Below are 57,671 nucleotides of genomic sequence, written 5' to 3'. Positions count from 1 at the left end.
TTTGAAGAAGATACGCCGCAGCGCCTGATTGCCGCTGTGCTGCCGGATATTCTGGTGAAAGGCGGGGATTATCGCCCTGAAGAAATTGCCGGAAGTGAAGAAGTATGGGCTGCGGGCGGGGAAGTGAAAGTGCTCAATTTTGAAGATGGCATTTCCACCACCAATATTATTAACGCAATCAATAAGTCAAAGTAACTGGTTAATTAGACAGGAGGTACACGGGGTGTATCTCCTGTTCACATTATTCGCTACATTACTCGCCGTCTTTTGCTGACAGGCGGGTTTCTAATTCTGCCAGACGTTTTTCCATCTGAGACAGTTTCTCGCGGGTGCGTAATAACACCTGAGTCTGCACATCAAACTCTTCGCGGTTGACCACATCCAGCTTACCGAGCTGAGACTGCAAAATAGCCCGCATTTTTTTTATCGATATCTGCCCCGATTTCCCGCACACCTTTCGGCAGTGCGCTTTGCAACTGTGTGGCAATTTGTTCAATTTTTTTTCGGGTCAATCATGATTTTTCCTTTATGAGCCGGAGAGTCTTAATGCTGCAAATAGTAACCCGGTACGGAATTTTGAACCAGTCTGAGTTCTCATTTTGAGCTTCCCGCAAAAATAACCACTGGTCGGGCTTACCTGTTGGAGGTATAGTGATCCTGCTATCTCAGGGCGGGGTGAAAGTCCCCACCGGCGGTAAACATTCCATTGCGAATGAAGCCCGCGAGCGCTTCACCCCTCAGGTGAAGGTCAGCAGATCCGGTGTAATTCCGGGGCCGACGGTTAAAGTCCGGATGGGAGAGAAATCAGCATCAGCCGGGCATTATCTGCCCGTCCGATAGCATATCCGTATACTGATCCGTACAGGTAATTGCCTGCTATGGTTTATTTTATGGTATGCATGCAACTCCTAAGACTGCCCTGGTTCTGGTAATCATTTTTAATTACGATGAGGTTTATTTACCATGAATCAGACGCTACTTTCAGATTACGGTAATCCGATTGAACGTGCAGAACGAGCCATTGCAGCTATCCGTCAGGGACGGGGTGTTATGGTACTCGATGATGAAAACCGCGAAAACGAAGGCGATATGGTGTTTGCCGCCGAAACCATGACTGTTGAGCAGATGGCACTGACCATCCGTTACGGCAGTGGCATTGTCTGTCTTTGCCTGACTGACGAACGCCGTCAGCAGCTTGACCTGCCGATGATGGTGGAAAACAACTCCAGCCAGTTTAAAACCGGTTTTACAGTCACTATTGAAGCGGCACACGGTGTTACCACCGGGGTTTCCGCCGCTGACCGTATCACCACTATCCGCGCTGCTGTTGCCGATGGCGCAACACCTGCTGATCTGCATCGCCCGGGTCATGTGTTCCCGCTGCGTTCACAGAACGGTGGCGTATTAACCCGTCGCGGTCATACTGAGGCCTCGGTTGATTTGGCGACACTTGCAGGGCTGAAGCCGTACGGCGTGCTGTGTGAACTGACCAATGATGATGGCTCGATGGCGCGCGCGCCACAAGTGATCACCTTTGCGAAAGCACATGATATGCCGGTGGTAACAATTGATGATCTGGTGCAGTACCGCGGGCAGTTAATGGCGAAAGCGGTCTGAGCATCCGGTTATAACAGGGTCAGTAACTGAACATACTGAAATTTAATAAATGCCGCTGCTGACACAGCGGCATTTTTACGTCTGCTGACTATCATATTTTTTGAATGACTTCATCATGATTACCCCGCGTGATTGTTTGTTAAATGGCATACACTGATCTCAGTGAACAAATTTTATGCGAGGTTAACAATGAAACGATTACCGGCTCTGTTTGTGGGTCACGGCAGCCCGATGAATGTCCTGGAAACCAACCGTTATACTGAAACCTGGCGGCAACTGGGAGAGCAACTTCCGCGCCCGTCCGCTATTCTTGTGGTGTCGGCGCACTGGTATACACAGGGTTCATGGCTGACTTCCGCTTCACATCCGCGCACTATTCATGATTTTCGCGGGTTCCCGCAGGCCTTACAGGAAACACAATACCCGGCTCCGGGATCAGCGTCGCTGGTGGAACGTGTTAAAAATCTGCTGAATGAAGATAACATCGGCGAAGATAACGGCGAATGGGGACTTGATCACGGCAGTTGGGGGATTTTAATCAAAATGTTCCCGGATGCGGATATCCCGGTGGTTCAATTGAGTATCGACGGCAGCAAACCGGCACAATGGTATTATGATACCGGACGAAAACTGGCGGCATTGCGTGATGAAGGCGTGCTGGTGCTGGGCAGCGGAAACGTGGTGCACAGTCTGCGGGAACTGGACTGGCAGAATGCTCAGGCAGCCCCGTATCCGTGGGCGGAAAGCTTTAATACCTTTGTGCGGGATAATCTGGACAGCGATATCTTACCGCACCCGCTGATTAATGCGCTCGATCGGGAAGACGGCAAACGCGCGAACCCGTCGCCGGAGCACTTCCTGCCACTGCTGTATATTCTGGGAATGCGGGAAGGTGCCGAGCCGGTAACTGTGCTGGTTGACGGGATTGAATCTGCATCACTGAGCATGTTGTCAGTAAAAGTAGGCTGACAATTTTTTGCCATAAAAAATCCCGGGCGCATCAGATGCGCCCGGGATTTTTGCAATAATGCGCCGCTATTCGTCAGTCAATAATAATATGCGGATAGAAACGGGAAAGATCCTGCGTTATCAGTGCTCTGTCTTCACGGATACAGATACCGGCGGATTCATCATTCACCAGCCAACTGCCGATAAGCGTGTAGCTGTCACCGAACTTAGGCAGAGGATGGAACTGCTGAACAATCATCCCCTCTTCGCCGTACGGACCGTCAGCGGCTGCTATCTCTTTTCCGTTCTCAATAATCCGGATATTCGCCCCTTCGCGGGAGAACAGCGGCTTGATCACGTAGCTGTCCATCTCCGGGTACGGCTTATCCGTAAAATACGCCGGTAACAGATTCGGATGATCCGGGAACATTTCCCACAGCAGCGGCAACAGGGCTTTATTGGAGATAATACTCTTCCACGCAGGCTCCAGCCAGCGTATACCGGCATCTGTCAGCTTGGTTGAGAAAATCTCGCGCATCATAAACTCCCACGGGTAGAGTTTAAACATGTTGCTGATTATCTGATCCTGAAGATCAGTAAACTCGCCGCGATCGCCCAGCCCGATATCTTCGATAAACAGGAAATCAGTGGTGATCCCCGCTTCCTGTGCACAATCCTGTAAATACTGAATTGTCCCGCGATCTTCCACAGAATCCTGACAGCAGGCCATGTGCAGATAACGGAATCCGAACTCTTCGGCTAATACACCAAAGCGCTCAATCAGTTTTTCCTGGATGCCGTTAAACTGATCGGCATTTTCCGGCAGATTACCGGCGGCAATCTGATCTTCCAGCCAGATCCACTGGAAAAACGCGGACTCATACAGGGATGTCGGCGTATCGGCATTGTTTTCTAACAGCTTAGGCGGATTGATACCGTCGTAAGCCAGATCAAGACGTGAATAAAGAGAAGGCTGGCGGGTTGCCCATGACTCGCGTACCAGATCCCAGCAGTGTTTCGGGATCTGAAAACGGGCCATCAGTTCATCACTTTGTGTGACTTTATCCACCACCTGAAGACACATCTGATGCAGTTCGTTTGTCACTTCCTCGATTTCATCGATTTGTGCCAGAGAGAACTGATAGCAGGCATCTTCTGACCAGTACGGCTCGCCGTACATAGTATGAAAGTGAAAGCCGAATTCATCGGCTTTCTCACGCCAGTCCGGGCGCTCGCTAATCGGGACTCGTTTCATGACAAATCAGCCGCCCATTGAGCGTGAAGAAGAACTGCTGCCGGATGAGCGCTGCATTGAGTTTTGTTTGGCAACACTGTCACCAAATCCGCCACGGGTCGTGGTTGTGGTGGTAGCCGGTTTTGGCGCCATTGCTGTTTTTGGTACGGATACAGAGCGTCCGCCGGTTGCGGAGCCGTAGTTTTTACCGCCTGCGTCGACAAACTTACCGTTTGCCGGGCTTGCCGCATTACGTGAGGTAAACAGTGGCTGGGATGCAGCACCGCCGCCCATCATACGGCCCATCATGTAACCGGCCATCAGCGGCATCCAGAAACCACCGGAAGCCTGTGCAGGCTCTTGTTGCTGAGTCTGGTTATTATTTGCCAGCTCAGTAGGCACCTGAGCCTGAGTACACTGGGATTCACCGAACTCAGCCACGCAATCTTCGCGGGTTGCATATTTCGGGGCGGTTTTTACCGCTTCCTGAACGGCATTATTGTATGCAGTGGTACATTCACCGGCCTGTCCCGGGTTTGCTGTTGTGCACTGTTCTGCTGTGGTATAGAGCGCGACGGTTTCATCGGCTTCATCACAGGCAGCCAGCATCAGGACTGCACCAACTGCGGCAGCAACAGGGGCTAAGCGATATTGACGCCAGGTTTTACGGAAAGCGTCGCGGTTAATATTTTTTGTGCGTTTTATTGTCATTGTCGTTATATCCGGAAACGGTTTCATGAGAGGTAATTACTGACTAGGATAGGGGAAAACTGTGTGAAATTAAAGCAGTAATCTGTTTTTTGCGGGTGATGCAGATTAAATAAGATTAACAGAAAAGAAAGAAGCGTGGGTTAGGGTATTTTTTATGCCGGAAAAATATCACTCATGGTCATAATTCCCCGGTTCTCCGGATAAAACCTGATATTTTACCTGTTTGACAGATAAGTTATCGTTAACAGGAACAAAGCATAAAAAAACCCGCCGGTGAGCGGGTTTTTTTATGATTCAGATAAAAACGCTTAGTTGGCTGTTTTACCTGTCACGGAAGAGGGTGCCGTCGGAATGGATTTACCCAGAACCTGGTTAAGGCGCAGGACATCATCTTCATTCAGTGTACCGCGTGCCTGACCGATATAGAGCTGACTAATCAGATAATCATAACGGGCATTTGACAGACTTTTCTTCGCTTCATACAGTGTCGTAGTCGCGTTCAGCACATCAACAATAGTACGTGTACCCACCTGATAACCGGCTTCGGTTGCATTCAGGGAGCTTTCCGCAGAAGTAACAACCTGTTTGTAGGCGTTAACACTGCTGATAGACGCATTGATATTGTTGTATGACGAACGGGTTACCTGGACAACCTGACGCAGCATCGCTTCCAGCTTTTCACTGGCGGCGGTATAACCGTACTGAGCCTGATCTACCTGAGATGACACCATACCACCGGTATACAGCGGAATACTGACGTTTACGCCGATGGTGCTCTGACCCGCGTAATTATTCGCGTAATTATTCGGATAACCGCTGCCGCTGTAATCGTTGTTAGTTACACCGGTACCCGCGCTCAGTTCAACGGTCGGATAGTGGCCTGATTGCGCCATGCTGATTTGTTCTTTCGCCAGATCACGTCCCAGAGAGGCACTCAGCAGGTTCAGGTTACGTTCCTGCGCTTCTTTGAGCAGCACCTCGATAGCATCCGGTGAACTGGTTTTAAACCGGTTAACATCCAGAGACGCTAAATCGCTGTAATAAATTCCGCTCACCTGACGCAGTTGTTCAATCGTATTTTCAACATCATTACGACCGGACACTTCCTGTGCCAGAACACTGTCGTAGTTGGCACGGGCGTTCTGAACGTCAGTGATTGCCACCAGACCCACATTAAAGCGCTGTGTGGTCTGATCTAACTGACGGTAAACAGCTTCTTTCTGTGACTGCACATAAGAGAGCGTATCCAGTGCGCGCAGGACATTAAAATAGGCAACAGAGGTATCAACAATCAGCTGCTGCTGTGCGCTCTGGAACGTAATGTCACTGATCCCGGCTGTTTTTTCCTGCAAATCCAGCTGACGCCATTTGCTCATATCAAAAATGGTCTGAGTTAATTTCAGCTGCGCATTCAGTGTATTACTGTTTTGATTCCGGTTATCACGGTAACCGCTGCCGTATTCATAACCACCGCCTAAACCTAACTGCGGCAGTAACGGGCTGCGTGCTTCGTTAATTTTTTCAAAGGCCTGGTTACGTTCAGCTTGAGTTTGACGCAGGGTCGGGTTCGTCTCTTTCGCTTTTTGATAAACCTGGAGGAGGTCTTCAGCCTGAGTAACAGTACTGAAACCTGCCACACTCACAGCAATGAGAAGAGAAAGCAGTTTCTTCATTAGGATTCCTTTTGCACAGCGCTAATCTGTTAGTTGCTTCCCGGGAAGCTTCAAATGGCTTTAATTCTAGCAGAGTCAACTTACTATTAAAGGTAGCCGTTTGTGCCATCCGGGTTAAATTAGATTAATTTTACCTCATTGCCCGGAAAATTTCTTTATCTCAAATGATGAAAAACTCCTTTATCATAAAGAATTGATTACACAGCGGAGAAAATAATATGGTACATGAACCAAAATTACCTTTTTCTTTTGGTAACAAAGATGTGGAGATCCTCAGTAAAAAAACCGTATTTTCCGGTTTTTTTAAGATTAATGAGTATCGCTTCCGTCACCGGTTGTTTGACGGCGGCTGGAGCCCGGAAATCTGCCGTGAAGTATTTGAAAGAGGCAATGCAGGGGTGATCCTGCCGTATGATCCTGTGCGCGACGAAGTCATTCTGATTGAGCAAATCCGGCTCCCGGCAATAGAAAGCAGCAATACACCGTGGTTGCTGGAGGCGGTCGCGGGCATGATTGATAAACCCGGGGAATCAGCCGAAGAGGTTGTCCGGCGCGAAGCCATGGAAGAGGCCTCGGTGCATATCGGGCGGTGTACGTTTGCCCTGAGTTATTTATCCAGTCCGGGCGGTACCTCTGAGCGGATGTATGTGTATATCGGTGAAGCTGACAGTACCACTGCCGGAGGCGTGCATGGTCTGGCGCAGGAAAACGAAGATATCCGCGTGCATGTTGTCAGCCGTGAACAGGCGTATCAGTGGATTGAAAAAGGTGTGATCGATAACGCAGCAACTGTCATTGCAATTCAGTGGCTTACATTGCACTATGAACGTATACGTGCAACGTGGCGGGATAAATAACCCGGATTTTTTTTTTCTCAAACCGGGGAATTGTGTGCGGGATTGCAGATCTCTTCAGCTAAAACACGTTATTATTATGCGTTAGTTGTTAAAATAACAAGGACATCGATTGGAAATCCCGTTGCATTTGGCCGTAGCTGATGGCGCTGCGGTCAGAATTTTACAGATTACAGATACGCACCTTTTTGCCGGTGAAACTGAGACATTGTTAGGGATCAATACCCTGCACAGTTATCACGCCGTGCTCGATGCTATCGTAAAGCAGCAACTGCCGACCGACCTGGTTGTAGCGACCGGTGATCTGGTTCAGGATCAGAGCATCCGTGCCTATCAGCGGTTTACGCAGGGTGTTGCCTGTTTACCGGCGCCCTGCGTCTGGTTGCCGGGAAATCATGATTATCAGCCGTCAATGGCAAGGGAACTGGCGGATGCCGGTATTAACCCCGCCAAACATATTTTATTAGGTGAACAGTGGCAGGTGCTGCTGCTGGACAGTCAGGTGCAGGGCGTACCGCACGGCGAGCTCAGTGAGTATCAGCTTGCGTGGCTGGATGAGTGCCTGGCACAATATAGTGATCGCCATACGGTTGTGATGCTGCATCATCATCCGCTGGCATCCGGGTGTAACTGGCTTGATCAGCACAGTCTGCGTAATTCGCATGAGCTGGCTGATGTTCTGGTGAAATATCAGAATATTGATGCGATTTTGTGCGGACACATTCATCAGGATCTGGATATGATATGGAACGGTATGCGCGTGCTGGCAACACCGTCAACCTGTGTACAGTTTAAACCGCACTGCACCACCTTTACGCTCGATACTGTGGCACCGGGCTGGCGTTATCTGGAACTGACCACGGGTGAGTTTCCGGCACTGAAAACAACAGTGCACCGCCTGGATACTGACGAATTCAGCCCTGATCTGGGCTCGGAAGGTTACTGATGGCGACGCTCCTTTATCTGCACGGCTTTAACAGCTCTCCATTGTCAGAAAAAGGAATGATGCTGAAATCCTGGCTGGCAGAACATCACCCGGAGATCCGGATGGTTATCCCGCAACTTCCCTGCTATCCGGATGAGGCCGCCCTCTATCTGGAAAACCTGATGAGCTCTCTGGCCGGTGAAAATACCGGAATTGTCGGCTCTTCTCTGGGAGGTTATTTTGCGATCTGGTTATCGCAGACATTTGATGTTCCCGCAGTAGTAGTTAATCCGGCGGTTTATCCTTTTGAATTACTTCAGAATTATTTAGGGGAGAATGTTAACCCCTATACACATGAACGCTACACACTTGAACCCCGCCACATGCAGGATTTACGGGCTGTGTATATTGATTCACCTGAATCACCGGATTTGATCTGGTTATTACAGCAGACCGGCGACGAAGTACTTGATTACCGTCAGGCGGTCACGCATCTGGTGGCGTGTAAACAAACGATTGAATCCGGCGGAAGTCACGCCTTTACAGGTTTTCCTCAGTATTTTCCGCAGATAATTAATTTCCTCGGACTCGGCAATAACTGAAAACCATGTTTTAATTTCCCTGTGACTGGTATTATCGCCAGTATCACTCACGCATTTTGTTTATTTTTTAGCTAATAGCCGATAAGCCAATATGACGCAATCATCTTATAACGCAGAGGATATCGAAGTCCTCAGTGGTTTGGAGCCTGTCCGCCGCCGTCCGGGAATGTACACGGATACGACGCGGCCGAATCATCTGGCTCAGGAAGTTATCGACAACAGCGTCGATGAGGCTTTAGCCGGTCACGCTAAGTCCGTCGAGGTTATTTTACACAAAGACCAGTCGGTTGAAGTTACCGACAACGGGCGCGGAATGCCTGTGGATTTGCACCCGGAAGAAAAAGTCTCTGCGGTGGAACTCATCATGACCCGCCTGCATGCCGGGGGAAAGTTCTCCAATAAGAACTATCAGTTCTCCGGTGGTTTACACGGTGTTGGTATTTCCGTGGTCAATGCGTTGTCAAAACGCACCGAAGTGACTGTCCGCCGTGACGGACAGGTATATCAGATTGTCTTTGAAAATGGCGATAAAGTCAGCGAGCTGGCTGTGATCGGGCAGTGCGGCAAACGCAACACCGGAACCAGCGTCCATTTCTGGCCGGATGAACAGTTTTTTGACAGCCCGCGTTTCTCCGTTTCCCGTCTGACACATCTCCTGAAAGCCAAAGCCGTGTTGTGCCCGGGCGTTGAGATCCTTTTCAAAGATAATGTGAATGATACGCAGCAGCGCTGGTGCTATCAGGACGGCCTGACTGACTATCTGATGGAAAATGTGAACGGACTGGTCACATTACCGGAAGTGGCATTTACCGGAAAACATCATGGTGATAATGAAGCAGCGGACTGGGCATTGCTGTGGCTGCCGGAAGGCGGCGAGCTGCTGACCGAAAGTTACGTAAACCTTATCCCTACCCCGCTGGGCGGGACGCACGCGAATGGTCTTCGCCAGGGACTGCTGGACGGAATACGTGAGTTTTGCGAATTTCGCAATATTATGCCGCGTGGCGTGAAATTGTCTGCGGATGATATCTGGGAGCGCTGTGCCTATGTGCTGTCAGTAAAAATGCAGGATCCGCAGTTTGCCGGTCAGACCAAAGAACGGCTCTCCTCGCGCCAGTGCGCTGCGTTTGTCAGTGGTGTGGTGAAGGATGCATTCAGTCTGTGGCTTAACCAAAACGTTCAGGTGGCAGAGCAGCTTGCGGAAATGGCGATTGCCAGCGCGCAGCGGCGACTGCGTGCCTCTAAAAAAGTGGTGCGTAAAAAACTGACATCCGGACCGGCGCTGCCGGGCAAGCTGGCAGACTGTTCTTCCCAGGATATGAATCAGACCGAAATTTTCTTTGTGGAAGGGGATTCGGCAGGCGGCTCGGCGAAACAAGCCCGCGATCGCGAGTTTCAGGCGATCATGCCGCTGCGCGGTAAGATCCTCAATACCTGGGAAGTCTCTTCTGATGAAGTACTTGCCTCGCAGGAAGTACATGATATCTCAGTGGCGATCGGTATCGATCCGGACAGTGATGATTTAAGCACGCTGCGCTACGGTAAAATCTGTATTCTGGCGGATGCGGACTCCGATGGTCTGCATATTGCCACTTTACTGTGTGCGCTGTTTGTCCGTCATTTCCCTGCATTAGTCAAAGCCGGTCACATCTATATGGCTATGCCGCCACTTTACCGTATCGATCTCGGTAAAGAAGTACATTACGCGCTCGATGAGAACGAAAAAAAATGCCATTTTAGATAAATTAAGCCGCAAGCGCGGCAAACCAAATGTGCAGCGTTTTAAAGGCCTGGGTGAAATGAACCCGGGGCAGTTGCGTGAAACGACCTTAGATCCGAATACCCGGCGCCTGGTTCAGCTCACTATCAGTGAGGAGAATTTTCAGGAAACACTGTCGGTAATGGATATGCTGCTGGGTAAAAAACGTGCGGAAGATCGCCGTAACTGGTTGCAGGAAAAAGGCGATCGGGTGGAATTAGATGTGTAATGTTACCCCCGTGACAGCACAAAGGTCAGAGGAACAGAGTGAATGAGTGAAATAACTCAGGACGGAGTGGAGCGCCAGCCGCTCCATAGCTTTACGGAGAACGCTTACCTTAATTATTCCATGTACGTCATCATGGACAGGGCGCTCCCTTTTATCGGCGACGGCTTAAAACCGGTTCAGCGGCGCATTATTTATGCCATGTCTGAGCTGGGACTGGGCAATTCCGCCAAATATAAAAAATCGGCCCGTACTGTCGGTGACGTACTGGGTAAATACCATCCGCACGGAGACAGCGCCTGCTATGAAGCGATGGTGCTGATGGCGCAGCCGTTCTCTTACCGTTATCCGCTGGTTGACGGACAGGGGAACTGGGGTGCGCCGGATGATCCTAAATCCTTCGCCGCGATGCGTTATACCGAATCCCGCCTGTCAAAATATGCAGAAGTGCTGCTCAGTGAGCTGGGACACGGCACGGTAAACTGGGTGCCGAACTTTGACGGCACCATGCAGGAGCCGAAAATGTTACCGGCGCGCCTGCCGAACATTCTGCTGAATGGTACGACCGGGATTGCGGTCGGGATGGCGACGGATATTCCGCCGCATAATGTCCGTGAAGTGGCGAATGCGCTGCTGGCGCTGATTGATAAATCGTCCCTGACTCTTGATGAAGCCATGAGCTACATCCCGGGACCGGACTACCCGACCGACGCTGAAATTATCACCAGCCCGGATGATATCCGTAAGATGTATAAAACCGGGCGCGGATCAGTGCGTATGCGCGCGGTCTGGACTATCGAAGACGGTAATGCGGTGATCACTGCGCTGCCGCATCAGGTTTCCGGTGCAAAAATTCTTGAGCAGATAGCGTCTCAGATCCGGGCGAAAAAATTGCCGATGGTCGACGATCTGCGTGATGAATCAGATCATCAGAATCCGACCCGCCTGGTTATCATGCCGCGCAGTAACCGGATCGACTTGGATCAGGTGATGACTCACCTGTTTGCAACCACTGATCTGGAAAGAAGCTACCGCGTCAACATGAACATGATTGGTCTGGATAACCGCCCTGCGGTGAAAGGTCTGGTTGAGGTTCTGACTGAGTGGCTGACTTACCGGCGCGAAACGGTACGCCGCCGTCTGAATCACCGCCTGGAAAAAGTGCTGCGCCGCCTACATATTCTGGATGGTTTATTACTGGCCTACCTCAATCTTGATGAAGTGATTGAGATTATCCGCTCCGAAGATGAGCCAAAGCCGGTACTGATGGAACGTTTTGCACTGAGTGATACTCAGGCAGAAGCGATTCTTGAGCTGAAATTACGCCACTTAGCCAAACTCGAAGAGATGAAAATTCGTGGCGAGCAGGATGAATTAGCCAAAGAGCGCGACAAATTGCAGGCTATCCTCGGCTCTGAGCGGCGTATGAATACGCTGCTGAAAAAAGAGATCGAAGATGATGCGAAGCAGTATGGCGATGATCGTCGTTCTCCGCTGAATGAGCGCGAAGAAGCAAAAGCCATGAGTGAGCATGAAATTCTGCCGTCTGAGCCGGTCACCGTTGTGTTATCTCAGATGGGTTGGGTGCGCAGTGCTAAAGGGCATGATATCGATCCGTCCGGAATGAACTATAAGGCGGGAGATAATTTCCTGGGTGCCGCAAGAGGCATGAGTAATCAGCCGGTCGTGTTCCTGGACTCAACCGGGCGCAGCTATTCTCTTGATCCGCTGGAACTGGCCTCAGCGAGAGGTCAGGGTGAACCGCTGACGGGTAAACTGACACCGCCGCCGGGTGCCGTGTTTGAACAGGTTCTGATGAATAATGATACTCAGAAATACCTGATGGCATCGGATGCCGGTTATGGGTTTATCTGTACATTCAGTGATTTGGTGGCAAAAAATAAAGCCGGAAAATTACTGATAACCCTGCCGGATAATGCGAAAGCCATGACGCCGATAGAGGTGAATGACGAAGAGAACGATCTCCTGCTGTCTGTCTCACAGGAAGGGCGGATGCTGTTATTCCCTGTGGGTGACCTGCCGCAGTTATCTAAAGGTAAGGGGAATAAAATTATTTCCATTACTTCTGCGGCCGCCGCTACCGGTGAAGACGGGCTGGCGCATCTGTTTGTTATCCCGGCAGACGCAAGTGTGACGCTGCATTTCGGTAAGCGTAAGCTGGTTATGCGTCCGGAAGAGTTACAGAAATTCCGTGCTGAACGCGGACGTCGTGGTACCGCGTTACCGCGCGGGATGCAGAAAAAGATTGAGCGGGTTGAGATTGTTATTCCGGAGAAAAAAGCCTGATAACCGGACGTTGTCAGTTATCGCATTCACGGGGCAATGATGCCCCGGTTTTTCTGAACGGCCATTTTGCGGGGGACGCATGTTAGCCATTTTACGTATTATTATTGCTGTAATTTATTGTATTCTCGGGAGTATCGCGGGGATACTTATCTGTCTGACCAGTCCGCGTAATCCGAAACATGTGATGACCTTTTCTCACATGTACGGAAAACTGTCTTATGTCTTCGGGATCAAGGTTGTGTACCGTATCCCCGACAGTATCAAATCAGCCGGTACCTGTGTTTATGTGGCTAACCATCAGAACAACTATGACATGGCGACCATGTCAAACGCGGTACAGCCGCGTACGGTGACAGTCGGCAAGCGCAGCCTTATCTGGATCCCGTTCTTCGGGCAACTGTACTGGCTCTCCGGAAATATTTTGATTGACCGCACAAACCGCAGCAAAGCACACAACACGATAAGCCAGGTTGCGGATCAGATAAAAAAACGCAATATCTCGGTCTGGATGTTTCCTGAAGGCACCCGCAGCCGCGGACGCGGTATGTTGCCGTTTAAAACCGGTGCATTTCACGCGGCAATTGCTGCAGGCGTTCCTGTGATCCCTGTGTGTGTGTCTACAACAGAAGGGCGCATTAAACTGAACCGCCGGAATAATGGTGTGGTAATAGTGGAAATGCTGCCGCCGATTGATACATCAAAGTATACCCGCGAACAAGTCCGTGAATTAGCTGAAGATTGTCGTCAGATGATGATCACACGGGTCGCAGAGCTGGATCAGGAAGTGGCTGAAATGGATAAGAAAATGGGTATAAAGCATCACTGATATCCATAATTGTCCGACCGGGTGGAAAATACCGGTCTTATTATTTTACAACTTATCATAGATAAGTTTAGGAATTGCTCTTCATTCGCTATATCATACGCTTAACACTCCGTTGTTAAGCGTATGCACTTCATTAAGATATAACACGGATCAATCTGTCTGCTCACCGGCATACGGGCGCACTTCAACATTCGTAGTAACCATGAAAACGTTTTTCCCGGAGATGTTATGACACTGAGTCGGCGTCGGTTTATTCAAGCATCCGGCTTAGCTGCGTGTTTGGGATCACTGCCCCTGTCTGTCCGTGCTGCTGATGAAGGTGGCAGCCAGCCATTACCCGTTCCGCCATTATTGGAAAGTCGTAACGGACAGCCGTTATTTCTGACAATGCAGCGCACACACTGGTCGTTTAACGGCAAAAACCAGGCAACGGTCTGGGGATTTAATGGCCGATATCTCGGCCCTACTATCCGTGTTCGCAACGGCGACGATATCAAAATGATTTACAGTAACCGGCTTTCTGAGCCTGTTGCCGTTAATGTCAGTGGTCTGCTGGTGCCGGGTACGGTGTCCGGTGGTGCTGCCCGTCTGATCTCCCCGAATACAGAATGGTCGCCGGTGGTCCCGGTTCGTCAGCCTGCTGCTACCTGCTGGTATCACGCCAATACACCTAATCGTATGGCGCCGCATGTCTATAACGGACTGGCGGGGATGTGGATTGTGGATGATGAAGAGAGCCGCAGTTTACCTCTTCCGAAAGAGTACGGCGTGAATGATTTCCCGCTGATCATACAGGATAAGCGCCTGGATTCATTTGGTTCGCAAGAGTACCGCACAGATAACAATGAGATGTTTATCGGTGACCGCCTGATTGTTAACGGCGCGGAAGACCCGTATCTCGAAGTCTCAAAAGGCTGGATCCGGTTTCGCCTGGTTAATGCCGCCAATGCCCGCCGCTTTGAACTGAAACTCAGTGATGGTCGTCCGTTCTATATGGTTGCATCCGATCAGGGATTGCTGCCGTCACCGGTAGCGGTTGAGGTATTGAGCCTGTCCCCCGGAGAGCGGCGTGAAGTGCTGATAGACATGTCGAAAACAGAAACACTGACTATCACGGCGGGTGAATCAGCAACACTGACCGATCGCTTTAAAAGCTTGTTTGAGACATCAAATACGTTGGTAAATACCAATGTTCTGACGATAAAAGCCACCGGGCTGATTTCACTGGTAACCGATGATTTACCGGCAACGCTGATTAAGGACCCGACTGAAATTACAACGGGTGTCCGCAATCGTGATATTGCCCTCAGCATTTCACCGCCGGCAATCAACGGCGCAATGTGGGATATGAGCCGGGTGGATATCCGCACGCAGCAGGGTAACTGGGAGCGCTGGATTGTCACCACGGATACACCGCAGCCGTTCCATATCAGCGGTGTCCGTTTCAAAGTGATCAATCATGATGGGCAGTCACCGGCACCGCAGGATTATGGCTGGAAAGATACGGTCTGGATTAACGGACGCAGTGAGTTACTGGTGCAGATGATGCAACCGTCTTATTCACACTTCCCGTTCTTCTATTACAGCCAGTTCCTGGAACAGGCTGACCGGGGTGTTATCGGACAGTTGGAGGTTGAGGCTGTCAGCCAGTATTAACGTTTGTCAGTTACAGACGATTTGATAAAAAACCGCTGATTTTTCAGCGGTTTTTTTATGAATTCAGCGACCTAAAAGCCGTTTCTCTTCTTCCCGCAGCCAGCGGGAAAATGTTCCGGCAACCACATTAAAATGTGTAATTGCGGTATCTGGTTCCTCCGCCTGCCTGAGCAGAAAATTCAGTGCATGGCGTTTGTCCGGATATAAATCAGCGGCTTTTTCTGCCATCAGCATCAGTGGCAGCGGATAGGTGCATGATGTGTAATCCCGCCACAGAAGGGCGGTTGCCCGCAGGAGCCGTCTGGCGGTTTCCCGTTTTATCCGGCGGATCTCACCAAGCGGTGGTCTTTTCTCTAACTGCATAAGATTGGTGCGCACAAGCATAGGGAAATCCCCGTTTATGCCGTGAACAATTTCCCGGTTCAGTGATACCGGGGGCAGTTTAAGTGTCAGATCCTCGCCATAAACCGGCAGACAGAAATTTGCCAGCCAGTAAGACCAGACCGCCTGGTGTGCCGGTGAGGTGGCTTCAGTCAGCAGCCCGGTATCAAAACCAATTTTTGTCACACTGTGATGGCGGCTGGTTAATGCGGTATCCAGAGAAGTGAGTGCATATTTTTCAGCAGAGGTCAGCGACGAGTTCAGTACCAGGGTCAGATCCAGGTCTGACCGCCCGGGGACGGCGCGCCCTTCTGCCACACTGCCGTATACGTAAATACTGTGCAATGTCCCGGATAATGAGGAGCTCAGTGACTGCACCGCATCCTGTATGACAGCCTGAAATTCAGGCTGGAAAGTATGTTTCTTATTTATTGTCATTATTATCAGCTCATGGCAACCCGGACACCGAAACCAATCAGGACGACGCCAAGTACTTTATCAATATATTTCTGAATTCTTGCCAGTCCCCGGCGTACCGGCGCACTCTGGATAAGCAGTACCAGTGAGGGCCAGTAAATCACCGCCAGACCCATTACAATAGCAGCATACCAGAGTTTTTCACCAAAACCTGAATTGACATCCAGTACCTGTGTAAAAATTGCCAGGAAGAAAAGTGTCGCTTTCGGATTAAGAAGATTACAGAGAAATCCCTGCATAAAGGCTTTTTTAAAGGAAACACGCTGATGTGAATTCTCTTCTGTGTCAGGAGCATGCCCTGCACGTGAAAGTAAGCTGTTGATACCTATCCAGATAAGATAGGCTGCACCGGCATATTTGAGGATAGTAAAAAGCCACGGTGTAGTGGTGATGATCACGGCCAGCCCTGCCACACAGTAGGTCATGTGAATAGCGATTGCGGCGAGTAAGCCCAGCGCGGTCATCATTGCGGCGGCCCGCTGATAGCGGGCGGCATTCTTCACTATCAGGAAAAAATCAGGACCCGGGGAGATCATTCCGAGCGCGGCGACAGTGGTCACCATCAGGGTGGCATCATACATGTGGGATATCCTTGCTGAAAAAGACCTGTACACAGAGTAAAAGTATGACTCACCTGCAAGTGTGAAGACAAATAAATTATTTGTATTGATGAAACACTGAATTCAGTCGACTGTATTGAGTTGTTTACGTATAGTGGCGACAAAATTTCTCTCAGCCCTAAGGTGAAATGAATGAACATTAGCTTGATCGCCGCATTAGCTATGGATCGGGTTATTGGCATGGAAAATGCGATGCCATGGACGTTGCCTGAAGATCTGGCATGGTTTAAACGTAACACGGTAAATAAGCCGGTGATCATGGGACGGGTAACCTATGAATCTATCGGACGTCCTCTGCCGGATCGCCTCAATATTGTTCTGAGCCGCACACCGGGCAATGATGACCGTGTTGTCTGGGCAACGTCTGTTGAAGAAGCACTGGCGATTGCACAGAAAGAAACTGACGGCGAAATCATGGTGATGGGTGGCGGTAAGGTTTACGGACAATTCCTGTCACTGGCAGACCGTATGTACTTAACGCATGTCGATGCTGAAGTCAGCGGTGATACGTATTTCCCGGACTATGAACCGGATGAATGGGATTCCACATTTATGGAATACCACGATGCGGACGAAGCCAACTCACACGGTTTCTGCTTTGAAATTCTTGAGCGCCGCAAGAGCTGATTAATCAGTTGATTCATATTTTTTGATAAATAATTTTAATAAAAAAGCAGAGCTCCGGCTCTGCTTTTCCATTTTAAGAGACAGGTAAAAGCGCTATTCGTCATCATCATCACGCGGAGAAAAAGACTCCTGCCAGAAATAGCAGCGATCTTCCCAGCGCAGCATCGTGAGCTGTCCGCCCCAGCAACATCCGGTATCCAGGGCATACACGTTACGTGGCGTACCTTTGCCTTCCAGAGATGCCCAGTGACCAAAAGCCACACTGTAATCTTCCGGTAATTTTGACGGCAGTGCAAACCAGGGCTTTAAGGGGGCGGATATCTGATCCGGCTTATCTTTGCACACCATATCCAGTTGCCCGTCCGGGAAACAATAACGCATCCGGGTCATTGCATTTGTGGAAAAACGCAGACGCGCCAGGCCTGTCAGTGACGGTGACCAGTCATTCGGTAAATCGCCGTACATAGCATTAATAAACAGCGGATAGGTATCACTGCTGAGTACCGCCTCCACTTCCCGCGCGCACATGGCGGCTGTTTCCAGATCCCACTGCGGCGTAATACCGGCATGTGCCATCACCAGTTTTTTATCATGATCAATTTGTAACAGGGGCTGGCGGCGCAGCCAGTTGATCAGTTCATCCAGATCCGGCGCACTGAGCAGGGTATTTAAATGATCACGCGGCTTATTGCGGCTGATACCTGCGAAGATCCCCAATAAATGAAGATCGTGGTTACCGAGCACCAGTTTCACACTGTCGCCTAAGCTTTTCACATAACGCAGAACACTGAGGGAGTCCGGACCACGGGCGACAAGGTCGCCGGTCAGCCACAGAGTGTCTGTTTGCGGATCAAAATGAGCCTGATCCAATAATGCGCGAAGTTCACGGTAACAGCCGTGAATATCGCCGATAAGGTAGGTTGCCATAACGGATTAATGAACAAAAGTTGCAATTGCGAGCCGGAAAACAGGAATTTCACTGATGAAATTCTCACCTTTGTGATCCACCATAGTGTAATAACCTTCCATGGTGCCCAGCGGTGTTTCCAGAACGGTTCCGCTGGTGTAACGATACTCTTCACCCGGCTCAATGACCGGTTGTTCACCAACAACGCCTTCCCCCTGAACTTCAGTCTGGCGGCCTTCGCTGTTGGTGATACGCCAGTAGCGGCTGATTAGCTGAACGGTATGACGACCCAGATTCCGGATAGAAACGGTATATGCGAAAACATAGCGCTCAGCATCCGGCTCAGACTGGCTTTCGATATAAACACTCTGAACCTGAATACAAATTTTCGGGCCGTTATTCATTATGGAACTCCCTATGAGGCGGGATTATCCGCCAGGTAATTAGCCATCAGACAATACTGCGCGACACTAATGTTTTCCGCGCGGGCTGTGTGATCAATTCCCAGCTCTGTCAGTGTATCAACAGTGAACAGATCACCCAGGCTGTTGCGGACCGTTTTACGGCGCTGGTTAAACGCTTGTGTGGCGACCCGGCTCAGCAGGGCAATATTTTTCAGCCCATAAGGGTTTTCACGGTGCGGAATAAGACGCACCACTGCGGAGTCCACTTTTGGTGCCGGACGGAACGCAGTTGGCGGAACGTCGAGTACCGGGATAACCTGGCAGTAATACTGCGCCATGACACTCAGGCGACCGTATGTTTTGCTGCCGGGACCCGCCACGAGGCGGTTAACCACTTCTCTTTGCAACATAAAATTCATGTCACTGATAGCATTGGTAAAGGTAAACAGGTGGAACATCAGCGGGGTGGAGATATTATAAGGCAGGTTGCCAAATATCCGCAGCGGCTGACCGCGTTCTTCTGCCAGTGCAGTAAAATCCACGGTCATTGCATCTTGCTGAATAATAGTCAGTTTACTTTGTAAAAACGGATGGGTTTCCAGACGTGCGGCCAAATCACGGTCAATTTCAATGACCGTCATTTTGTCCATGCGCTCGGCAACCGGCTCGGTTAATGCAGCCAGCCCGGGCCCGATTTCAACAATGGCCTGGCCGTGCTGTGGGTTAATCGATGCAACAATGCTGTCGATAATAAATTGATCGGTTAAGAAGTTCTGCCCGAAACGTTTGCGGGCAAAATGCCCCTGATGGACTCGTGTATTCATTGACTGTTTTTAATCATTGTAATGGCTAAATTTAATGCGGTAATAAAGCTTCCCACATCTGCATTTCCGGTGCCTGCCAGATCAAGAGCGGTGCCGTGATCAACTGACGTCCGGATAAACGGCAGCCCCAGCGTAATATTCACCGCGCGGCCGAATCCCTGATATTTTAGCACAGGAAGCCCCTGATCGTGATACATCGCGAGCACGGCATCTGCGCGATCCAGATATTTTGGCTGAAACAGGGTGTCAGCAGGCAGCGGACCTTCTAAATCAATACCCTGTGCCCGCAATTCATTGAGTGCAGGAATAATGGTATCAATCTCTTCATGCCCCATGTGACCGCCTTCACCTGCATGCGGGTTCAGACCACAGACGACGATGTGCGGGTGCGCAATACCAAATTTGGTACGCAGGTCATGATTGAGGATAGTGATCACTTCATGCAGACAGGTTCTGTCCACCGCACCCGGTACCTGCAAAATCGGCAGGTGGGTTGTTGCCAGCGCCACACGCATCTCTTCGGTGGCAAGCATCATTACAACACGCTTACAGGCGCTGCGGTCGGCAAAAAATTCGGTATGCCCGATAAACGCAATACCCGCGTCGTTGATAATGCCTTTATGAACGGGTCCTGTAATCAGTGCGCCGAATTCGCCCTGCAAACACCCGTCACAGGCTCGCGTCAATGTATCAGTTACATAGGCTGCGTTGGCGACATTGAGTTCACCGGCAACCACAGGGGCTTTCAGTGTGACTGGCAGGATCGTCAGTGTACCGGCACGCTGCGGCTGATGCGCGGTATCAGGTGAATAAGGTTCAAGTGTAAGCGGGAGCGACAGGTTTTGTGCGCGTTGCAGCAGTAATTGCGGGTCGGCACATACAACCAGTTTTACCGGCCAGTCGCGCTGTGCCAGCGCGACTGTCAGGTCAGGACCCACCCCGGCAGGTTCGCCGGGGGTAATAACAACGGGTTTCAGACTATTTGTTACTGCCATCTAAAATTTCCACATAAGCGCCAGCGCGCTGTTCCTGCATCCAGCTCTGTAACTCTTCGCTGAATTTGCGGTTAAACAGCATCCGGTAGGCACGATCTTTCTGAGCCGCTTCGGTTTTGTCCACATTGCGGGTATCTTCCAACTGGATAAGGTGCCAGCCGAAAGAGGAACGGACAGGCTGACTCAGGTCGCCTTTTTTCAGTTTCATTAATGCGTCACGGAAAGCCGGGTCGTAAACATCAGGCATTGACCAGCCTAACTCACCACCACGCAGGGCAGAGCCCGGATCTTCAGAGAATTGTTTTGCCGCATCCTCAAAGGATGTTTTGCCGCTTTTTACATCATTGGTTATCTGCTGTAATTTGCTGCGTGCCTGTTCATCCGTCATGATCGGTGATGGTTTGATCAGAATGTGACGGGCTTTAACTTCAGTCACCGAAATTGGCTGACTGTTTCCGCGCATATCATTCACGCGCAGAATATGGAAGCCGACACCGGAGCGGACAGGACCGACAATCTCACCTTTTTTAGCCGATTGCAGGCGCTCAACAAACAGACCCGGCAGTTCCTGTAAACGGCTCCAGCCCATGTTACCGCCTTTCAGTGCCTGAGGATCAGCGGAATAGGTGATAGCCAGTTTGCCGAAATCAGCACCTTTCTGCAGTTCGCTCATAATCACAGAGACTTTTTTCTTTGGCGGCATTCATCTGTGCATCTGTCGGATTTTCCGGCATCGGGATCAGAATATGGCTGATATTCAGCTCAGAATCTGCGGAGTTCTGTGCACTGATGAGGTTCGCTAACGCATCGACTTCCTGCGGTAAAATGACCACACGGCGGCGTACTTCGTTATTACGCACTTCCGCCATCATCATCTCTTTGCGGATTTCACTGCGGTATTTGTCATAGCTCATGCCATCACGTTTCAGACGTTCTTTCATCTGAGCGGAAGAGATGTTGTTCTGACGGGCGATATCTTCAATTGCACCATCAATAGCCTGTTCCGGGATGGTTATCTGCATCTGTCCTGCCATCTGCATCACGATATTATCCATGATGAGGCGTTCAAGAATTTGCTGACGCAGAGTTGCCTGATCCGGAACCTGCTGACCGGCATTTTTGGCATTGACGACAACAGTCTGAAGCATATTGTTTACATCACTCTCCAGAACAACGCCGTTATTCACCACAGCGGCAACTTTGTCCATCTGCTGCGGTGCGGCAAACGCGGTAGTGCTTGCCGTGAACATCAGGCCGAGAATGAGTGTTCTCCAGTTTTTCATATATATCCCATCATGTTTCGAGTAGCCGTGCTATCGCACGGCAGGTGAAAATAGTATCAACCGATATACCCTTATTCATTCAAACTGCAGGTTCGTTGGCGCAGGGAAGCCAGCCGGGTTACATACTGATGTATGCTCCCCGTCTATCTTCCCTTGCCGCCTGCCTGCATCCTGAATGACGTTGGGTAGGGTTAAAAGGCCGGAACATACGGCAGAATACCGCGTTCAAGCATTTTTTGACTACCCAGACTGTAATTGCTGCTCAGACCACGTAATTCGACATTAAACGTCCATTTGTTGTCGTATTCACTGGCTTCATTTTTCCAGCCGATGATTTTACGTTCATAACCGACGTTGGCTGCCCAGCAACAGGTATTGTACTGAAGCCCGACTAACTGGCTGGCCGGTTGCTGCTCTTTGGTATCATAATAATACTGTCCGACAAATGCCCATTGCTCCGCGACAGGCCAGCTTGCGACCACACCAATCTGTGAGATCCCTTTCTGGTTTGCCGGTAACGTTGTATTTTTACCTGAAATATTCTGGCGCATCGCCTGAATATAATCGCGATCCACATACCGGTAATTCAGCTGAATCAGACGCTCGGCATCATGACGGTACTCCATTGTGGCGTTGGACATCGCGACACTGCCCAGACGGCGGTCATACTGAAGGCCGGCTTTCATACCCCAGTTGTCGTTATAACGCCACATAGTGTCGCCCGCCCAGACCATTGAGCCGGTTTCATCTTTTTCATCTACAATGGTTTTTTTACTGTCACCGGTTCGCGGACGTTCAAAGTAATAGATTTGACCCACAGAAACATTAAAACGTTCAACTAATTCATCATCATAAATCCGGCTGGTTACTCCGGTCGTAACCTGATTGGCGGACGCGATGCGATCCAGGCCGCTGTACATACGGTCCCGGAATAGTCCGCTGTAACTTGATTGCAGTAATGTGGAGTCGAAGTTATTGATATTATCCTGGTTTTTATACGGGACATACAGGTACTGCACTCGGGGTTCTAACGTCTGGGTAAAGGCATCGTCAAAGAACGTCGGACGCTCAAAAATCATTTTTGCATCAGTTTTAAACTGCGGTAAAACCCGGGTAACCGTTTTATCCAGATCTTTATTGGCATCTATGTCAGGAATATCCTGATCATAATGGGTCGCCATCAGCTTGGCTTCAGTATTAAAACTTGCCCAGCCGTTAGACAGCGGCAGGTTGAGTGTCGGCTCGGCATGCAGTCGGGTAGCATCCGGTTTATTTGCGCCCACACTGGTAAAGCGGACTGCCTGACCGTATGCCCGGAAATCAAAGACCCCGAGGTCGCTTTTATAGTAGTTCAGATCTAACTGCGGCTCAGCACGATACGAGGTCGCATTGTCATTATTGGTCAGGATCTGGAACTGTTTGGTGGTTACTGTGGCGTTCCAGTTTGATTTACGGATGCCGACTGCTAATTTCTGCGTGGCATAGCCGTCAGTTGAGTTACCGTATGCGGAGGTAAAGTCAGTAAAATAGCGGGAATCACTGACCTTGGTGTAATCCGATGAGAACCACCAATCCTGTGCAAATGAACCACTGTGACCCCAGTAGAGTAACCAGCGATCATCAGACTCCCGTTTTGACCACTCTTCTTTTGGTGCGGCTTTTTTGTCATCACGGTATTGCTTGTCATCCATCAGGAAGTCAAACGCAAGCGTACCGCTGCCAAGACCGGTCAGGTAACGGAATTCGTTATCCATTTTCAGACCGCGCTTACTGAAGTAGTGCGGAGTGATAGTCGCATCGTAATTCGGTGCGATATTCCAGTAATACGGCAGGGTAAATTCCAGCCCTGACGATTTTGAATAGCTGCCGTTAGGGATAAGAAAACCGGAGCGGCGTTTATCCCCGATAGGCAATTGCAGATACGGGCTGTAAAAAACCGGGACATTGGCGATGCGGAAGCGGGCATTCCAGATTTCAGCCACTTGCTCATCCTGGTCGATAATGACTTCTGAGCCTTTAACACTCCAGCTGTCATTACCCGGCAGACAAGAGGTAAAAATTCCGTTGTCGAGGATGGTATAGCGGTTTTCACCGCGAAGCTTCATCTTATCCGCTTCACCACGGCCCTGACGACCGACCATCTGATAATTACCCTGATCAACATCAGCATCGTTATTATCGAGGTTCAGCCAGGCTTTAGGCCCTTTCAGGCGGATCTGCGGATCGGAATAATGCACATCACCGGTTGCGGTCGCGATGCGTACAGGTGCTGCGGTATCTTCACCGGTTTGTGTAACTTCCACTTCATCGGCTTTCAGATTCTGGTTACCTGAACGAATATTCACATCGCCGGCATATTTTACCGCGTGCGGATATTGTCCTGACATACCTGCCGCTTTGATGTTGACAGGGAAGTCCCCGGCTTTACCATCGACAATTGGTTCATCATAAACCGGGACGCCCAGCATACATTGCTCGGCAAGAGTGGCGTGCGCCGCCTGACTATATAATGCTGCCCAGATGATGGTGGCCAGCAGGGTTGGATAACTCTTCTTCATAAGTATGTCTGCAATTCCGTCCTCGGTAGCACAGTGCCCGAACGCCAAAAGCTTAATTTACACGGAAAAAGAGCGCAGGTGAAACGCGTTTTCGTGTCTAAATGGCGTTAGGCATCGTACAGAATGGGTAGTATGATAATGCAAAATTGCGTCAAGGGCATTGTCGAATTGAGGAGTATATGCACTATTTGGGAAAAATCATCGGAATTTTATTAGGCATGATGTCCGGCGCCGGTTTTTGGGGCGTTTTTCTCGGCTTTCTTATAGGTCATGCGATTGATAAAGTCCGCTCACAACAGCGAAACGGCTCCTTTACCAACAACCAGTCCCGGCAGGCGCTTTTTTTTTATCACCACATTTCAGATTTTAGGCCATCTGACCAAATCCAAAGGCCGGGTGACAGAGTCCGACATCTATCTCGCGACTGCGCTGATGGACAGAATGCAGTTGCACGGCGACTCGCGGACTCAGGCACAAAATGCCTTCCGTGAAGGAAAATCGGCAGGCTTTCCGTTGCGTGATGCACTGCGACAACTTCGCCGTGCCTGTTACGGACGTGCAGACCTGCTGCGCATGTTTCTTGAGATTCAGATCCAGGCTGCATTTGGTGACGGTGAATTACACCCTAACGAGCGTCAGGTTCTTCTGGTTATTGCGGAAGAGCTGGGTATTGCGCGCCATCAGTTTGAAACTGTGCTGGCAATGATGCAGGGGCAAATGCACCGGGGCGGACAGGGCGGATATCAGCAGTACTCTCAGCAGGGCTCTTATCGCACACAGGGTGCAGACCTTGCGGCCGCTTTCAGGGTGCTGGGTGTGCAGGAAAGCGACGACAGTACGGTTATCAAACGCGCTTACCGCAAGCTGATGAGTGAACACCATCCGGACAAACTGGTGGCGAAAGGTTTGCCACCGGAAATGATGGAACTGGCGAAAGAGAAAGCACAATCTATACAAGCCGCATATGATCTCATTAAAAAAGAGAAAGGCTTTAAATAGTGCTGCCTGTTTATGTTTTACAGGGTTAATAATAGTTATCAGTGAAGTGCCGGGCGGATCATATTCTTTTCATATAATTGCTATAAAATATAACTGCAGTTGAAAATCCACGTAAATATTTTATTAAATATGTTAAGGATATGATCCATGGCCAATACCCGTGTTCTTATCGGAGTAGCAGGGTTAGCAGTTTGCCTGATTCTTGCCTCACTGAATTCGGTGACCGTGTTATTTCATTAAAAATCAGCTTCACAGATAAAATTCAGCGGCGTTCCGTGCGCCGGATGCGTGATTGACAGCGCCTGCGCATGTAATTGCAGGCGGGGCGCTGACTCTCTTGCTTCATCATGCGCATAGAAGCGATCACCCAGTATAGGGTGTCCGATTGCCAGCATATGAACCCGTAACTGATGTGAGCGTCCGGTTACCGGGGACAGTTTCACCCTGGTTGCGTGCGGTTCATATTCCAGCACTTCATAGCCGGTCTGCGCTGATTTTCCGGTTTCAAAACACACCTTTTGTTTCGGGCGGTTCGGCCAGTCACAAATCAGGGGTAAATCCACTATTCCCGTTTTTTCCTCTATTTTCCCCCACACGCGGGCGAGATAGGTTTTCTTCGGCTCACGCTCACGGAATTGCCGTTTAAGCTCCCGTTCGGCGGCCTTGGTTAAGGCAACCACAATAATACCGCTGGTCGCCATATCCAGCCGGTGAACAGATTCTGCCTGTGGATAATCCCGCAGAACACGGGTCATCACACTGTCTTTATGTTCCGGCGCACGACCGGGCACGGAAAGCAGCCCGCTCGGTTTATTCACCACGATGATGTGCTCATCCTGAAAGAGAATATCCAGCCGGGGATCAGTTGGCGGATTATAGGGTTCCATTAACATGGGGTCACCAGATGAGAGGCGCCCGGCAGTCTGTTTCTGCCGGGCTGCGGGTTATTGATGTGAAACCACGATCAGGCGGATAGCATCGAGACGCCAGTTAGCTTCATCCAGGTGTGACAGGATCTGCTGACGCTCTTCTTCAATCGCATCAACTTCATCATCACGAATGTTCGGGTTCACGGATTTCAGTGCCAGCAGACGGTTATGCTCCAGTGTCAGATGCTGATCAGCCAGTACTTTTGCGGCATCAATGCATTCGCGTGCCTGACCGGCAATCACGTCTTCTGACTGACGCAGAACCTGATGAACATCACTTTGCACGGCATTGACAAATTTGCTGCCGGTATGGCGGTTCACTGCATTCAGCTGACGGTTAAAGCTTTCAAACTCCACCTGAGCGGCAAGATTGTTACCTTTAGCATCCATCAGCAGGCGAACCGGCGTTGGTGGCAGGAAACGGGTGAGCTGGAGATTTTTCGGTGCCTGAGCTTCCACCACATAGATAAGTTCAGTCAGCAGCGTGCCGACCGGCAGGGCTTTATTTTTCAGTACTGAAACCGCACAGCTGCCGGTATCGCCGGACAGAATAAGATCCAGCCCGTTGCGGATAATCGGGTGTTCCCAACTGATAAACTGGGTATCTTCGCGGGAAAGCGCCTGCTCACGTTTGAAGGTTACCGTACAGCCATCTTCCGGCAGACCCGGGAAATCCGGCACCAGCATGTGATCGGACGGCGTCAGGGCAATCATATTATCGCTGCGGTCATCCTGATTGATACCGACGATATCAAACAGATTCAGCGCAAAGGTAACCAGTTCAGTATCATCATCCTGCGCGGCTATTTGTGCGGCAATTTCATTTCCGGCTTCGCCGCCGTTGGAGTGCATTTCCAGCAGGCGGTCACGACCCTGTTCCAGTTGCACCTTCAGAACATCATGGGTTTTGCGGCATTCGGTAATGAAATCATCAAACCCGGTAAGATCCGTCGGGTTCGCCATCATGGTTATCAGCGTATCGTAATAGCGATCATAAATAGAACGACCGGTCGGGCAGGTGTATTCGAATGCATCCAGTCCCTCGTGGAACCAGCGTAACAGCACGGCCTGCGCGGTATGTTCAAGATACGGAATACTTATCTGAATATCCCGTTTCTGTCCGATGCGGTCGAGACGCCCGATACGCTGCTCCAGCAGATCAGGATTAAACGGCAGGTCAAACATCACTAACTGGTTGGCAAACTGAAAATTGCGGCCTTCAGAGCCAATCTCAGAGCAGAGCAGCACCTGCGCGCCATTTTCTTCGGAGGCAAACCAGGCTGCTGCCCGGTCACGCTCCAGCAATGACAGGTTTTCATGGAACACAGCGGCGTGAATACCTTCGCGCTCACGTAAGACCTGTTCGAGTTGCAGAGCAGTCGCCGCCTGGGCGCAAATCACCAGCACTTTTTCATTGCGGTTTGCCAGCAGGAAGCCGAGCAGCCATTCCACGCGCGGATCAAAGTTCCACCAGGTGGCGTTCTCGCCTTCAAATTCCTGATAAATCTGCTCCGGATAGAGCATTTCGCGCGCTTTGACTTCGGTTGTTTTTTTGCTGCCCATAATACCGGCGACTTTGATAGCCGTCTGATATTGTGCCGGTAACGGCATTTTAATGGCGTGCAGTTCACGACGCGGGAAGCCTTTCACCCCGTTGCGGGTGTTGCGGAACAATAAACGGCTGGTGCCGTGTCTGTCCATCAGCATCCGGGTCAGTTCCTTACGGGCATTATCGCCATCTTCGCTGTCGGTATTCGCGGCTTTAAGCAGCGGTTCAATATCCTGTTCGGCGATAAGGTCATGAATTGCATTTTGCTGATCTTTGGTCAGTGGGGCGCGCTCAAGCAGCACCGACACCGCATCGGCGACCGGCTGGTATTTTTGCTGTTCGGCAACAAAGGCCGGGAAATCATGGAAACGGTTCGGATCCAGCAGGCGCAGGCGCGCAAAGTGGCTCTCCATACCGAGTTGTTCCGGGGTGGCGGTCAGCAGCAGTACTGAAGGCGTAATTTCTGCCAGCGTTTCAATAACCTGATACTCACGGCTTGGCGACTCTTCGTGCCAGACCAGGTGATGAGCTTCATCCACTACCAGCATGTCCCAGCCCGCGTCACATAAATGCTCAAAGCGCGGTTTGCTTTTACGGACAAAATCCAGTGAGCAGAGCACCAGTTGTTCGGTATCAAACGGGTTATCGCTCTGGTTCAGCGCTTCGGTGTAGCGGCTGTCATCAAACAGCGAGAAGCGCAGATTAAAGCGGCGCAGCATTTCGACCAGCCACTGATACTGAAGACTTTCCGGTACGACGACGAGGATGCGTTCAGCACGTCCTGCCATCAGTTGCTGATGGATAATCATCCCGGCTTCGATGGTTTTACCCAGACCTACCTCATCTGCCAGCAGGACACGCGGCGCATGGCGCTTGCCCACTTCGTTGGCGATAAACAGCTGATGCGGAATAAGACTGGCGCGTATTCCGCGCAGACCGCTGGTGGCGCGGCGGTATTCTTCGCTCAGAAATTTACGTGCGCGGTAGCGCAGTGAAAAGCGATCCATCCGGTCAATCTGACCGGCAAACAGGCGATCCTGTGGCTTACTGAATGTCAGTTTACTGTCGAGAAAGACTTCGCGCAGACAGACATTTTCTTCGCCGGTATCAGTACGCTGACCAATATAGGTTAACAGTCCGTCGTTCTCTTCAACGGCGGTCACACTGAGCTGCCAGCCTTCATGACTGGTGACAGTATCCCCTTCGTTGAACATCACGCGGGTGATAGGCGCATCGGCAGAAGCATAAAGGCGATTTTCGCCGGTAGCGGGGAAAAGAAGGGTAATCATCCGGGCTTCGACAGATACAAGAGTACCTAATCCCAGCTCGCTTTCAGTATCGCTGATCCAGCGTTGACCAAGAGTAAACGGCATATTTTTGGGCTCGATTCTATTATTCAGGGCTAGTTTGATAAATGCTGTGAATATCATTACCGGCAGCGTTACGTAATTATCACGCTGACAGAAAAACACCGGTCAGTCAGGAACTCAGCATCTGCTGTCGTGCTCCGTCCCCGGTGTTAAAAGCAGTAAAGGGGCGCTATGTTAATCCATAAGATCCGCATCGTCACCTGTAAAATGGCAAAATTAAAACGGCATTAATAATTGCCCGGTTAACAGCGTGGTGAAGTCATCCTGCATAAACGGCAAAATGGCATCTGCAATCGGCATCAGTTGTTTATTGATATAGTGCTCATAGTCCACAGGTGCTGTCAGTATTTCCAGTGGCTGCGGTCCTGCGCGGGTAATGATATAGCTTATCCGCGCACCCCGCTGATACTGCTGCGGGCGTTTCATGCGGATATTATACTCATCTGCAATGCGCGCTGCTTTGACATGAGGCGGTACATTACGCTGATAATCTGCCAGCGGACGCCGCAGGCGTTTGCGGTAAACCAGCCGGTCATCATAACGTCCGGCAAGTGTGTCGCGCACATAATCACGGATAAATTGCTGATACGGCATTTTATCGAAAATCAGCCGGTAAAGTGTTTGCTGAAAATGCTGTGCCAGAGGTGTCCAGTCACTGCGCACGGTTTCCAGCCCGCGGAATACCAGGGTATCACCCGCCAGCCCTGCGTAACGTTTTTTGCTGCCCTGTTCTGTGCCGCGGATAGTCGGCATCAGAAAACGGCGGTAATGTGTTTCGTATTCAATTTCCAGGGCAGATGTCAGTCCGTATTCATCATTCAGATGATTACGCCACCAATGATTAATTTCATCCACCAACCGGCGGCCGATTTGCTCTGCATCGGCATCACTGTGCGTGCCTTTCAGCCAGACAAAGGTGGAATCGGTATCACCATAAATAACCTGATAGCCGAGCGACTCAATAATGGTGCGGGTTTTACGCATAATATCGTGCCCGCGCATCGTCACGGAAGAGGTCAGGCGCGGATCATAAAAACGGCATCCGACGGCACCGAGCACACCGCAGAAGGCATTCATAATAATTTTCAGTGCCTGTGACAGGGGTTTGTCGCCATGCAGTTTGGCGAGATCCCGCTCATGCCAGATGCGGCTGACAATATCCGGCAGACAGTGATGCTCACGGGAAAAACAAGCGCCTTTGAAGCCGGGAACGGCGGGCTCCGGCGCTGCAAGTCCTTCCACCATGCCGATGGGGTCAATCAGAAAGGTACAAATAATAGAGGGATACAGACTCTTGAAATCGAGCACTATAACCGAATCATACAGACCCGGAAGAGAGTCCATCACAAAGCCGCCCGGAACAGGTTCACCGGGTTTTTCACCGGGATCCGGTGCCACATAGCCTTTGCGGTGCATCGACGGCAGATAAAGATGGGTAAATGCCGCGACAGACCCGCCCATGCGATCCACTGCCAGTCCGGTGACGGCAGCGCGTGCCAGCAGGAATTCGGTCAGGTGCGTGTGTTCAAAAATCCGCATCACCAGGCGGCAATCCTGAAGATTATAACGCGCCAGTGCTGGTTTATCCTCACGAAAGCGCCGGTTGATTTCATCCATGCGGTCATAAGGGGTATCGCTGTCTTTGCCTTCGCCGAGCAGCGCCTGTGAAACCGCCTCCAGACTGAAAGAGGGAAATTGCCAGGTCGCCGCTTTCAGGGCATCAATGCCATCAATAATGAGTCGTCCGCGCGCACCGGCAAAAAATTGCCCCGGTTTGAAACCGTGCTCCCGCCATGACAGCGGCGTATTATGACGACCGAAGAGCAGCGGGATCTGATATTTTTCCGCATGCTGTTGTAAGACGCGCAGATCAAACTGGATCAGGCTCCAGCCGATAATCATGTCCGGGTCGTGCTCTGCCAGCCACTGATTCAGGCGGTGGAGTAAGTCCGGACGGCGCGGGACATATTCCAGGGTAAAATCCGGGTTGGTCAGTGGTGTGCCGTTTTCCGGACCGAGCATAAAAACAGTATCTGCGCCGCACCCGGACAGTCCGATCGAATAGAGATCCCCGAATTCGGTTGTTTCAATGTCCAGAGAGACAATTTTCAGTGCCGGGCGGTAATCCGGGTGTGGCTTCATCAGAACATGACCGCCGGGCTGTGGTTGGACCCAGACGGATGCCGTAATAAAGCGCTCCATTAAATAGCGCTCACAGGGGCGGATATCGGCTTCATAAAGATGAAGATTCATTTCACCCAGCTGTTTTTCCAGTTGTTGTAACTTCCGGTACTGACGGCAATAGACGGCACTGACTGCATCACGCTGAAAATCCCGCAGGGGGAGTTCCGTCAGTGTTGCACCCGGCGTGTTATCAATAAACGGGCGGCTTTCTGCCAGTTCGCGGTGCGGAACAAACCCGACCGCCTGCTGTACCGGCACAGAGACGTATCGCGGGCCATTATCTGTCGCCAGCCAGTAGCTGACTTCAATACCGCGCGGAGTGTCTGACCAGTGACGGGTCAGTATAAAACCGGCCTCCGCCGGTGTTTCCACCTGACGGGAGGGAGTGCTCTCCTGCCCTGCCATCACTGTTTATCCGTTCTGCTGAATAAAAAATAACTATAGCAGAGAGGTGTGATTATATACAGTATTTATGTGTGCAACTGACTACTTTCTGATACCGAGGATCGCCGCTGCCGGAACCTCTCCGCTGACCAGCGCAGCGGTGGAGCCGTCGTAGGCAATGTGTCCGTCATCGATAACCATTGCGCGCGATGCGATGCGGGCTGCGTCATCCGGATTGTGTGACACCATCAGCAGGGTAAGCTGACGGGTTTCACAAATAGTCTCCAGCAGTGCGAGCATTTCATTGCGCAGTGCCGGGTCTAGTGCGGAAAAAGGTTCATCCAACAAGAGTATGGGTTGTGAGCGCACCAGACACCGTACGAGTGCCACGCGCTGGCGCTGTCCGCCGGACAATTGAGAGGGCAGGCGGCTGAGCAGCGGAGTGAGGGAAACCTGCTCTGCAATGTGTGCCAGCTCTGTTTTCTGTTTTGTATTCAGTTTCATACCGGGATGAAAACCCAGGGCGATATTCTGCGCGGCAGTCAGGTGTGCAAACAGATTATTTTCCTGAAACAGCATGGAAACCGGACGCATTGCGGGCGGGGTACGGGTGTGATCGCCGCCGTTGAGGCGGATAGTCCCGCTTTGGGCAAACTGAAAACCGGCAACCAGTGATAACAGCGTACTTTTACCCGCGCCGCTGGGGCCGAGAATCGCCACTCTTTCACCGGCATCAACAGTAAAATCAAATTCCATCGTTTGTTGCTGATACGGGTAATGCACCCTGTTTAACTGGATCATGAACGTTTTCCCGGTAAGCGTTCCAGCAGGCTGAATAGCCCGAAACACAGTAATAATAAAAGGAGCGCGGTTACAGCGGCATCCGCATTGCGGTAAGCGCCAATTTGCTGATAAAGATAGAACGGCAATGTGCGGAAATCTTCATTACCAAACAGGGCGATGACCCCGAAATCCCCGACAGACAGTACGCTGGCGAAGGCGAGCGCCTGTGCCAGCGGATTGCGCAGGGCGCGCAGTTCAATTAGCCGCAGGCGGTTAAATCCTTCAATATTCAGTGAGGTGCAGAGCGGATTATAGCGTTCGGCCAAATCCCGCATCGGGTTATCCAGTACTTTCAGAGCATAAGGGATAGCCATCAGGGAATTAGTCAAAATCACTAATCCGTAGGGGAGCGCCCCTAAATCAGCGGTGCCGGTGATGTTATTGAGGATCAGGAAAAACCCGGTCGCCAGCACAATACCCGGCATGGCGAGGATCAGCAATCCGGAAAGCTCCATCGCCTGTCCGGCTCTGACTGCCCGGCGCAGACGCAGCTCACGGCTGCTCCATAGGAGCATCATGGTCAGCAGTACGCAGATAAGCCCGGAAGCCAGCGCAATTCCCAGAGAGGTAAAGAAAGCCCGCCAGAGTGCGGGTTGTTGTAATACCCGCAGGAGTCCGGGGTTCAGTCCGTCAGCAATAATCGCAAAGAACGGCGGCAGCAGAAACAGTAAAGCGCAGAGAATAATGGCACCGTCAGCCAGCTTACGCGGCAGAGTATCCTGCGGATTACGCCATTGCAGTGATTGGGTAAAGCCAACTGAAAAATGACCGGAGAGCCGCTGGCTGACCAGCACCAGCCCGATGCAGCAGGTAAGCTGAATAAGCGCAAGCAGTGCGGCGCGCCCGACATCAAAGTCATAATTCAGTGCCTGATAAATAGCCAGCTCAATCGTTGTTGCCGCCGGACCGCCACCGAGTGCAAGTACAGTAGCGAAGCTGGCAAAACAGAGCATAAAAATCAGTGCGGCGGTGGGCAGAAGTTGCCGGCGCAGATACGGCCACTCCACAATACGAAAATGCTGCCACTCATTCATATTCAGTTGCGCGGCAAGCTGGCGTTGCTCGGTGGCAATGCTGTCGAGCTGCTGATACAGCATACGGGTTGCGAGCGGCATATTAAAAAAAAAGATGCGCCAGCAAAATGCCCTGTAAGCCATAAGGTGTGAAAGAATAGTGCAGACCCAAAAAATCCGAAATATGCGCCAGCCAGCCGTTACGCCCGTAAACAGACAGAATACCGAATACCGCAACCAGTACCGGCAGCACCAGCGTCATGGCGCATAAACGCAGAAACTGAATCCGTCCCGGAAAGCGACGCCGCCACAATGCACGGGCAAGAAAAATCGCCGGGATCACGGAGAAAACGGCGGATAAAAACGCCTGCCAGAGCGTGAAGCGGACAACATGCCACAGATAGCTGTCATCGCGGATTTGCTGCCAGTCTGTCTCCGGGGCGTTAAACCACAGCGCACCAAAGGCGCTGACGGCGACCAGGATCAGAAGACCTGTCGCCAGCGCGCCCGGGATCAGATATGACGCAATTAACGGCTGACTGCGCTTTGCCATATACGGATCCACTGGTTGCGTTCTTTTGCGACGTCTTTTGCATCAAATTCCAGGGTTTTCACCGGTTTCGGCATTTTGTCATAAACCGGTGGCAGCGGGATATCAATCACCGGATACATCCAGTTGGTGGTCGGTAATGTGTTCTGGAAACCCGGTGTCAGCATAAACTGCATAAATTGCTCCGCCAGTTCAGGCTGTTTGGATGCAGAGAGAACACCTGCCATTTCCACCTGAAGATAATGCCCCTCGTCAAACAGTGCGGCGGCATAATTATCTTTTTTATCCGCCAGCATATGATAGCCAGGTGAAGAGGTGTAGCTCAGAACCAGGTCCGCTTCACCTTTGAGGAATAATCCGTAAGACTCACTCCAGCCTTTGGTGACCGTCAGTGTTTTCTTCGCCATTTTTTCCCATTGCGCTGCCACATCTGTGCCGTAGAGTTTTTCCATCCATAACAGCAAACCCAGACCCGGCGTGCTGGTGCGCGGATCCTGATAAATAATCGTGAGTTTCTGGTCACTGTTCAGTAATTCTTTCATGCTTTTCGGCGGGTTGGGCAGAGTGTCTTTGTTGTAGATAAAGGCAAACCAGCCGTAATCATAAGGGATAAACGTGTTGCTGTGCCATTCGACCGGCAGTACCAGTTTTGACTGGTCAACATGACTCTCTTTAAACAGCCCGGTGTCTTGTGCCGCCTGCATCAGGTTGTTATCCAGACCTAAAATAATATCAGCCTGTGATTTTTTTCCTTCCATGCGCAGACGGTTGAGTAATGTCACACCATCACTCAGCCCGACCAGTTTCAGTTCACAGCCGCACTGTGCTTCAAAGTTTTTCTTAATTTCCGGACCCGGTCCCCACTCCGCGACAAAAGAGTCATAAGTGTAGATAGTCAGAACCGGTTTACTGCTGTCAGCCGCAGCATGAAAAGAGAGAGAGAGAAGGACGGCAATACTGCCGGCAGCAAGATTTTTTGTCAGTTTACGTAACACTTTGCGCTCCTGTAAGAGAAGGATTGGCAAAGGATCTGAGTGCAGCATGGTGGCGACAGGCAGTTCTGTCAGCAAGTGGCGGCTCAAATCCCTACGCCGGTATTAACCGGATCAGGTTCCTCGGGTGTTATCTCAGCAGTGCGTATCCGAAGACCGCGCTGCACCCCGTTGAGATGGGAGTAGTGTAGTGTTTTTCCCGGGAAATACAATTGCGCGTCATCCTGCATCCTGTGGCTGTGTTGGCTTCACTCAGGAAACAGGGTCACATACTGGTGTATGCTCCCCGGTTTCTTTCGATTGCCGCCTTGCTACAGAACAAATGATTTAGCGCAGCGAGTTATCCTGCATTCTGTGGCTGTGTTGGCTGCGCTCAAAAAAACGGGTCACATACTGATGTATGCTCCCCGGTTTTTTTCGGTTGCCGCCTTGCCGCAGAACACATGATTTTGCGTAAAATTATACTTGGCTTCAGGGACGATTATTTAGCGTAATATTATATCCTGCCTCAGGATTAATGATTTAGTGCAGTATGTAATATTGTATTATTTCATTCGCTTAGATATTTATTTTCGGGTATATCGCCGGTGGTGAAACCGGTCGGAAAATCCCGTCTGATTTATACTGCTGTGCAGGCACCGGGGGCAGAGGTGCGGCGGGCTGAAGGATTTTGAGTATAGAGGTTTACCCCATGGTGGGAGTGTGAAACAATTGGTTATCTTTCAGTTTTTTGTTTCCGAGGTAGTCGAGTGATTGATGATGATGCTACCGCCCGAATGTCGGGATTGTAATTTGTAATAAGGAAGGCCAGGTTTTATGGGCCCGCCGCTATGGACAGCACTCGTGGCAGTTTCCTCAGGGAGGTATTAATCCCGGCGAATCACCGGAACAGGCCATGTACCGTGAGTTGTTTGAGGAAGTCGGTTTAACGCGTAAAGATGTGCGCATCCTGGCGGTGACGCGCAACTGGTTACGTTACAAATTACCCAAACGTTTGGTGCGTTGGGATACCAAACCGGTTTGTATCGGTCAGAAGCAGCGCTGGTTTTTACTGCAACTGCTCTGTGAAGACAAAGAGGTCAATGTTGCCTGTAGTAAATCGCCGGAATTTGATGGCTGGCGCTGGGTAACGTATTGGTATCCTGTTCGTCAGGTAGTCTCTTTTAAGCGTGATGTTTATCGTCGCGTGATGAAAGAGTTTTCTGCCATTGTAATGCCTGCCAACAGCGAAGCGACGGCTGTCCGGGCTCCGTTTCCCTATCGCCGCCGACGTCAGAATTAGGGAGAACAGATGCTGACGCGTTTACGTGAAGTGATTGAAAAAGTGGCAGCCGCCGCCGATCTCGCGGAAGCGCTGGAGCTGCTGGTTAAGGAAACCTGTCAGGCGATGGGAACAGATGTTTGTTCTATCTACCTGGCAGATAACCAGCATCACTGTTTTTATCTGATGGCAACGCAGGGACTGAAAAAGCCCCGTGGCCGTGCTGTCAGTCTCGCGTTTGGCGAAGGCGTGGTCGGTCATGTCGGTCGTCAGGCCGAGCTTATCAATATCGCGGATGTCCGCGAACATCCCGGTTTTAAATATCTCCCTCAGGTTAAAGAGGATAATCTGCGCGCCTTTCTCGGTGCGCCGGTTGTCTATCGCCGTCAGTTACTTGGCGTGCTGGTGGTTCAGCAGAAAGAGAAACGTCTGTTCAGTGAAACGGAAGAGTCTTTTATTGTCACACTGGCGATGCAGTTAGCGGTAATACTGGCACAGGCGCAAACCAAAGGGTTGTTCGGGCAATTCCGTCAGACGCGGATCCAGGCGATTCCGGTGTCATCCGGTATTGTGATGGCCTATGGCTGGGAGGATCGCTCTCAGCCGGTACTTGAGCTGGTATCTGAAGCGTCCGCGCTGGACAGCGCACAGGAACGGTTACGTCTCAGTAAAGCGCTGGAGGATGCTACGGCGGAATGCCGGCGTATCAGCAAGCGTTTTAATTCTGCTGCTCAGAAAGAGAGTGCCGCTATTTTTGATCTCTATTCTCATCTTCTTAATGATCCGCAACTGAAAAAAGGTCTGTTCAGTATTGTGGATCAGGGATTTGTGGCGGAATGGGCCGTGAAAACGGTGATCGAAAAATTTGCCGCTCAGTTTGCTGAATTACAGGACAGCTATATGCGGGAGCGGGCAACCGACCTGCGGGCGCTGGGGCAGCGGTTGCTGTTTCATCTCGATGATAACTTTACCGGCAGTAATCAGTGGCCGGAGCGCTTTGTGCTGGTGGCAGATGAATTGAGTGTCAGCCTGCTGGCTGAACTGCCGCAGGAGCAACTTGCCGGGGTTGTTGTGCGTGATGGCGCCACACACTCGCATTCCGCTATTCTGGTCAGAGCAATGGGGATCCCTGTCATTATGGGGGCCGATATCCAGCCCGAATTACTGCATAACCGGCTGCTGATTCTTGATGGTTACCGGGGTGTGGTGTATATCGAGCCGGAACCTCTGATAGCGCAGGAATTCCGCCAGATTATCGAACAGGAGCAGGTCATCAGCCAACTGGCTGAAGATGAACTGAGCCGCTCTGCCGCACTGAAAAGTGGTGAGCGTATTTCTGTGCAGCTCAATGCCGGGCTCAGCCTGAAGTATGAGCAAAAAATAGTTAAAAGCATCGACGGGATTGGTTTATACCGTACGGAAATTCCGTTTCTCGTGCATAATGGTTTTCCGTCGGAAGAGGAGCAAAAAGTCCGTTATCAGGATATGTTGCAACTCTTTGCCGGCAAGCCGGTTGTTTTGCGGACACTGGATATCGGGGCTGACAAGCAATTGCCGTATATGCCGATCAGCGAGGAAAATCCGTGTCTGGGCTGGCGTGGCATCCGCGTGATGCTGGATCAGCCGGAAATTTTTCTTATTCAGTTACGGGCGATGGTGCGGGCGAATATCGGGCTGAATAACCTGAAAGTGTTATTCCCGATGGTCTCCGGACTGGCGGAGGTGGAAGAGGCAATCCGGTTGTTGGATCGCGCCTGTGAAGAAGTCTCCGCACTGACCGGCGAAACCGTAAAACGACCGCCTGTCGGCGTTATGCTGGAAGTCCCGTCACTGCTGTTTATGTTGCCGGAACTAAAGCAATGTATTGATTTTATCTCTGTCGGCACGAATGATTTAACCCAGTATCTGCTGGCGGTCGACCGGAATAATACCCATGTTGCACCGCTGTATGACTCGCTCAATCCGGCAGTATTGCGTATGCTGAATTTTGTTCGGCAGGAAACATCCCGTCTGGGTCTTCCGGTTTCTGTCTGCGGAGAAATGGCGGCAAATCCGTTAGGTGCAATGATTCTGGTTGGTTTGGGTTATCGTCAGCTGAGTATGAACGGACGCAGTATTCCGCGAATTAAATATTTACTGCACCATCTTGATGCCGGGGCACTTAAACCGCTGCTTGCATCATTGCTGGATGCACATACGGCAGCTGAAATCCGTGAAAAAGCAGAGCTGTTTATTGAGAATCAGGGGCTGGCGCAGCTTATCCGCGGCAGTGTTTAACGGACAACAATGACGCACAGCGGCATCTTGTTCTGATAGTCCTTTTTACCGGTAAGCGGGAAGTCTTCTGCCTGCCGGGCAACCACTGTGTGAGGTACGATGAGTATTACTTATCTGGCATTTCCCGATATTGACCCTATCATTTTTTCCGTTGGTCCGCTGGCGCTGCGCTGGTACGGGCTGATGTATCTTGTGGGGTTTGTTTTTGCCATGTGGCTGGCAAACCGCAGGGCAGATAAACCGGGCAGCGGCTGGAAACGCAGTGAGGTTGAAACACTGTTATATGCCGGATTTGTCGGGGTTTTCCTCGGTGGTCGTATCGGCTATGTTCTGTTTTATAACTTCCCTCTGTTTATGGATAACCCGCTCTATCTGCTTAAAGTCTGGGACGGTGGTATGTCATTCCACGGCGGATTGGTGGGGGTGATTATTGCCATGTGGTGGTTTGCTCACCGCACAAAACGTAATTTCCTTCAGGTTTCTGATTTTATTGCACCGCTTATCCCGTTTGGTCTGGGTATGGGTCGTATCGGTAACTTTATCAATGGCGAATTGTGGGGGCGTGTCACGCTGGATACGCCGTGGGCGTTTCTGTTCCCGACATCCTATGGTGAGGATGTGAAACTGGCGGCGGCGGACCCGTCCCTGTTACCGGTGCTTGAACAGTACGGTGTACTGCCGCGCCACCCGTCACAGCTTTATGAAATGCTGCTTGAAGGGGTCGTGCTCTTTATTATTCTTAATGTGTTTGTCCGTAAATCCCGGCCAATGGGCAGTGTGTCAGGCCTGTTCCTGATAGGTTACGGTCTGTTCCGTATTATTGTTGAGTTCTTCCGCCAGCCGGATGCTCAACTCGGGTTATTCGGCGGGATCAGTATGGGACAAATTCTTTCTGTGCCGATGATAATCATTGGTGTGTTAATGATGATATGGGCGTTTAAGCGTCCTGATAACCAAAAGAAAAGTGAAGAGGTAAAATGAAACAGTATCTGGAACTAATGCAGAAGGTGCTTGATGAAGGCACGCCAAAAGATGATCGTACCGGCACCGGTACTTTATCCATCTTCGGGCATCAGATGCGTTTCAATTTACAGGATGGTTTCCCGATGGTAACCACCAAGCGCTGTCATATCCGCTCTATCATTCATGAACTTCTGTGGTTTTTACAAGGTGATACCAACACGCAATATCTGCGCGATAACGGTGTGACTATCTGGGATGAATGGGCGGATGAAAACGGTAACCTGGGGCCGGTGTACGGCAAACAATGGCGCGCATGGGGTGCGGCAGACGGCACTCAGATTGACCAGATCAAACGCGTTATTGAACAGCTGAAAAGCGATCCTGACTCCCGCCGTATTATTGTTTCGGCCTGGAATGTCGGTGAACTTGATCAGATGGCTCTGGCGCCGTGCCATGCATTTTTCCAGTTCTATGTGGCAGACGGTAAGTTATCCTGCCAGTTGTATCAGCGCTCTTGTGATGTTTTCCTGGGTCTGCCGTTTAATATCGCCAGCTATGCCTTGTTAGTACATATGATGGCGCAGCAGTGTGACCTGGAAGTCGGCGACTTTGTCTGGACCGGTGGTGATACCCATCTGTACAGCAACCACATGGAACAGACTCACCGGCAGTTAAGCCGTGAGCCGCGTGCATTACCGAAACTGATTATCAAACGTAAACCGGCATCTCTGTTTGATTATCACTTCGATGATTTTGAAATTGAAGGCTATGATCCGCATCCGGGAATTAAAGCACCGGTTGCTATCTGATTTCAGCGCACACAGCGCACAGCAAAATCCAAATTGTTAAAGAGCGGCGGTGTCCGCTCTTTTTTTTATCGTTTTTACCCCGCTGGCTCCACTGCTGTTTTCCCGTCAAAATATAATCTTCGGCACAACACGAAAAAAAGATGATCGTTTTCAGTGTATGGCTGTTATTTCTTCCTGTTGCATCGCATTTATTACCGCCTTCAGTACCGGATATCTGTAAACCCGTTATTTTTTCATCAGGATCAATCCGGGCAGATGCAACGATGCAGACAGAAAAAGGGATTTCACTGATGGAAATGATAATCGTGTTGTTTATTATGGCATTACCCGTAACTATGCTGGGTGTGTCATGGGAGAATTTCAGGGAAAAACGGCATCTGACAGAGACAGCGGCACTGTTTCATCAGTATCTCAGCAGCCATAAGCTGCGGGCGACGTACCTGAATGAAACCAGGCAAATTTCCATTGTTTTTGGTGATAACAGCGGCGCCTGTCATCAGGTTTCACCAGCTGTCTGTGACAGAGAAACAGACGGATTTACACCGCTGGAGGGGGTACGTATTGCCTCCGGCACGATAAATTCAGTGTTGTTCTGGGGAACCCGCCATACCGCATCCGCCGCCAGTTTTTTACTGGAGAACAGGCAAGGGCAGATAAAGCTGATTATTTCAGCCCCCGGGCGTATCCGGTTATGTACCCCGGGGCAGTTGTCCGGTATCCCGGCGTGTTGATAATGACTTTGTCATCAAGAGGCTCTCTTCTACTTGAGATGCTGGTCAGTATGGCTGTCAGTGCCATATTGCTGGTGACGATTACCCGGTTTTTTCCGGTTCTCTGCCGGGATGTAACGAATACATACCGGCAATATAAACTGGATAATATTATGCGCGAGACACTGTTACGGCTGGAAAAAGATCTCCGGCGGACAGGCTTTTGCCGGGGAACCTGTCAGGGCAGACCATTACAGATAGCGGCAAAAAAAGGAGAACCTGCAAACAGTTGCGTTATCGTCGCTTATGATCTTAACCATAACAGCCGCTGGGAGCGCAATACACGAAAAACCGGCGAGCATTTCGGGTATCGCCTGAACAAAAATGCACTGGAATGGAGCCGCAATGCGCTGAGCTGCCAGGAGCCCGGATGGGAAAAAGTGACAGATAACCGGCAGATTGTGGTGACGCGTTTTTCCGTTACGCCGGTCAGCCTTCATCAGCAAAGTGGTTTACAGTTATCATTAACACTGGCCGGCAAAGAAAAACCGGTGCTGCAACGAACCGGAGAAAGCCTGATTGCAACACCCAATTATCATCCGTAACAGTGTGGGTCGGCGCGAAAAAACAATGCAGGGCAGTGCGCTGATGATGATGATCATGCTTCTGCTGGGTATCGCCCTGATGTTGTTATCCGTCCTGCACCGGTTTTACCAGACTGAGTGGCGCAACGGACAGGATGAAATTGCCTTTTATCAGGCGGATGCCGGTGCGGCGTCCGCACTGGCGTGGGGAATGACACTACGCTGGTCCCGGAGTGAGTTTGTCAGAGAGCCGTTGTACTGCCGGACAGCGGCAGACCCGGCACTGAAGAGTTGTCTCCGGCGGCTGAAGGAAAATCGTTTTTTATTGCAGGGAAGTTCATTTTCGCCCTGGTTCAGACAAAATATATCTCATTATCAGCTTGTTACCGCAACAGTGCAGGGTAATGAAATGACACTGACAGCGCTGGCACAGGGATGGAGTGACTTTTGCCCTCCGGATCTTAAACCGGATTGTGGCGGGCACAGTGAGACAGGAGGACAAAATGAATGAGCGGGGTATGTCGTTACCGGAAGTGCTTATCTGTGCCTTTGTTTTTGCGGTATTGATGACCGGCTTATTGCGTTATCATCAGCTCCTGAACAGCGGAAAACACCGGCAGTATGATGATGTCAGAACAGTACGCCGGTTACATCAGCTGATGCGGTTTACCGCAGATCCCGGTACATTACAGCAGATGATGAAAATGCCGTTATCCTCCCGGCGGCAGTGGGAAAATAAACAGGAAAATGTGGCACAAGGCTGTGTTTCCGTTACTATCCGTTTAGTCTCTTCCGGAGAGCGTCAGTTAACCGCCAGCCGATGGCAATGCATGCAAGGGCAGAAAAATGTTTACGATTTATCACTCCAATGATTTGGATCTGCTGAAAGATGTTATCTGCCATATTATTGATACTGATAAGATTGCGGATCCATTCCGCCCGGAAACGGTTCTCGTGCAAAGTCCGGGAATGTCGCAGTGGTTACAGATTGCGCTGGCGGAAAAACTGGGTATTGCAGCAAATATTGATTTCCCGCTGCCCGCAACCTTTATCTGGGATATGTTTACCCGTGTATTGCCGGGTATCCCGAAAGAGAGTGCATTCAGTAAGGGGGCAATGACATGGAAACTGATGTCGCTGTTACCGCAGCGCCTTGACGATCCGGATTTTACCCCTCTGCGCCACTATCTTGATGATGATAACGATAAGCGCAAACTTCACCAGCTTTCAGGCCGTATTGCGGACTTATTTGACCAATATTTGGTTTACCGTCCTGACTGGCTGACAGCGTGGGAAGGCGACAAGCTGGTTGACGGACTGAGTCAGAACCAGACCTGGCAAAAATCGCTGTGGCAGGATTTACAGACACTGACGCGCACGCTGGATCAGCCTGAGTGGCATCGTGCGAATCTTTATCAGCGTTTTATTGATGTGCTGGATAAGGGCGATCCACAGGTTGTGGCAAATCTGCCTCCCCGTCTGTTTATCTGTGGTATTTCTGCATTACCGCCTGTTTATTTACAGGCACTGCGCGCACTCGGGCAGCATACCCACATTCATCTGATGTTTACCAATCCCTGCCAATATTACTGGGGCGATATTCAGAACCCGGCATCACTGCGCCGGATGCTGGCGCGTAAGCCGCAAAGCTATTGGGATAAGAAGGCTGTCAGTTGGTTTAAATCTGACGACGATGCGCCTTCACTTTTTAATTTTGAAGCCGATGGTGAGCAGAATATAGGTAATCCGCTGCTGGCGTCCTGGGGACGTTTAGGGCGGGATAATCTCTGGTTTCTGGAAGAGATTGAAGATGCCCATGTTATTAAAGCGTTTGTTGACTACACGCCGGATACATTACTGACCACTGTTCAGCAGGATATTCTTGATTTGGCGGACTACAGCCGTGTGGGTAAGACGAAAGAAGAGTTCTCGGTGAGTGAAGACCGGCGGATTCTTGCAGATAACGACCGCTCCCTGAGCTTCCACTCCTGTCATAGTCCTCAGCGGGAAGTGGAGGTTTTACAGGATTACTTACTGAATCTACTGGAGAATAATCCGCTGCTCACACCGCGTGACATTATTGTGATGGTGGCGGATATCGACAGTTACTCTCCGTATATTCAGGCGGTATTTGGTCATGGTAATGACAACCGCTACCTGCCATTTGCTATTTCTGACCGCAAAGCCCGTCAGGCACATCCTGTTTTACAAGCGGTATTAACTTTGCTGGAACTGCCGCAGAGCCGTTTCACATCAGAACATGTGCTCAGTCTGCTGGAAGTGCCTGCGATTGCACAACAGTTTGGTCTGGATGAAAGCGACCTGCCGCTGTTACGCCGCTGGGTCAGTGGTTCGGGCGTTCGCTGGGGGCTGGATGATGACAACATCGAATCTTTTTCATTGCCGGTTTTTGGTCAGAATACCTGGAAATTCGGGCTGGAACGTATGTTGCTCGGGTATGCTATGGCGCAGCAGGAAGGCACCTGGCGCGGGATACTCCCGTATGATGATGCATCCGGTATTGCCGCCGGAAGAGTCGGTCAGCTCGCGGCATTTATTGATACCCTGAGCCGGTGGCAGGAAATTCTGAGTGAAACCCGTACGCCGGTGCAATGGCGTGAAACCGGTGCTGAACTGCTTTCTGCTTTTTTTGCAACAACGCCGGATACCGAGCCTGTGCTCAGCATGGTACTGCAACAGTGGCAGCAGGTACTGGAGCAGGCAGTAAAAGCCTGTTATGACGATGAAGTGCCACTTTCCCTGATCCGTGACGAGCTGTCTCTGCGGCTGGATGATGAAAAAATCAGTCAGCGCTTTTTATCGGGTGCGATTAACTTTTGTACACTGATGCCGATGCGTTCGATCCCGTTTAAGGTTGTTTGTCTGTTGGGGATGAATGACGGTGTATATCCGCGCAATATTCCGCCGCTGGGTTTTGATTTGATGGCAGAGCAGGCACGTCGCGGCGACCGCAAGCGCCGGGATGATGACCGCTATCTTTTCCTTGAGGCTCTGGGCTCTGCAAAAGAACATTTATATATCAGTTATATCGGGCGTTCTATCCGCGATAACGAAGAGCGCAATCCATCGGTCTTAGTTAGTGAGTTACTGGAATATATCGGGTTAAATTTTTGCCTGAAAAAAGACCGTTCTGCAAATTTGGATATCAGCCGGAAAGCCATTGAGCACCATCTGACTGTCTGCCATTCCCGTGTTCCCTTTGCGGCGGAAAATTACCGGGAAGGTGCTGAATTTCAGAGCTTTTCGCCTCAGTGGCTGCCTGCGGCGCTGGGACAGGGACGGGCACAGGGGCCATTTAATGTGCCGGTTCCGGCTGAGTCTGTGACGGATATTACACTGGAGAAGCTTTTACGGTTTTATCGTCACCCGATCCGCGCCTTTTTTCAGCAGCGTCTGAAAGTCCATTTTGATATTGAAGATGTTGCACTGCCGGAAGAAGAGCCGTTCAGCGTTGATAACTTACAGCGCTACGGGTTTAACACTCAGTTGCTTGACGCGCTGGTGGACGGTGAGTCAGAAGAACAGGTTTTCACCACCCTGAAAGCCGCCGGGTCGTTACCTGCAGGGGCATTTGCACAGGTTTACTGGGAAGATCAGTTACAGGAAATGGATGTACTGGCGGAGACAGTCCGCCGGGAGCGGGCAGAATCAGAGAGTGAGCTGTTTCACTATGTTGTGGGACCTTATACATTAACCGGGCAATTAGCGGGTGTTCAGAATGACGGATTGCTGCGCTGGCGTGCCGCCGCACTGACTGCAGTTGACGGGCTGAGACTGTGGATTGAGCATCTGGTTTACAGCCTGAGTGACCGGCAGCAATTCAGCCGGTCGTTCGGGCGTAATGATAGCGCATGGATTTTTGAACCGCTGACAGCCGCACAGGCGCAACAGTATCTGCAACCATTACTGGATGTGTTTGCTCAGGGGCTTAATGAACCATTGCCTGTTTTTATTAAGAGTGGCTGGGCATGGCTGAGCACACTGGCAGATGAAAAAAGTGGTGAACTCTCTGATGATGAAGCACTCCAACATAAAGCCGCATCGCTGCTGCTACAGACATTGCAGGGTGGTTTTCAGTTTAATGGTGAAGCAGAGGATGACTATGTGGTTCGTGCATTCCGCCATTTTGATACAGAACTTCTCGGGGTGATTAAGCAGCTTTCGCAACAATTATTTTTGCCGATGTTCCATCATCAGAAAAACAGGGAGAATCAGGCTGATGCCTAAACAACTAGTGCAGTTTATCTTTACACTGCTTTTCTTTTTTACCGGCGCGAACGCACTTGCACAGAATGCATGGCAGGTTTTACCGGATGAGATAGAGAAAAGTGAGAATGACCCGCGTCAGTATCAGGCAATTACCCTGAAAAATGACATGACTGTTTTGCTGATTTCAGACAGTGCTGCCCGTAAATCGGCGGCAGCAATCAGCCTGGCGATAGGCAGTATGGATGAGCCGAAGAGCCAGGCAGGACTGGCGCATTATCTGGAGCACATGGTACTGATGGGATCAAAACGTTTCCCTGAACCCGGAAACTTCAGTGATTATCTTGCCAAACATGGCGGAAGCCATAATGCCAGTACGGGGTCAAATTACACTGACTTTTATTTTGAAGTTGAAAACAGTGCACTGAAAGGTGCTACCGAGCGCCTGGCTGATGCTCTGGCTGAGCCGCTGCTTGATCCGGTGAATGCAGATAAAGAGCGGAATGCGGTTAATGCAGAACTGACAATGGCGCGCTCCCGCGACGGGCACCGTATGTATCAGGTGCGGGCTGAAACCTGGAACCCCGCGCACCCGATCTCCCGTTTCTCCGGTGGTAATCTGGATACACTGAAAGATAAACCGGGCAGTATCCTGCATGAAGAATTACTCAAATTCTACAACACATACTATTCATCCAACCTGATGAAAGGTGTGCTGTACGGACCGGAATCCACAGAAGAGCTGGCTGTTCTTGCAAACAGTACATTCGGGACTATCCCGAACCGTAAGGCGTCAGTTCCGCAGATTACGGTGCCGCTTATTACCGCAGCCGAGCAACAAAAAATTATTCACTATGTTCCGGCTCAGCCTCAGAAATCTCTGGATTTTGAATTTGTCATTGACAATAACAACAAAGATTTCCGTAAACAAACAGATACTTACATCGCTTATTTGCTGGGTAACCGCAGTGAAGGGACATTAGCAAACTGGCTGATATCAAAAGGGTTAGCTGAGAATATCAGTGCATCTGCCTCTTCAGATCTGGCGCGGAATCAGGGTATTTTTATTATCTCTGTAGGGCTCACAGATGAAGGCATGTTAAAGCGTGATGAAATCACAGCCGCTGTATTTTCCTATCTGAACCTGATTAAAGAAAAAGGGATCAGTAAAGCCTATTTCGATGAGATAGCCCGGGTAAACGGACTGGCATTCCGTTACAACTCCATTGTCCGTGATATGGGCTATGTCGAGTCTCTGGCGAATACCATGATGGATTATCCGGTCAGTAATATCCTGAACGTCGGCTATCTCGCTGATGACTGGGATCCGGCTGCGATTAAAGCGCGGTTCAGTGATTTAACACCGGAAAAAGCCCGTATCTGGTACACCAGCCCGGATGAACCAAGCAATAAGAAAGCCTATTTTGTGGATGCGCCGTATCAGGTGGATAATGTAACCGCTGCGCAACTCGATAAATGGCGTAAGTCTGAACGTGATTTTCATTTCTCTCTGCCGGTATTGAACCCGTTCATTCCGGACAACTTTGATTTGATCAAAAAAGAGAAACAGGAAAAACCGGTACAACTGACAGATACAGCAAAATCACGTCTGTTCTACATGCCGAGCCAGTATTTTGCTGATGAACCGAAAGCGATTATTGCACTGGAACTGCGTAACAAAAATACCAGACGAACTGCGAAAGATTTCGTCACCAGCTCTGTGCTCAGCTATATCAGTGAACTGAAACTGAACCAGCTTCGTTATCAGGCCGGTGTGGCGGGAATGGGGATTAACATCAGTGATGATGATGGTCTGAATATCAGTGCGGATGGTTATTCTCAGCACTTACCTGAGCTTCTGACTACCGCAATCGGGCAGTATCAGACCTTTACACCGACAGCCGCTGAACTGGCGCAGGCAAAATCCTGGTATCGTGAGCAGGTCGCTGTCTCAAATAACGGCAAAGCGTATGAAATGGCAATGCGCCCGTTCAGCCGCCTGAAATATGTGCCGTATTTTGAGGAAAAAGATCGCCTCGCCGCACTTGAAACTATTACAGAAAAAGATGTGACTGAATTCCGTGATCGATTGATCCGTGAAGGTGCGTTACAGATGTTTATTTTTGGTAACGTTACAGCACCTCAGGCAGAACAGATTGCTGCGAAAGCACAGGCACAGCTTGGCTCGCAGGGAACGCAATGGTGGGTGGGTGATTACTATGTTATCGACAAAACCCTGAAACCGAATTTTGATGAGAAAGCGAACAGCACAGACAATGCGCTGGCAAATATCTTTATCCCGACAGGATATTCGCGCACTGAAGGCGCGGCTTTTTCTTCAGTATTATCAAAAATCCTGCACCCGTGGTTCTATGATCAGCTGAGGACACAGGAACAACTGGGTTATGCCCTGTTTGCCTTTAATCCGGGCTTTGGTCGTCAGTGGGGAATCGGTTTTCTGTTACAGAGCAATGAAAAAAATCCGGCGTATCTGTCACAGCGTTTTAATGATTTCTATGTGAAAACAGAAAAACGGTTACAGGCGCTGGACAATGCGGAGTTTGATAAATACCGCAGTGCTCTGCTGACTGAACTGACCCAGCCACCGGAAACCTTTATAGAAGAAGCATCCCGTTATTCGTTTGATTTCAAAAATAACTATTTTGACTTTAATACCCGCGCACAGACTATTGATGCGGTGAAAAAAAATGACAAAACAGGATGTGGTGACATTCTATGATAAAGCGGTTATGTCGAAAAACGGACTGGCACTTTATTCTCAGGTAACAGGAACCAGCGGTAAAGCGGATGATTATGCGAAGCCGGAAGGCTGGACAACCTATCCGTCAGTGACAGAGTTTCAGTCACTGCTACCTGTGAAAGAGGAAATCCGGTAAGTCTATGGCGGCTGAATCTTTAAATCCGGTCACAATACCGCTGCAGGGGCAGCGGTTAATTGAAGCGTCTGCGGGTACGGGAAAAACGTACACTATCGCCAGGCTCTATCTGCGTTTGTTGTTAGGGCTGGGGGAAGGTGCGTTCAGCCGTCCGCTGTCAGCGGAAGAGATTTTGGTGGTGACGTTCACAGAAGCGGCAACCAATGAGCTGCGCGGGCGTATCCGTGAGAATATTCATGCACTGCGGATCGCCTGTCTGCGTGATGAGCAGGAGCCGGATCATGCATTCGCCCCTTTGCTTGCCCTTATCCCGGATAAGCAAATGGCGGCTCAGCGGTTGTTACTTGCCGAGCGCCAGATGGATGAAGCCGCCATTTTTACCATTCACGGATTCTGTCAGCGGATGCTGACACATAATGCATTTGAGTCCGGCGTATTATTTGAACAAACACTGATTCAGGATGAACATCCTATCCGCAGACAAGCGTGTGCGGACTTTTGGCGGCGCCATTGTTATCCGCTGCCGGTTGAGCTGGCAAGAGCTGTTACTCAGCTCTGGTCTGGTCCTGATGCACTGTTACGGGATATCTACCCCTGGTTGCAGGGTGAAGAGCCACGGATAACCGATGCGCCGGAGTCAGATGAAACATTACTTTCCCGCCATCAGAAAATTATTACCGCCATTGATGAGGTAAAGCAGCAATGGCGGAAAAGTGATGTTGATTTTGTCAGTCTGATTCAGGATTCAGATCTGAACAAAAGCAGTTACCGTGCCAATCTGGTACCGGGATGGATTGCCGGTATCAATGCATGGGCAGAAGAGCGGGTAACCACTCACTATGCATTGCCGAAAAATCTTGAGCGTTTCAGTCAGGCTGTTTTGTGTGAGAAAACCAAAAAAGGCGGGACATCGCCGTCTCACCCTGTTTTTTCTGCCATAGAAACTCTGGCGGAACAGGCACTGACGCTGGAAGATGTGCTTTTCACCCGCGCGGTGTATGAAATTCGTCAGACAATTGCGCAGGAAAAACAGATACACGGTGAAATGGGGTTTGATGACCTGCTGACCCGGCTTGATGAGGCATTGCGCCGTGAAAATGGCGCACTGCTGGCGCAAACGCTGCGAAAACGTTTTCCGGTCGCCATGATTGATGAATTCCAGGATACAGACCCGCAGCAGTACCGGATCTTCCGGACAATTTATCAGGATGATGCCGCACACCGTGATGAAGATGTGCAGGCTGAACCCCGCGGATTGTTGTTTATCGGCGACCCGAAACAGGCCATTTATGCGTTCCGTGGCGCTGATATTTTTACCTATATCAAAGCCCGGCAGGATGTCAGCGCGCATTACACGCTGGGAACAAATTACCGCTCGGCAAAAACGATGGTGGACGGGGTAAATAAACTGTTTTTACAGGCAGATGAACCCTTCTGTTTTAAACAAATCCCGTTTCAGCCGGTGATGCCAGCCCCCGGGAGCGATGAACCGGCTTTTGTTATTGACGGAAAAATACAACCGGCGATGCAGTTCTGGTGGCAGAGCGCAGAGGGTGTCAGCAGTGGTGACTATGAGCGGACAATGGCAGTTGTGTGTGCCGGACAAATCCGTGACTGGTTACAACAGGGGCAGAGCGGCACTGCATTACTCGGGGGGGGTGACAAGCAGCGTCCGGTAAGTGCTGCCGATATCACGGTTCTTGTGCGCAGCCGCCGCGAAGCGCAACTGATAAAAGATGCGCTGAATCAGCTTGCCATCCCATCGGTCTTCCTCTCAAACCGGGACAGTGTTTTCGATACACCGGAAGCGCGTGAATTGCTGTGGCTGTTACAGGCGGTGCTGAGTCCGGAAAAAGAACGCTTGCTGCGCAGTTCGCTGGCATCAGGATTATTCGGTCTTAATGCCCCTGATATGGATGAGCTGAATCACGATGAAACAGCATGGGATGCGCTGGTGGATGAGTTCGCCGGTTATGGACAAGTCTGGCAGCAGCAGGGCGTGCTGCCGATGCTGCGGACGGTATTCAGTCAGCGCAAGGTGGCTGAAAATCTGCTTGCCGGTCAGGAGGGCGAGCGGCGGCTGACTGATATTATGCATATCGGCGAATTGCTTCAGGAAACATCGCAGACCCTGGAAAATGAACACGCGCTGGTGCGCTGGCTGGCACAACAGGTATTGCGTCCGGATGCGCAATCCGAAAGTCAGCAGATGCGCCTTGAAAGCGACCAGAACCTGGTGCAGATCTGTACTATTCATAAATCCAAAGGGCTGGAATATCCGCTGGTCTGGCTGCCGTTTATCTGTAATTTTCAGGCAGGCGGGCAGCGTCTTTATCATGATGAAACCACCTTTGAGCCATGCCTGACCCTTTCACCTGATGAAACTCAACTCGCACTGGCAGATAAAGAGCGCCTGGCGGAAGACCTGCGACTGCTTTATGTCGCGGTTACACGGGCGGTTTATCATTGCAGCCTGGGTGTCGCGCCTGTTATGAAAGGTAACCGCAAGAAAGCCGGGAACACGGATTTACATCACTGCGGACTGGGGTATCTGATACAAAATGGTCAGGCATGTGACAGTGAAACACTGTTCGGGCGGCTGACCGCGTTTTGTCAGGGAGATGACTCACTGGCTCTGACTCCGGTACAGGGGCAGACGTTCACGCCATGGGAGCCGCAAGTTTGCCCGCCGGTATCTCTGGCGGTGAAAGCTTTTACCCGGCACATCCGCGGGCAGTGGCGGGTTACCAGCTACAGTGGTCTGAGTTACGGCGCTGCATCCGGCGGCAATGCGTATACACAGGACAGACAGGAAGAGATGATGGCGATGATCCGCGCTCTCAGCCCGGACATGGATACAGAAACAGCAGGTGAAATACAGGTGGAAGCCGGATCTGAACTGACCGCTTTTACCTTTATGCGCGGCGCACAGGCGGGAACATTCCTTCACAGCCTGTTTGAAGCGCTTGAATTTGATAGTGAGCCCTCACTTGAGTGGCTGAATGACCAGTTATTATCATTTGGTTTTTCCGCACACTGGGCGCCGTTCCTGCAATCCTGGATTACTGAACTGCTGAATACCCCGCTTTGTGATGGTGGACCGGCTCTGAGACAAATTCCGGCACATCTGAAGCAGGATGAAATGCAATTTTTCCTGCCGATTGAAAGTGAGCTGAACGCGCACGGGCTGGATGCACTGATGAGAGCCTTTGATCCGCTGTCAGAACGGGCACGTCCGTTGGATTTCGCCACGGTGACCGGGATGCTGAAAGGCTTTATTGACCTGGTATTCTGTCATGACGGCAAATATTACATAGCGGACTATAAATCAAACTATCTCGGTGACAGCCCGGCGGACTACCAACCGGCGGCGCTGGCGGACGCGATGATTGAGCACCGCTATGACTTGCAGTATCAGCTTTATACCCTGGCATTGCACCGCTATTTACGCCACAGATTGCCGGATTATAACTATGATGTGCATTTCGGCGGCGTTTATTATTTATTTCTGCGCGGAATGACACCGGCGCATCCCGGTCAGGGAATTTATTTTTACCGGCCGGAACAGGTATTTACAGAACAGCTGGATGCGATGTTTAAAGGGGAGACAAGTAAATGAATGCTCACTTACAAACACTGTGTGCTGAACAGGTCCTGCGCCCTTTAGATTGTCAGTTCGCGGCTATGCTGGCAGAAGATGATGCGCCGCTGCTGCAATTAATTTTTGCACTGCTCAGTATGCAGACCGGCGCGGGGCATGTCTGTCTGCCGTTATCCCGCATTGCGTTGCTGATGGAGCAGGGCGGGCGGCACGCTGAATTATTACAGTCTGTCTGGCAGGCACTGGGTGAGCCGTCAGTTGCACAGATTGGATCTGTACTCAGCGTATCTGATGCAGTTAGTGATGGCTCACTTCCCGCACCTGTTGTGTTATCCGGCACTAATCTGTATCTGCACCGTATGTGGCAGTATGAATGTCAGGTGGCCGCGTATTTTTCACAGCCACAGCCGGTCACGCAGGACCCGGAAAGTATCCGCCCGTTACTGGATGCGCTGTTTGGTTCATCAATGCCGGAAACGGACTGGCAAAAAGTGGCAGCGGCAGTGGCGGTCAGCAGCAGGATTGCTGTTATCTCAGGCGGACCGGGAACCGGGAAAACGACAACGGTTGCCCGTATTCTGGCGGCACTGGTGCAATCTGCTCCCCGTCAGTTACTGATTGAACTGGCTGCCCCGACCGGCAAAGCGGCAGCGCGCCTGACTGAATCACTCGGTTCGGCAATTGAACAACTAACACTGACGGATGAGCAGCGCGCAATGATGCCGGAGCAGGCAAAAACCCTGCACCGTTTGCTGGGTGCACAGCCGGACAGCCGCCAGTTGCGCCATCATCATAAAAACCCGCTGCCGCTGGATATTCTGATTATTGATGAAGCATCCATGGTGGATTTACCGATGATGGCGGTACTGATCGACGCGTTGCCGCCGCAGGCAAGGCTGATTCTGCTGGGCGATAAAGACCAGCTCGCCTCTGTTGAAGCGGGGGCGGTTCTGGGGGATATCTGCCGTTTTGCCAAAGAGGGATATACGCCGGAAAGACGCATGGCTCTGGAAGCCATGACGGGCTGTATCCTGCCGGAAACGGCACCGGCTCACCCTGTAAATGTGCAGGATCACCTCTGTCTGCTGCGTAAAAGTTTCCGTTTTGATGAAAACTCCGGGATTGGTCAGCTGGCAGCCGCCGTAAACCAGGGGGATGCGCGGGAAACCATGACTATTCTGAACGGGCAGCGGCATGATGTCCGCTATGTACCGCTGGAGGATGAAAATGGCTATCCGCAGGTACTGACAGATACCATGACAGCTTATCTGCCGTTTCTTGCGCTGGTGAAAAAACGGGCAGAACCGGCGGTTGTTCTGCATGCCTTTAATCAGTTCCGGTTATTGTGTGCCCTGCGCGAAGGTCCGTTTGGCGTGGAAGGATTAAATGAGCGTATTGAACGGCTGTTGCATCAGCAGGGGCATATCCGGCGTCCCCTTATTCACCGGTTGCGCGGTTATCACGGAAAACCGGTGATGATCAACCGCAATGACAGCCCGCTCGGGCTGTTTAACGGGGATATCGGCATCATGCTCCGAGATGATAAAAATGAGCTTCGTGTGCATTTTCAGTTGCCGGACGGCACGATAAAAAGCATTCAGCCGAGCCGGTTACCGGCTCATGAAACGGCGTATGTGATGACAGTGCATAAATCCCAGGGATCTGAGTTTGCTCATACTGCGCTGGTGCTGCCGGTACAAATATCACCGCTGGTCAGCCGTGAGTTGCTGTATACCGCTCTGACGCGGGCAAAGCAGTTTCTGACCGTGTACAGCCGGGAAGAGTGTCTGCGCCGTGCGGTGAAAACCCCTACTCAGCGTTACAGCGGGCTGAGTGAGAGGTTACGATAAACAGCGATGACAGACAGCCGGTTATTTAAAATCCAGAATAAGAATCTTCGAGCGCCGCTGATAGTTATACATAGCCTGTTTTTTGACCGGCAGGTTTTCAATTTCTGCCGGTACAAACCCGCGTTCCTGAAACCAGTGAATACTGCGGGTGGTGAGAACAAACAGTTTTTCCAGCCCCGCCAGTTTTGCCTGCTGCGTTATCCGGTTGAGTAATTCTTCGCCCCGCGCAGAACTGCGGTAGTCAGGATGTACCGCCACACACGCCATTTCGCCGATTTTTTCTTCCGGGTAGGGATAGAGTGCGGCGCAGGCGATCGTGGTGTTATCGCGCTCAACAATCGTAAATTTATCGATTTCCATTTCCAGTTGTTCGCGTGAGCGGCGCACCAGAATGCCCTGTTGCTCCAACGGGCGGATAAGCTCAAGTATCCCGCCGATATCATTGATATTTGCTCTGCGGGTTTGCTCAGCACTTTCCATCACGACCTGGGTTCCGATCCCGTCACGGGAGAACAGTTCCTGGATAAGTGATCCGTCATCCTGATAACTCAGGAGATGGCTGCGTTTTACACCACGGCGGCAGGCTTTGATTGCCCCGCGCAGAAAACGGACAGTCCCTGAATAGTAATCACCACTGCCTTCCATTTCCTGCACATAGTGCTCGGCGTCATTCGGATGCATTTCGGAGATAATCGCGCCGTTATCGGCAACCACACCTTGTGCCGAGCAAAAGCCAATCAGTTTTTCGGCTTTGAGTTTAACGGCAATTTGTGTGGCAATTTCTTCGGAGGTCAGGTTAAAACTTTCGCCGGTGACAGAAACGGCGACAGGGCCGATCAGTATAATGCCGCCGTTATTCAGTTGCCGGTTGATAGCATCTTCATCAATCCGCCGGATGCGCCCGCTGTGACAGTAATCAACACCGTCATCAATACCAAGCGGCTGGGCTATCACAAAATTACCGCTGACCACATTAATATGCGCGCCTTGCAGCGGCGTATTATTCAGGCACATTGACAGGCGGGCGGTGATATCCAGCTGTAATTGCCCTGCGGCCTGTTTGACAAGCTCAAGTGTCCGCGCATCGGTCACACGGGTATTTTTGTGATAAACCGGCTCACACTGATGAGCCAGCAGATTTTTTTCAATTTGCGGGCGGGCGCCATAAACGACAATAAGGCGGATACCTAAGCTGTGCAGCAGGCCGATATCATTAACAATATTAGGAAAGTTTTCATGCTCGATGGCTTCGCCGCCCAGCATAACCACAAATGTTTTGCCATGATGGGCATTGATATAGGGAACTGACTGACGGAAACCGTCCACCAGTTCGATACTGCGCTCTTTCATAATACCCTCGCAAGTGAATTTTTATTCGTAATTTATGTATTTTTATTCTTTTTGTGAGGGAATAGCAAGCCTAAATTTTTGGTGGCAGAAAAGACGTGATCTGATTTTGTCTGAATTATCGCCATATAAGCCAAAAATCCATAATGACAGGGCGCAAATGATTAGATAAAGTGCCGTTTAAATTATTTAAGAATAAATCATTCTGTTTTCTTAATTTCGTTGGTTTTCCGGATATACGTTTCGGCAATATTGATGTGATTTACGCTATGGATATCTTTTCATGAGTCATTCTGAACACGATGCGTCACGCCGTCTGTTGCTCAAAGGTGCAGCGGCATTTTGTCTGCTGAGTATCAGCCCGTTCGGGTTTGCGGCTTCGTCGCAAATCGTGGCTGTGCGTATCTGGCCGGCATCCAGTTATACCCGTGTGACTATCGAGTCAGATAGTCCGCTGAAATATAAACAATTTACCCTGCAAAACCCGGAACGTGTTGTTATCGATCTGAAAAACGTACATCTCAACAGCGTGCTGAAAGGGTTGGATAAGCAGGTACAAAACCGTGATCCGCACCTGAAGCTTGTCCGTGTCGGACAAAATGATCCGCAGACCGTCCGCCTCGTATTTGAAGTGAAGCAGGCAATGAGTCCGCAGGTGCTGGAACTGACGCCGGTGGCTGAATTTAAAAACCGCCTTGTACTTGATTTTTATCCGAAAAATGGCAGCAGAGAAGAAGATGACCCGCTGCTGGCGCTGCTGGAAGATTACAACCGGGGTGACCTGGAAGAGAGCCTCCCGCGTGAAACACCGAAACCGGGCAAAGCGGGTAAAGACAGACCGATTGTGATTATGATCGACCCCGGTCATGGCGGGGAAGACCCGGGGGCTATCGGTAAATACAAAACGCGGGAAAAAGATGTGGTGCTGCAAATGGCGCGCCGCTTAAAGTCTCTTATTGATCGCGAGCCGGGTATGCGTGCCTATATGACGCGCAACGAGGATGTGTTTATCCCGCTGTCAGTCCGTGTGGCGAAAGCGCGCAAGATGCGGGCAGATCTCTTTGTCTCCATTCATGCCGATGCCTTTACCAACCGCTCTGCCAGGGGTTCATCCGTTTTTGCGCTGTCGACGCGCGGAGCAACCAGTAACACCGCAAAATTTCTGGCACAAACCCAGAATGATGCCGACAGAATTGGTGGCGTGAGCAAAAGCGGTGATAAATACCTCGATCAGACCATGTTTGATATGGTGCAGAGTGCGAGTATTAAAGACAGCCTTAAATTTGGCTCAGAAGTTCTCAAGCGGATGAACACCGTCAACAAACTGCATAAAAAAACAGTCGACCAGGCCGGGTTTGCGGTATTGAAAGCACCGGATATTCCGTCCATTCTGGTGGAAACAGCATTTATCAGTAACATCGAGGAAGAGCGTTTACTGAAAACGGCGAAATTCCAGCAGGAGATGGCAAATTCTGTTTTCCAGGGTATCAAAGCGTATTTTGCAAATGGTGGCGCAGTCGCGCGCAGAGATTAAAAGTAGTGTGTCACAAGGATGTGGCACTGATTATACTCGTCATACTTCAGGATGCCCGGGTGTTGACCGCACTCAGCCCGCCGGGTCACATACTGATGTATGCTCCCCGGCAGTCGGAGCTTGTCGCCTACAGGCATCCCGAATTATTTAGAGTATAGTAGGGGGTAATAAATTGAAAATATGGATTTTTTAGTAAATCAGGATAACGTCAGAATGGAATAGTATTCAGGAGATTTTGACAGATAATGTCGGTATAAGATTGGTTGCGGGGGCCGGATTTGAACCGACGACCTTCGGGTTATGAGCCCGACGAGCTACCAGACTGCTCCACCCCGCGTCCGAAAAGTTAATGATGATAAGTGTTGGTTGCGGGAGCCGGATTTG

Annotated in this window: 37 protein-coding genes, 1 tRNA gene, 7 pseudogenes and 2 riboswitches (1 of these 47 running past the window's edge); of the genes and pseudogenes, 25 read left to right on the top strand and 20 right to left on the bottom strand. The window is 50.7% G+C overall.

Annotated elements, in window-relative coordinates; all coding sequences use genetic code 11:
• Nucleotides 1-195, top strand: the 3' portion of a protein-coding gene (hldE, locus tag AYY16_RS17160) for a bifunctional D-glycero-beta-D-manno-heptose-7-phosphate kinase/D-glycero-beta-D-manno-heptose 1-phosphate adenylyltransferase HldE (protein WP_067369420.1). Its footprint begins 1,233 nt before the window's first position; only the last 195 of its 1,428 coding nucleotides appear in the window; the start codon falls outside the window, past its left edge; the stop codon is at nt 193-195.
• A gap of 58 nt (nt 196-253) precedes the next feature.
• Here the strand turns inward: hldE and ubiK are convergent.
• Nucleotides 254-516, bottom strand: a pseudogene (gene ubiK, locus AYY16_RS17155) (ubiquinone biosynthesis accessory factor UbiK).
• A gap of 141 nt (nt 517-657) precedes the next feature.
• A riboswitch (FMN riboswitch) is annotated at nt 658-808 on the top strand.
• A 155-nt stretch (nt 809-963) separates the two neighbouring features.
• On the opposite strand from ubiK, the gene ribB reads away from it, so the two are divergent.
• Entirely contained in the window at nt 964-1,617 is a 654-nt protein-coding gene (gene ribB, locus AYY16_RS17150) for a 3,4-dihydroxy-2-butanone-4-phosphate synthase (protein WP_067369417.1), read from the top strand.
• 189 nt (nt 1,618-1,806) lie between these two features.
• Nucleotides 1,807-2,586 (top strand): 4,5-DOPA-extradiol-dioxygenase, encoded by a 780-nt coding sequence (ygiD, locus tag AYY16_RS17145; RefSeq protein WP_067369415.1) that lies wholly within the window; start codon nt 1,807-1,809, stop codon nt 2,584-2,586.
• A 73-nt stretch (nt 2,587-2,659) separates the two neighbouring features.
• On the opposite strand, the gene AYY16_RS17140 is transcribed toward ygiD, so the two are convergent.
• From AYY16_RS17140 to tolC, 3 genes are all read right to left on the bottom strand, one after another.
• Nucleotides 2,660-3,820: a glutathionylspermidine synthase family protein gene (locus AYY16_RS17140; protein ID WP_067369412.1), complete on the bottom strand. Its 1,161-nt coding sequence runs from the start codon at nt 3,818-3,820 to the stop codon at nt 2,660-2,662.
• A 6-nt stretch (nt 3,821-3,826) separates the two neighbouring features.
• Nucleotides 3,827-4,510, bottom strand: coding sequence for a DUF1190 family protein (locus AYY16_RS17135; RefSeq protein WP_190973111.1), 684 nt, complete (start codon nt 4,508-4,510; stop codon nt 3,827-3,829).
• A gap of 308 nt (nt 4,511-4,818) precedes the next feature.
• Entirely contained in the window at nt 4,819-6,183 is a 1,365-nt protein-coding gene (tolC, locus tag AYY16_RS17130) for an outer membrane channel protein TolC (RefSeq protein WP_067369409.1), read from the bottom strand.
• Between the two features lie 218 nt (nt 6,184-6,401).
• On the opposite strand from tolC, the gene nudF reads away from it, so the two are divergent.
• From nudF to ftsP, 7 genes and pseudogenes are all read left to right on the top strand, one after another.
• Nucleotides 6,402-7,040 (top strand): ADP-ribose diphosphatase, encoded by a 639-nt coding sequence (gene nudF, locus AYY16_RS17125; RefSeq protein ID WP_067369406.1) that lies wholly within the window; start codon nt 6,402-6,404, stop codon nt 7,038-7,040.
• A gap of 109 nt (nt 7,041-7,149) precedes the next feature.
• On the top strand, nt 7,150-7,983 hold the full coding sequence (cpdA, locus tag AYY16_RS17120) for a 3',5'-cyclic-AMP phosphodiesterase (protein WP_067369404.1): 834 nt from the start codon (nt 7,150-7,152) through the stop codon (nt 7,981-7,983).
• On the top strand, nt 7,983-8,564 hold the full coding sequence (gene yqiA, locus AYY16_RS17115) for an esterase YqiA (protein WP_067369402.1): 582 nt from the start codon (nt 7,983-7,985) through the stop codon (nt 8,562-8,564). Before cpdA ends, yqiA begins: the two co-directional genes overlap by 1 nt.
• 91 nt (nt 8,565-8,655) lie before the next feature.
• Nucleotides 8,656-10,552 (top strand): annotated as a pseudogene (parE, locus tag AYY16_RS17110) (DNA topoisomerase IV subunit B).
• Nucleotides 10,553-10,594: 42 nt separating this feature from the next.
• Entirely contained in the window at nt 10,595-12,856 is a 2,262-nt protein-coding gene (parC, locus tag AYY16_RS17105) for a DNA topoisomerase IV subunit A (RefSeq protein ID WP_067369400.1), read from the top strand.
• Between the two features lie 79 nt (nt 12,857-12,935).
• Complete coding sequence (locus tag AYY16_RS17100; RefSeq protein ID WP_067369398.1) at nt 12,936-13,682, top strand: 1-acylglycerol-3-phosphate O-acyltransferase; 747 nt, start codon at nt 12,936-12,938, stop codon at nt 13,680-13,682.
• Nucleotides 13,683-13,910: 228 nt separating this feature from the next.
• Nucleotides 13,911-15,338 (top strand): cell division protein FtsP, encoded by a 1,428-nt coding sequence (gene ftsP, locus AYY16_RS17095; RefSeq protein ID WP_067369395.1) that lies wholly within the window; start codon nt 13,911-13,913, stop codon nt 15,336-15,338.
• Nucleotides 15,339-15,401: 63 nt separating this feature from the next.
• Here the strand turns inward: ftsP and AYY16_RS17090 are convergent, their stop codons facing one another.
• A complete protein-coding gene (locus AYY16_RS17090) occupies nt 15,402-16,157 on the bottom strand; it encodes a nucleotidyltransferase domain-containing protein (protein WP_223861245.1) in 756 nt (251 codons plus the stop codon).
• Nucleotides 16,158-16,162: 5 nt separating this feature from the next.
• Entirely contained in the window at nt 16,163-16,777 is a 615-nt protein-coding gene (locus AYY16_RS17085; protein WP_067369391.1) for a LysE family transporter, read from the bottom strand.
• Nucleotides 16,778-16,948: 171 nt separating this feature from the next.
• On the opposite strand from AYY16_RS17085, the gene folA reads away from it, so the two are divergent.
• Nucleotides 16,949-17,443 (top strand): type 3 dihydrofolate reductase, encoded by a 495-nt coding sequence (folA, locus tag AYY16_RS17080; RefSeq protein ID WP_067369388.1) that lies wholly within the window; start codon nt 16,949-16,951, stop codon nt 17,441-17,443.
• A gap of 93 nt (nt 17,444-17,536) precedes the next feature.
• Here the strand turns inward: folA and apaH are convergent, their stop codons facing one another.
• The 6 genes and pseudogenes from apaH to lptD form a co-directional block, all read right to left on the bottom strand.
• Nucleotides 17,537-18,370: a bis(5'-nucleosyl)-tetraphosphatase (symmetrical) ApaH gene (gene apaH, locus AYY16_RS17075; protein WP_067369386.1), complete on the bottom strand. Its 834-nt coding sequence runs from the start codon at nt 18,368-18,370 to the stop codon at nt 17,537-17,539.
• Nucleotides 18,371-18,376: 6 nt separating this feature from the next.
• The gene (apaG, locus tag AYY16_RS17070) at nt 18,377-18,754 is read right to left on the bottom strand and encodes a Co2+/Mg2+ efflux protein ApaG (protein WP_067369384.1); all 378 of its coding nucleotides are present in this window, start codon (nt 18,752-18,754) and stop codon (nt 18,377-18,379) included.
• Between the two features lie 11 nt (nt 18,755-18,765).
• Nucleotides 18,766-19,578, bottom strand: coding sequence for a 16S rRNA (adenine(1518)-N(6)/adenine(1519)-N(6))-dimethyltransferase RsmA (gene rsmA / locus AYY16_RS17065; RefSeq protein WP_067369382.1), 813 nt, complete (start codon nt 19,576-19,578; stop codon nt 18,766-18,768).
• On the bottom strand, nt 19,575-20,573 hold the full coding sequence (gene pdxA, locus AYY16_RS17060; RefSeq protein ID WP_067369379.1) for a 4-hydroxythreonine-4-phosphate dehydrogenase PdxA: 999 nt from the start codon (nt 20,571-20,573) through the stop codon (nt 19,575-19,577). Before pdxA ends, rsmA begins: the two co-directional genes overlap by 4 nt.
• Nucleotides 20,557-21,856: pseudogene (gene surA, locus AYY16_RS17055) on the bottom strand (peptidylprolyl isomerase SurA). Before surA ends, pdxA begins: the two are co-directional and overlap by 17 nt.
• 191 nt (nt 21,857-22,047) lie before the next feature.
• Nucleotides 22,048-24,414: an LPS assembly protein LptD gene (lptD, locus tag AYY16_RS17050; protein ID WP_067369376.1), complete on the bottom strand. Its 2,367-nt coding sequence runs from the start codon at nt 24,412-24,414 to the stop codon at nt 22,048-22,050.
• Nucleotides 24,415-24,593: 179 nt separating this feature from the next.
• On the opposite strand from lptD, the pseudogene djlA reads away from it, so the two are divergent.
• Nucleotides 24,594-25,413, top strand: a pseudogene (gene djlA / locus AYY16_RS17045) (co-chaperone DjlA).
• A gap of 236 nt (nt 25,414-25,649) precedes the next feature.
• On the opposite strand, the gene rluA reads toward djlA, so the two are convergent.
• From rluA to thiB, 6 genes and pseudogenes are all read right to left on the bottom strand, one after another.
• Nucleotides 25,650-26,300, bottom strand: a complete 651-nt coding sequence (gene rluA, locus AYY16_RS17040) for a bifunctional tRNA pseudouridine(32) synthase/23S rRNA pseudouridine(746) synthase RluA (protein WP_067369646.1) — start codon at nt 26,298-26,300, stop codon at nt 25,650-25,652.
• Between the two features lie 57 nt (nt 26,301-26,357).
• Nucleotides 26,358-29,264 (bottom strand): RNA polymerase-associated protein RapA, encoded by a 2,907-nt coding sequence (gene rapA / locus AYY16_RS17035; protein WP_067369643.1) that lies wholly within the window; start codon nt 29,262-29,264, stop codon nt 26,358-26,360.
• A 213-nt stretch (nt 29,265-29,477) separates the two neighbouring features.
• On the bottom strand, nt 29,478-31,850 hold the full coding sequence (locus AYY16_RS17030; protein ID WP_067369373.1) for a DNA polymerase II: 2,373 nt from the start codon (nt 31,848-31,850) through the stop codon (nt 29,478-29,480).
• An 81-nt stretch (nt 31,851-31,931) separates the two neighbouring features.
• Nucleotides 31,932-32,630: a thiamine ABC transporter ATP-binding protein ThiQ gene (thiQ, locus tag AYY16_RS17025; RefSeq protein ID WP_067369369.1), complete on the bottom strand. Its 699-nt coding sequence runs from the start codon at nt 32,628-32,630 to the stop codon at nt 31,932-31,934.
• Nucleotides 32,627-34,238, bottom strand: a pseudogene (thiP, locus tag AYY16_RS17020) (thiamine/thiamine pyrophosphate ABC transporter permease ThiP). Before thiP ends, thiQ begins: the two are co-directional and overlap by 4 nt.
• The gene (gene thiB, locus AYY16_RS17015) at nt 34,214-35,218 is read right to left on the bottom strand and encodes a thiamine ABC transporter substrate binding subunit (RefSeq protein ID WP_067369640.1); all 1,005 of its coding nucleotides are present in this window, start codon (nt 35,216-35,218) and stop codon (nt 34,214-34,216) included. Before thiB ends, thiP begins: the two are co-directional and overlap by 25 nt.
• 82 nt (nt 35,219-35,300) lie before the next feature.
• Nucleotides 35,301-35,408, bottom strand: a riboswitch (TPP riboswitch).
• A 568-nt stretch (nt 35,409-35,976) separates the two neighbouring features.
• Here thiB and rppH point away from each other — a divergent pair.
• The 12 genes and pseudogenes from rppH to recD all read left to right on the top strand — a co-directional run bounded on the left by rppH (nt 35,977) and on the right by recD (nt 54,406).
• Nucleotides 35,977-36,509 (top strand): annotated as a pseudogene (gene rppH, locus AYY16_RS17010) (RNA pyrophosphohydrolase).
• Nucleotides 36,510-36,518: 9 nt separating this feature from the next.
• Complete coding sequence (gene ptsP / locus AYY16_RS17005) at nt 36,519-38,765, top strand: phosphoenolpyruvate--protein phosphotransferase (protein WP_067369367.1); 2,247 nt, start codon at nt 36,519-36,521, stop codon at nt 38,763-38,765.
• Between the two features lie 99 nt (nt 38,766-38,864).
• Nucleotides 38,865-39,746, top strand: a complete 882-nt coding sequence (gene lgt / locus AYY16_RS17000) for a prolipoprotein diacylglyceryl transferase (RefSeq protein WP_067369364.1) — start codon at nt 38,865-38,867, stop codon at nt 39,744-39,746.
• Nucleotides 39,743-40,537 carry a thymidylate synthase gene (thyA, locus tag AYY16_RS16995; RefSeq protein ID WP_067369361.1) on the top strand — a complete coding sequence of 265 codons (795 nt, stop codon included), beginning with the start codon at nt 39,743-39,745 and terminating at the stop codon, nt 40,535-40,537. Before lgt ends, thyA begins: the two co-directional genes overlap by 4 nt.
• Before the next feature lie 140 nt (nt 40,538-40,677).
• On the top strand, nt 40,678-41,268 hold the full coding sequence (locus AYY16_RS16990; RefSeq protein ID WP_223861246.1) for a peptidase: 591 nt from the start codon (nt 40,678-40,680) through the stop codon (nt 41,266-41,268).
• A 2-nt stretch (nt 41,269-41,270) separates the two neighbouring features.
• A complete protein-coding gene (locus AYY16_RS16985; protein WP_067369358.1) occupies nt 41,271-41,852 on the top strand; it encodes a prepilin peptidase-dependent protein in 582 nt (193 codons plus the stop codon).
• Nucleotides 41,827-42,342, top strand: coding sequence for a YgdB family protein (locus AYY16_RS16980; protein ID WP_223861247.1), 516 nt, complete (start codon nt 41,827-41,829; stop codon nt 42,340-42,342). The genes AYY16_RS16985 and AYY16_RS16980 overlap by 26 nt, the downstream gene beginning before the upstream one ends.
• Nucleotides 42,335-42,703, top strand: coding sequence for a prepilin-type N-terminal cleavage/methylation domain-containing protein (locus AYY16_RS16975; RefSeq protein WP_067369354.1), 369 nt, complete (start codon nt 42,335-42,337; stop codon nt 42,701-42,703). Before AYY16_RS16980 ends, AYY16_RS16975 begins: the two co-directional genes overlap by 8 nt.
• Nucleotides 42,678-46,079: an exodeoxyribonuclease V subunit gamma gene (gene recC, locus AYY16_RS16970; RefSeq protein ID WP_067369351.1), complete on the top strand. Its 3,402-nt coding sequence runs from the start codon at nt 42,678-42,680 to the stop codon at nt 46,077-46,079. The genes AYY16_RS16975 and recC overlap by 26 nt, the downstream gene beginning before the upstream one ends.
• A pseudogene (ptrA, locus tag AYY16_RS16965) lies at nt 46,072-48,955 on the top strand (pitrilysin). The gene recC and the pseudogene ptrA overlap by 8 nt, the downstream one beginning before the upstream one ends.
• A 4-nt stretch (nt 48,956-48,959) precedes the next feature.
• On the top strand, nt 48,960-52,574 hold the full coding sequence (gene recB / locus AYY16_RS16960; protein ID WP_067369348.1) for an exodeoxyribonuclease V subunit beta: 3,615 nt from the start codon (nt 48,960-48,962) through the stop codon (nt 52,572-52,574).
• On the top strand, nt 52,571-54,406 hold the full coding sequence (recD, locus tag AYY16_RS16955; protein WP_067369345.1) for an exodeoxyribonuclease V subunit alpha: 1,836 nt from the start codon (nt 52,571-52,573) through the stop codon (nt 54,404-54,406). Before recB ends, recD begins: the two co-directional genes overlap by 4 nt.
• A gap of 21 nt (nt 54,407-54,427) precedes the next feature.
• On the opposite strand, the gene argA is transcribed toward recD, so the two are convergent.
• Nucleotides 54,428-55,756, bottom strand: coding sequence for an amino-acid N-acetyltransferase (argA, locus tag AYY16_RS16950; RefSeq protein ID WP_067369342.1), 1,329 nt, complete (start codon nt 55,754-55,756; stop codon nt 54,428-54,430).
• Between the two features lie 280 nt (nt 55,757-56,036).
• On the opposite strand from argA, the gene amiC reads away from it, so the two are divergent.
• Nucleotides 56,037-57,287, top strand: coding sequence for an N-acetylmuramoyl-L-alanine amidase AmiC (gene amiC / locus AYY16_RS16945; RefSeq protein ID WP_067369336.1), 1,251 nt, complete (start codon nt 56,037-56,039; stop codon nt 57,285-57,287).
• A gap of 260 nt (nt 57,288-57,547) precedes the next feature.
• Here the strand turns inward: amiC and AYY16_RS16940 are convergent.
• Nucleotides 57,548-57,624, bottom strand: a tRNA-Met gene (locus tag AYY16_RS16940).
• Nucleotides 57,625-57,671 lie beyond the last annotated feature (47 nt).

Origin of the sequence: Morganella psychrotolerans, assembly GCF_001676155.1 — a bacterium.
GTDB lineage: Bacteria > Pseudomonadota > Gammaproteobacteria > Enterobacterales > Enterobacteriaceae > Morganella > Morganella psychrotolerans.
The sequence above is the reverse complement of the archived record's forward strand: the minus strand, read 5'-3'. Positions and strand labels throughout refer to the sequence as shown.

Excerpts from the sequence above, each read along its gene's own strand:
- ribB (WP_067369417.1), top strand. The coding sequence starts at position 964 with ATGAATCAGACGCTACTTTCAGATTACGGTAATCCGATTGAACGTGCA.
- ygiD (WP_067369415.1), top strand. The coding sequence starts at position 1,807 with ATGAAACGATTACCGGCTCTGTTTGTGGGTCACGGCAGCCCGATGAAT.
- AYY16_RS17140 (WP_067369412.1), bottom strand. The coding sequence starts at position 3,820 with ATGAAACGAGTCCCGATTAGCGAGCGCCCGGACTGGCGTGAGAAAGCC.
- AYY16_RS17135 (WP_190973111.1), bottom strand. The coding sequence starts at position 4,510 with ATGACAATAAAACGCACAAAAAATATTAACCGCGACGCTTTCCGTAAA.
- tolC (WP_067369409.1), bottom strand. The coding sequence starts at position 6,183 with ATGAAGAAACTGCTTTCTCTTCTCATTGCTGTGAGTGTGGCAGGTTTC.
- nudF (WP_067369406.1), top strand. The coding sequence starts at position 6,402 with ATGGTACATGAACCAAAATTACCTTTTTCTTTTGGTAACAAAGATGTG.
- yqiA (WP_067369402.1), top strand. The coding sequence starts at position 7,983 with ATGGCGACGCTCCTTTATCTGCACGGCTTTAACAGCTCTCCATTGTCA.
- parC (WP_067369400.1), top strand. The coding sequence starts at position 10,595 with ATGAGTGAAATAACTCAGGACGGAGTGGAGCGCCAGCCGCTCCATAGC.
- AYY16_RS17100 (WP_067369398.1), top strand. The coding sequence starts at position 12,936 with ATGTTAGCCATTTTACGTATTATTATTGCTGTAATTTATTGTATTCTC.
- ftsP (WP_067369395.1), top strand. The coding sequence starts at position 13,911 with ATGACACTGAGTCGGCGTCGGTTTATTCAAGCATCCGGCTTAGCTGCG.
- AYY16_RS17090 (WP_223861245.1), bottom strand. The coding sequence starts at position 16,157 with ATGACAATAAATAAGAAACATACTTTCCAGCCTGAATTTCAGGCTGTC.
- AYY16_RS17085 (WP_067369391.1), bottom strand. The coding sequence starts at position 16,777 with ATGTATGATGCCACCCTGATGGTGACCACTGTCGCCGCGCTCGGAATG.
- folA (WP_067369388.1), top strand. The coding sequence starts at position 16,949 with ATGAACATTAGCTTGATCGCCGCATTAGCTATGGATCGGGTTATTGGC.
- apaH (WP_067369386.1), bottom strand. The coding sequence starts at position 18,370 with ATGGCAACCTACCTTATCGGCGATATTCACGGCTGTTACCGTGAACTT.
- apaG (WP_067369384.1), bottom strand. The coding sequence starts at position 18,754 with ATGAATAACGGCCCGAAAATTTGTATTCAGGTTCAGAGTGTTTATATC.
- rsmA (WP_067369382.1), bottom strand. The coding sequence starts at position 19,578 with ATGAATACACGAGTCCATCAGGGGCATTTTGCCCGCAAACGTTTCGGG.
- pdxA (WP_067369379.1), bottom strand. The coding sequence starts at position 20,573 with ATGGCAGTAACAAATAGTCTGAAACCCGTTGTTATTACCCCCGGCGAA.
- lptD (WP_067369376.1), bottom strand. The coding sequence starts at position 24,414 with ATGAAGAAGAGTTATCCAACCCTGCTGGCCACCATCATCTGGGCAGCA.
- rluA (WP_067369646.1), bottom strand. The coding sequence starts at position 26,300 with ATGGAACCCTATAATCCGCCAACTGATCCCCGGCTGGATATTCTCTTT.
- rapA (WP_067369643.1), bottom strand. The coding sequence starts at position 29,264 with ATGCCGTTTACTCTTGGTCAACGCTGGATCAGCGATACTGAAAGCGAG.
- AYY16_RS17030 (WP_067369373.1), bottom strand. The coding sequence starts at position 31,850 with ATGGCAGGGCAGGAGAGCACTCCCTCCCGTCAGGTGGAAACACCGGCG.
- thiQ (WP_067369369.1), bottom strand. The coding sequence starts at position 32,630 with ATGATCCAGTTAAACAGGGTGCATTACCCGTATCAGCAACAAACGATG.
- ptsP (WP_067369367.1), top strand. The coding sequence starts at position 36,519 with ATGCTGACGCGTTTACGTGAAGTGATTGAAAAAGTGGCAGCCGCCGCC.
- lgt (WP_067369364.1), top strand. The coding sequence starts at position 38,865 with ATGAGTATTACTTATCTGGCATTTCCCGATATTGACCCTATCATTTTT.
- thyA (WP_067369361.1), top strand. The coding sequence starts at position 39,743 with ATGAAACAGTATCTGGAACTAATGCAGAAGGTGCTTGATGAAGGCACG.
- AYY16_RS16990 (WP_223861246.1), top strand. The coding sequence starts at position 40,678 with ATGATCGTTTTCAGTGTATGGCTGTTATTTCTTCCTGTTGCATCGCAT.
- AYY16_RS16985 (WP_067369358.1), top strand. The coding sequence starts at position 41,271 with ATGACTTTGTCATCAAGAGGCTCTCTTCTACTTGAGATGCTGGTCAGT.
- AYY16_RS16975 (WP_067369354.1), top strand. The coding sequence starts at position 42,335 with ATGAATGAGCGGGGTATGTCGTTACCGGAAGTGCTTATCTGTGCCTTT.
- recC (WP_067369351.1), top strand. The coding sequence starts at position 42,678 with ATGTTTACGATTTATCACTCCAATGATTTGGATCTGCTGAAAGATGTT.
- recB (WP_067369348.1), top strand. The coding sequence starts at position 48,960 with ATGGCGGCTGAATCTTTAAATCCGGTCACAATACCGCTGCAGGGGCAG.
- recD (WP_067369345.1), top strand. The coding sequence starts at position 52,571 with ATGAATGCTCACTTACAAACACTGTGTGCTGAACAGGTCCTGCGCCCT.
- argA (WP_067369342.1), bottom strand. The coding sequence starts at position 55,756 with ATGAAAGAGCGCAGTATCGAACTGGTGGACGGTTTCCGTCAGTCAGTT.
- amiC (WP_067369336.1), top strand. The coding sequence starts at position 56,037 with ATGAGTCATTCTGAACACGATGCGTCACGCCGTCTGTTGCTCAAAGGT.